This window comes from Rhodococcus sp. 15-725-2-2b (assembly GCF_002259075.1).
Classification (GTDB): Bacteria; Actinomycetota; Actinomycetes; order Mycobacteriales; family Mycobacteriaceae; genus Rhodococcoides.
The window spans coordinates 115,343-173,013 of record NZ_NPFL01000016.1 but is presented as its reverse complement, the minus strand read 5'-3'; the positions used below and the strand labels follow the sequence as shown (position 1 = coordinate 173,013).

The window sequence follows — 57,671 nt, the reverse complement described above, 5'->3', positions numbered from 1 at the left end:
TTCGAAGGCGAACGCACCGCCGGAGTGGCCGGCCACGGCATCCAATACGCGTCTGCCCGCGCCCACCACCTCTGCGCCGACACCGTCGGCGGGGATCGACGCGATCCGATACGTGGTCGACTGCGAGCCCACTACTACCTCCGATGTCAGACAGATCACGCTTGATCCCACTAATTAAGACTGCGCAAGCTACCCCCCGTCCATTACCAAGTTCCGATGCCGCTCATAGGATCAATCAATCGAAGTGGTTCGACCGCAGCTAGACTGCATCGAACCTCACGACCAGCACAACGTGGAGGCAGGTTCGAGTGGATGCACGAAAGCTCAAGTACTTCCTGGCTATCGTCGATGAAGGAAGCATCAATCGCGCGTCCGAGGTGTTACTCATCGCCCAACCCACTCTTTCTCAGGCCATCGCCGGACTGGAGCGCGAATTGGGAGTGCCGCTGTTCCATCGCATCGGTCGGCGACTCGTACTGAGCGACGCCGGCGAAACCTTGGTGGGGCCGGCTCGAGTGGTGTTGCGCGATCTGGACGACGCGGAAGCAGCTGTCCATGGCTTGAAGGGACTTCGGAGCGGACGCCTCGACCTGATTACGATGCCGTCACCGGGAATCGAGCCCCTCACCACTATCCTCACCGCGTTCGGTCGACTGTTTCCGGCAGTAACCGTGAATGCCCAAGCCGCATTCACCCCTGAAGAGGTCCTCCGAGCGGTTCGCACCGGCGTCAGCGAGATAGGCATTCTCGGCTCACCTCAGGCCGTTCAGGCACCGGACCTGCGGGTGGTGACGTTCAAGAGCCAGCCTCTGTTGTTGCTGTCGAGCCCCGACGCGGATCTACCTGACCGGCCCGAGATTCAGCGGTCGGAGCTGTCCGGGCTGAGGTTGATAGCTTCACAGCAGGGGTCGCTGATGCGATCGCTGGTGGACGACATTCTCGCCAGCGGGATCCCCGCCACTATCGCTGCCGAAGTCGCACACCGGACGTCCATCCTCCCCATGGTGCTCAGCGGCTTCGGCCACGCAGTCACTCCCTCTGCCTGGGCGGCGTCGGCCGAGAAGGCAGGTGTACGAGTTCGCCGCATCGTCCCGGAGTCATACCTGCACGTCGCCGCCGTGTGCCGACTGACACACATGACTCCCCCGGCGCAAGTGCTGATGGACGAAGCCCAGAAATACGCCGGCGAAGTACCGAATTGAGCACTACCGAGAATGCTTCAACGCGTCGCACAGAGCATTGTCGGCGCTCTCGAAATGCGACCTCGCCCGGCACTTGAACATCGGCGCAACCGATAACTTCTATTGGTAAAACGTATTGGACATTCGAGGCTGCTTAGCCCCTTAATAGATCGACTCGAATTGTGACACAAGCGACAACGCGTATCCGGAACCGGACGCTGTCATTCGAGAAAATCGCGATAGGGGTTTTCAAATGTCGACCGAAACCGACGATCTGGTACACCACCTGGCGTACGCAGCGGCCAACAGTGCGTTCGAGTCACTGTCACCGGAGGCGATAGAAGCCGCCAAAAAAAGCATCTTGGACACTCTCGGAGTAATCCTCGCCGCCAGTGGCGTCGAGCCGGCGGTACGCGCAGCTATCGACCTGGTCCGAGAGGGTGGTGGTACCCCTGAGGCGTCCCTCATGGCTTTCGGAGGCAAGCTGCCGGCCATCGCTGCAGCCTTCGCCAATGGTGCCTTGGCGCACTGCCTCGACTACGACGATCAGACTCCCTGGGGCCAGCATGCTTCCAGTTCGATCATCCCTGCCGTTTTCGCCGTCGCAGAGCGCAAGGGCGGCGTAACCGGCAAAGACCTCATCGCGGCGGTCGCGACGGGTCAAGACCTGTTCGCCCGGCTTCGGTGCAACGTCGGTTGGCGTAAGGACTGGAACCTGTCGACAGTGGTGGGGGTGTTCGCCGCCACCGCGGCAGCGGGCCGCGTGCTCGGCCTTTCCGCCAGTCAGCTTGCCCATGCACTCGGGATAGCAAGCATGCAATCGAGCGGTGTCATGGAGGTAGTGGCTGGGACCGGAAGCGACCTTCGTGGTATGTACGCTGGCTTTTCCGCCCGAGGCGCAGTGACAGCCGTTCTATTGGCCGAGAAAGGCACCACGGGCGTCGACACCCTGTTCGAGGGCGAATATGGCTTCCTGAAAACATACTTCGGCGGCGTATACGATCGCGCGCAGATTCTCGAGGGCCTGGGAAGCGATTACCGAGGTAGCGGAACTCTCTACAAGAAGTGGCCGGCTGTCGGTACCGCTCACAGTCACATTCACGCGACCATCGAACTACTGAAAGAAAATGAATTGACTGCGGACGATCTCATCGAGATTCGCGTATTCGTCGGCGACTACCACGATCTCATGTGCAGTCCGCTCGAAGCACGCCGAATCCCAACGACGTTGGTCGACGCAAAGTTCAGCCTCCCATTTCTCGTCGCAGTCGCCGCAGTTCATGGGACCGTAAAGATCTCGCACTTCAGCAGCGAATCTTTGAAGGACACATCTGTCCTGGCCGTTGCTCAGAAGATAGTGCCGATAAGTGATGCGTCACTGGACTGGACTCTCGAATTACCTCCGGGGCGAGTCGAGATCGTCACTCAGGACGGTCGGCGATACGAGAAGACCGGCACCGGGGTACCAGGAAACGATGATGCGCCGCTCTCTTGGAGCGACCTGGCCGAAAAATTCAGCGATTGTGCGGCAGTCGCCGTTACCAGGCATTCAGACGACAGTCTCGTCAAAGTCGTGGACTTGATCAAGAACTTGGAGTCGCTCGACGACGCAACGGTCGTAATGGAAAATCTCAGCCCTAATGTGGACGAAGGTTTTTCACCGAAGTACGAGACATCGCCGCAGTCGACTTCGACGAAATCCGAGGCGCGGTTGTGATCGCTATCTGGGCGCTCGTGGCATTCATCGGCACCATCGTAGCGTGGAATGCAGTACTCAAACGAAATATCGGCGAGGCGATGCTCGTCGGCTTCGTCGTAGTCGGCGCATTCGCCGGCCGAGATGCGCCGCGATACATGGCGAGCGGCTTCGTCGACGCGATTCAGGCCGAAATTACTTTTGCTGCGCTGGCGTTCATTTTCATGAGTTTCATTCTGGCGAAAACACCGGTGCTCGATCGGCTCATCGATATTCTCAACTCATTCCTCGGGCGAATGAAGGGAGGGCCGATTTACACCACGACGCTGGCTGGGGCGATTTTCGGGGCGGTCGCCCATGTCGGCGCATCAATGGCCGCGGTCGTGGGATCGGTGACTGTTCCATGGATGAAGCGTTCCGGCGTCAGCGGAGAATTGTCTGCCACCGTCGTAGCCGGTTCAGCAGGCATGGGTTTGACGTTTCCATTCAGTGCGACCATGTTCATCTTGGTCGGATCGGCCACTGTCAGTGGCATGATGGACGCGGACGACATCATTGTCCCTCTCGCCATCGCCGGTGTGTGGTGTCTCGTCTACCGACTTGTGCTCAATTTCTATCTGATTCGCAGGAACGGCCTGCAGCCGATCGCTGTCGAGGACCGAATTCCTGCCCGACGCAGTCTTCGCGCTGGGTGGACCTCGGGCCTTCTACTGATTCCGCTGCTCGTCCCCCTATTCCTCACCCAGGGGCCGATCGCGAACGCACTGGGGCGATACACGGACTTGGTGATGTCGAGAGCGATCAGCATCATCACCTGGATCCCCGTTCTGATGATTCTGCTCGTCCTCTTTCTCGGACGTAGACACCTGCCCAGAGACGGCAGAGGCTGGTGGAAGATACTCGGCGAATCCGCACCCCAGTTCGGAATCATCGGCACGACGCTCGTCGCGGCGTTCTCCGCGTCCGCCGTCCTTGGCCAATTGCGCCTTCCCGAGCAGTTGACCTCGATGCTTGAGTCATTGGCCGCACCGAAATGGCTGATGGCAATCCTGGTCGGAATCATCATAGTGGTCATCGCAATCCCCTTGACGGCGTCGGCCACCGTAGCAACCGTCGGACCGGTGGCGGTCGCAGCATTGGCCGGGGCGGGCGTTCCTGTACCGATCGCAGCTGCCGCGGTGCTGGTCTTTGCATCCACCGAGGGAGCTTCACCACCGTCCGGCGCGCCGATCTACATCGCGGCAGGAATCGCAAGAATCGATCCGTCGAAGATCTTTGTGCCGCTGCTCAAGTACTACTGCATTCCAATTCTCGCTATCGGTGTGCTGATCGCGCTCGGCATTCTCCCCGTCTGAATGAATAGGACACCTTCATGTTCCGCACAGTCGTCTCGACCCTCTTCCGCCTCAGCACAGTCGTTTTTCTGGTCGGGGGGCTGGTGATCGTCCTCTGTCAGGCGGCCGGACTGATCCTCGGCAGAGGGGAATTCGTTACTCAGACTTTTGCCTCGATGAGCCCTTACGTATTCGGTAGCGCGGGAGTAGCCGGGTTGCTTGCATTCGTCATGTCGTATCTCGATGATCCCGAGGACTCTTCGACCGACTCCGGCTTTCATGACGCGGCACCGGGTGGAGCATCGTCCGCGCCGCAATGAACGAGTCCTGACGACCAGCGGTCGGGCACCTACCGACGAATACGCAATTCTACTGCTAGACAACCGCATTCGTCGACGGGCGTCGGTCGACACCGATAACCCCGTGCTGTCGATGTATGGGACCGTCCAACTGGCGCAGCCGCTGTCCCGATGCGCCGCTTCGATCAGCTATCAGCTGCGCCAGAATCGAGATGGCTGTCTCCTCGGGGGACCGCGCATCGAGATCGAGTCCGAGGGGTGAGTTCACACGCGCGAGCACATGCTCGGAAAGTCCCGTAGCACGTAGTCTTTCGAGCCGCTCGGAGTGCGTGCGCCGCGAACCGAGCGCGCCCACGAAGGCGAGCTCGTCCAGCTCCAGTGCGGCCACCAACATCGGGACATCGAACTTGCTGTCGTGTGTCATCACACAGACCACCGTGCGACCGTCGAGTCTGCCGGCAGTGTGTTCGGCTTTCAGATATCGGTGCGGCCAGTCGTTCACTACCTCGTGCACGTTCGGGAAACGTTCGGTCGTCGCGAAGACAGGCCTGGCGTCGACGACGGTCACCCGGTACCCGAGCAGCGTGGCAGATGCACCCAATGCTCGGACGAAATCGTTCGCGCCGGCCAAGACCATCCGCGGCGGAGGGAGGAAAGTATGGACGAACGCGCGGGCACCGTCGCCCGATACTTCGACAATTCCGGTCGATCCCGACTCGTGCAGGCTGAGCTCACCGTTGTGGAACGCGCACGCCGACCGGTTGCCTCCTGGCACCTCCGGGTCACCCGTCACGAAACGCCGCGGCTCATCGTCGAGCACCGTCACCAGGGCGAACCGGCGATCCTGGTCACGGGCCGCGATCAACCGATCGATCATCTGTTTGTCCGAGGGGTCAATTCGCTCGATGAACACTTCGATCTCGCCCCCACACGGGAGTCCGACCTCGAGTGCGTCGGGGTCGGAGTAGCCGAACAGCTCGCACGCGGACGTCCCGGTTGTGATGACCTCGAGCGCTGTATGAATCACAACTGATTCGACGCAACCTGCCGACAACGAACCCAACGGCTCCCCGTCAGCGGTCACGACCATGGTGGCTCCGACGGCACGCGGGCCGGCTCCGGAAGTTGCCACGACACGTGCCAACGCGACGGGAGAGGACTCCAGGAGAATACTGATGTCATCGAGCAATTCGAACATTCAAGAGCCTTTCCCGAATCGCGACGCGATTGAGATCTCGGCATTCGAGAACGCGTGCGATTACATACATCAAATCCGCCGATGCCGCGGTGTCGAGACGCGAACGATATAGCGACGACCTGACTTCCGCTCGACGGTACGCCGCAGTAACGGCCCCTGCCACCGAACCTGCGGCCAGAGGGGTTCCCTGCCAGTACGTGCCTAACCAGTGCCTGTCCGATTCACCGATCCGCTGCAACCATGGGGCCAACAGTCGCGTCCTCACGTTCGTACAGTGACCAGGAGAGTGCAATGGCCCCACAGCACGACACCGATTCGCCCCAAGAAGCTCGCGTTCCACACAGCATGACGCGCCGAACGTTTGTCGGTACCTCCATCGCTGCAGGTGGCGCGATAGCGGCCGTGTCTTTGCTGAACGGTTGCTCCAACGAATCAACCACACCGGTCACCCCGTCCGAAACGTCGCCGGTGCGATTGACGGTGAACGGAGCCGAACGTGAACTTGCCGTTGACAATCGCACTTCCCTGCTCGACATGTTGCGGGAGCACACGGAGTTGACCGGAACGAAGAAGGGCTGCGACCAGGGCGCGTGCGGTGCCTGCACCGTCCTGTCGGACGGTCAGCGGGTGTTGTCCTGCCTGACGCTTGCCGTCCAAGCGAACGGATCAGACATCACAACCATCGAAGGCCTCGAAACAAATGGCCAATTGCATCCGCTACAGCAAGCATTCATTGACGAAGACGGCTTCCAGTGCGGCTTTTGCACCTCCGGCCAGATCCTCTCGGGAATCGGCTGTATCCGCGAAGGTCACGCCGGCTCTCCCGAAGAGATTCGAGAATCGATGAGCGGCAACATCTGTCGATGCGGTGCCTACACCAACATCGTCACCGCCATCTCCCGCGTGGCGGAACAGGGAGGTGCGTGAATCATGTTTCCTTTTCAGTACGACACGGCTGCCGATGAGGCAGCAGCACTGGACGCAGCCGACGGCGGTGCCCGTTATCTCGCCGGAGGGACCACCCTCGTCGACCTGATGCGTCAGACCGTCGAGCGTCCCACCCGAGTCGTCGATATCAACGCGCTGCCCTACCGCGACATCGAACTCGACTCGAACCGCCTGCGCATCGGTGCCCTCGCTCGAATGTCGGACGTTTCGGCCGACGAACAAGTGCAGAAACAGTTTCCGATGCTCACCCAGGCGTTGGATCTCAGTGCCTCGGCGCAGCTGCGCAACATGGCTTCCATCGGCGGTAATCTACTCCAGAGGCCACGTTGCCTGTACTTCCGCGACGTCAATGCAAGATGCAACCGTCGCCAGCCCGGATCCGGCTGCGCCGCAATCGATGGCCGCAATCGCACATTGGCGATCTTCGGAACAAGCACGGAGTGCGTGGCAACCCACCCGTCCGATCTTGCTGTCGCGCTGACCGCGCTCGACGCCACGATCGTCACCCGAGATCGAGACGGAGAGCGAACGATCCCGATCGCCGACTTTTTCAGGTTGCCCGCAGACACACCCGACCGCGAGAACAACCTCGCCCCCGGAGCACTCATCACCGCCGTAGAGATCCCGGTCCGCCCTGACACCAGGCGATCCGGGTACCTGAAGGTGCGTGACCGCTCGTCGTACGAGTTCGCGCTGTGTTCGGCTGCTGTCGCGCTCGACATCAGCGACGGTACCGTTCGTTCGGCCAGAGTCGCTGCCGGCGGAGTAGGTACGGTGCCATGGCGCCTGACCGGCGTCGAGGAACGACTCGTCGGACAGAGGCCGAGCCCCGAGTTGTGGAACACCGCGGCGGACGCTGCGGCAGCGGGCGCGCAACCCCTCTCCGAGAACGGATTCAAGGTGATACTGCTCCAACGCACCGTCCGACGTCAGCTCTCGAGAGTGGCGGCCCTGTCGTGACGACTCCACTGAGTGCGAGACTATCCGGTCAACCCCTCACCCGCGTCGACGGCCGTCTCAAAGTCACCGGAGCTGCGCTCTATGCTGCAGACAACCCGGTACCGGACCACCTGCACGCAGTCCTGGTGTGCAGTACTGTTTCCCGGGCAACCGTGGCGTCGATGGACACCGATGCGGCCAGCGATCATCCTGACGTCGTCAGTGTGATCACCGACTTCCCGGGTATCGAACTCCCCTACGACATCTCTCGGGTCAACTTCTTCGGCCAACCGTTGGCGGTGGTCGTCGGCAATACCCTCGAGGCAGCGACGCACGGTGCGGCACTGGTGTCCGTTCGGTACAACGAAGAAGCCCAGAGCACCAACCTCGACGACGCGTCCGGAGAGAACCGCGAACCCAGCAGGATGGAGCCCGCGTACTCCCGCGGAGACGCGGACACAGCACTTCGCACCGCGCCTGTCGTCGTCGACCGCGAATATTCCATTGCGCGCAACTATCACAACCCGATGGAGATCCCCGCGACAATTGCGTCGTGGGACGGCGACCAGCTGACAGTGTGGGACAAGGTACAGGGAATCCACTACAGCAGGGCCGCATACAGTGGCGCACTGGGAATTCCGGCCGATAACATTCGCGTTGTCTCTCCCTTCGTGGGTGGCGCATTCGGTAGCGCCGGCGAGACCTGGCCGCATCAGTTCCTGGCCGCAGAGGTAGCCCGTCAGCTTCGTCGTCCAGTAAAGCTGTCACTGACGCGACCCCAGATGTACGCCGCGATCGGCTACCGCCCCACGAGTCGTCAGCGACTGGCTCTCGGCACCGATCGTGACGGAAGATTTCTTGCCACCGTGCACGAGAGCGAAGTCGAAGTGTCGCGTTACGGAGGGTACGAGGACTCCCCAACGGAGGGGACGAGGCTGATGTACACGTCTCCGGCATTCCGGTCGGCTGCAAGCGTAGTTCCTCTCGACACCAGTGAAGCGACCTACATGCGAGGACCAGGAGCTGTCACGGGCGCGTTCGCGCTCGAATGCGCCATCGACGAAGTCGCCGAGCAACTCCGGCTCGATCCGATCGAAGTTCGGTTGAGGAACGAGCCTACGGAAGATCAGACCAACGGCACCCCGTTCTCCACGCGCAGACTCACCGAGTGCTTCCGCCGAGGTGCCGATGCGTTCGGGTGGTCTCGACGGAACGCGACCCCCGGCGCCGTACGTGACGGCGACCAGCTCATCGGTATGGGTACCGCTTCGGCGCTGTACCACACGCTTCGCTCACCGTCCTCGGCGATGGCTCGGGTCAACTCCGACGGTAGGGCCGAGATCTTCGCCGCCGCAAGTGATATCGGGCCAGGTACATACACTGCGATGACTCAGCTGGCTGCCGACGCGCTAGGTTTGCCACTCGACAGGGTCACCTTCTCCCTCGGCGACAGCGACTATCCGCAGGCCGCAACGCAATACGGGTCACAGGGAATGGCGAGCGTCGGTTCGAGCATCGAGATCACCGCGAACATTTTGCGAGATCGCATCATCCGAACCGCCGTACTCGATCCCGCATCCCCTTTGAATGGGGCTCGGCCGGATCAGATCGACGTCGTCGACGGGCAGATGCAGGTACGCGGCGACTCGGGCAGAGCTGAGACCTATCGGGACATGTTGCGCCGCCGAGGCGAGCCGAGCATCGAAGCCTCCGAGACCTACACTCCGGAAGATGTGAGTGCCCAGTTCTCCATGCACGCATACGGAGCCGTGTTTGCCGAGGTTGCTGTGGATGAGCTACTCGGAACCGTGAGGGTGCGGCGAATCTACGCCGTGTACGACGCTGGCCGAATCATCAACCCCAGGATGGCGCACAGCCAAGCCCTCGGCGGTATGACACAAGGCATCGGCATGGCGCTGCTGGAGTCCGCAGAAGTCGACTACCGCGACGGACGTCTGGTCAATGCGAACCTTTCCGACTACCTCGTACCGGTAAATGCGGACGTTCCCGTTCTGGACGCTGTCTATCTGGACGCCCGCGACGATATTGCAGATCCGATCGGCGTCAAAGGTCTGGGTGAAGTGGTGATGGTGGGAGTTCCCGCAGCGATTGCCAACGCGGTGTACAACGCCACAGGGCGCAGGGTGACCGATCTGCCCATCAGCGTCGAGAGCCTGCTTTGACCCACGGCAGAAGCAGGCTCGGCCGATAGTGCTTGCTGTCGGCCGAACCTGTTCTCGGTCTCGGTCTCGGTCTCGGTCTCGGACCGTCCCACTTACGACGGATCGGTCGGATCCCCGACACTGATGACGGCGATGAGGTCTCCACCTTCGACCTGCGCGACACCGGTGATCGCAAGGCGGGTGATACGGCCACCGCGTGGTGCGGTGATTGTGGCTTCCATCTTCATGGCCTCGATGGTGGCCAAAGTGTCCCCAACTGAGACAGAATCCCCCTCAGCCGCAACCATCGTCACGACTCCAGCGAACGGTACCGCTACGTGAGACGGATCGTTTCGATCCGCTTTCTCCGAAGCCGGGGCATCCGCGGCAATCGACCGGTCGCGCACCGACACCGGGCGCAACTGCCCGTTGAGGATGCACATAACCGTCCGCATTCCGGCGTCGTCGGGCTCCGAAATGGCCTCGAGCCCGATCAGCAGCTCCACACCCTTTTCGAGCTTCACTCGGTGCTCGTCACCCTGTCGTAGACCGTAGAAGAACTGGTTCGCCGACAACGACGAGGTGTCGCCGTACTTCTCGCGGTGTTCGGCAAGTTCCTTGGCGGGGCCGGGGAACAGTAACCGGTTCAACGCTTCTCGACGAACCGGTCCGGCTGTGTCGAGTGCTGTCTCGTCGTCGGGTGTCAGGGGTGCGTCACGGCGTACCCCGGTTCGGCCGGCGAGCGCCCTTTCGCGGAACGGTTCCGGCCATCCACCGGCTGGCGTCCCGAGATCTCCGCGCAAAAATCCGATCACCGAATCGGGGATGTCGTATTTCCCCGGGTCCGCCGCAAAGTCGTCGACACTCACTTCGGCACCCACCAGATGCAGTGCGAGATCGCCGACCACCTTCGAACTCGGGGTCACCTTGATCAACCTGCCCAATAGGCTGTCCGCGTCGGCATAGGCCCTCTCGACCAGTTCGAATCGGTCCCCGAGTCCGAGAGCGATCGCTTGCTGACGCAGGTTCGACAGTTGGCCGCCCGGAATTTCGTGACGGTACACCCGTCCTGTCGGCGAGGGGAGCCCGGACTCGAATGGCGCGTACACCTTTCGAAGAGCTTCCCAGTACGGCTCTAGATCGCACACGCTCTGCAGGCTCAAACCGGTATCGCGTTCGGTGTTCGCCGCAGCCGCCACGATGGCCGACAACGCCGGCTGGGACGTCGTGCCCGCCATTGGAGAGGACGCACCGTCGACGGCGTCCGCCCCCGCCGTCCACGCAGCGAGGTACGTCGCCAGCTGCCCACCGGGTGTGTCGTGAGTGTGCACGTGCACCGGAAGGTCGAAGTTCGCGCGCAGCGCTGTCACCAAAGTGGTCGCCGCCGGTGCCCGCAACAGACCCGCCATGTCCTTGATCGCCAACACGTGCGCGCCGGCGTCGACGATCTGCTCGGCAAGCTTCAGATAATAGTCGAGGGTGTAAAGGTCCTCTCCAGGGTTCGACAGGTCACCGGTATAGCTCAGCGCCACTTCCGCTACAGCAGAGCCGGTTTCGTGCACAGCGTCGATAGCCGGTCGCATCTGGTCGACGTTGTTCAGCGCGTCGAAGATACGGAAAATGTCGACACCGGTCTGCGCGGCCTCCGCCACGAATGCGGACGTCACCTTCTGCGGATACGGGGTGTACCCCACTGTGTTCCGGCCGCGCAGCAACATCTGTAAGCAGATGTTGGGAACCGCCTCGCGCAGGGACGCCAATCGATCCCAGGGATCTTCGTGCAGAAAGCGCAGTGCCACATCGTATGTCGCACCGCCCCAGGCTTCGATCGAGAGCAGCTGCGGTGTCGATCTGGCCACGAAGGGAGCCACGGCCATCAAACCCGTCGTGCGCACCCGCGTGGCCAGCAGCGATTGGTGGGCGTCTCGGAACGTCGTGTCCGTCACCGCCAAAGCTTTCTGCTGTCGCAGAGCTCGCGCGAAGCCATCGGGGCCCAGTGCCCGCAGTCGTTGACGACTCCCGTCCGGCGGGGCAACCGACAGGTTCAGGTCCGGCAACTTGTCTCGTGCGTAGACCACAGTCGGACGGATGCCGTGCGGCATGTTGACCGTGATATCCGCCAAATAATTCAGGATCTTCGTGCCTCTGTCACCGGATGCGAACGAGGTCAACAAGCCGGGCCGCTGCTCGATGAACGAGGTCGTGATGCGTCCGGCTCGGAAGTCCGGGTCTGCCAGAACACTCTGCAGGAACGGAATGTTCGTCGCGACTCCGCGGATGCGGAATTCGGCTACGCCCCGTTGTGCACGCGCGACCGCGGTCTCGAAATTCCGGCCACGACACGTGAGCTTCACCAGCATCGAATCGAAGTATGCGGACACCTCCGCTCCGGTAGTGGTGCCACCGTCGAGACGGACGCCTGCCCCGCCGGGCGTCCTGTAGGCGGTGATCCGGCCGGTGTCCGGCCGAAAGCCGTTGGCCGGATCCTCCGTGGTGATGCGGCATTGAAGGGCAGAGCCGCGAATCTTGATGTCCTCCTGGAGGAGTCCCAGGTCCTCCAGCGACTCGCCCGCTGCGATCCGCAACTGAGACTGCACCAGATCGACGTCGGTGATCTCCTCGGTGACCGTGTGCTCGACCTGGATACGTGGGTTCATCTCGATGAAGACATGGTTTCCGTCGCGATCGACCAGGAACTCCACGGTTCCGGCACACGCGTACCCGATTTCCCGCGCGAAGGCGACTGCATCCGCGCACAGCCGAGAACGGAGCGCCTCGGAAATGTTCGGGGCCGGAGCGATCTCCACCACCTTCTGGTGGCGGCGCTGCACCGAGCAGTCACGCTCGAACAGATGGATGACGTTGCCATAGGTATCGGCCAAGATCTGCACCTCGATGTGGCGGGGCTCGATGACCGCCTGCTCGAGGAATACCGTCGAGTCACCGAACGCCGACTCCGCCTCTCTCGCAGCAGCTTCGATCGCCTCTCGAAGATTTTCTATCTTTGCAACCCGACGCATGCCGCGCCCACCACCACCGGCGACAGCTTTGACGAACACCGGGAAAGTCATGGCCTCGGCCGCAGCCAGCAACTCATCGACATCCGACGAAGGTTCGGACGACGAGAGCACGGGCAGACCAGCCGCCTTTGCCGCTGCGATTGCCCGAGCCTTGTTGCCCGTCAATTCCAACACCGTCGACGAAGGGCCGACGAAGGTGATTCCAGCGGCAACGCACGCAGACGCCAGATCGGGGTTCTCGGACAGGAACCCGTAACCGGGGTAGATCGCGTCTGCGCCGGCGCGGACTGCGGCGTCGACGACCTTCTCGACCGAGAGGTAGTTACGAACTGGATGGCCCGGTTCACCTATCTCGTAAGCCTCGTCGGCTTTGGTGCGATGCAACGAATTTCGGTCCTCGAACGGGAACACAGCAACGGTGCCCGCTCCAAGCTCGTAGGCAGCACGGAATGCTCGAATTGCGATCTCACCGCGGTTGGCGACCAGTACTTTGGAGAACATGTGGACAGCAAACCCCTCGACGAGCTGGAATCGGACTGTTGAGTCGTGCAGAACGTCAGTCGGTCACAGATGGGTACCACTTCTGCATGAGGTCGGTCTGATCGGCGGAGCCCCCGAGTCGTTCGACTGCCTCATCCATCATCTCGGCGACCAACGATCCGACTCGCAGTTTCTGCCCGACGTGGTCTGCCAAAGCCTCGGCGAGATGCGCGTCCTTACGCATCAATTCGAGCGTGAAGCCCTGCTTCAAGTTGGGGAAAACGATCTCAGGATACGTGTAATCGGTGACGTAGCTGCGCCCGGACGACACGTTCAGGACGTCGACCATGACGTCAGGGGCGATTCCGTATCGCTCTGCAAGAGTGATCATTTCGACCGTCGCGAACCGATTGCAGTGGTTCAGAAGGTTGTTGACCAGTTTCGCGGCGTGTCCGGCACCTACCGGCCCCAGGTGAAACACGTTGGAGGTGATTGTGTTCAGCAGCGGCTCGGCGCGGGCGAAATCCTCGTCGGTTGCACCGACCATGAGGGTGGCCAGACCGTCGTAGGCGCGTCGGACCCCGCCGGCGATCGGTGCGTCGATGTACGAGATCGACTTCACGGCGAGGTCGCGGACGAGTCCCTCGTCGACGATGGGGGTGCTGCTCGTGGTGTCGATGACGAGTGAACCCGGATCCATCTTCTCGGCCAGGCCGCCGTCACCAAGCAGAAGCTTCAGGACGTTGTCGGGGCCGGGAAGAGACAGGAACACGACATCGCATGTCGCGATCTCGTCGAGCGGCGCGAACCTCGCTCCCCGTTCCTCGAGGGGGGTTGCGAGGGCGGGGTTCAAGTCGTTGACCCACAGCGTGTTCGTGTCGACGAGTCGAGACGCGATGGCCGACCCCATCGCTCCGATGCCGACGAATCCAATAGTTTGCGACAAGAGTCCACTCTCCTCATAAAGTCTGACAATTTACATACTGCTGCGCTGTGAATGGATTGTCAATGAACAGAGGCCTTCCCGGCGATGTGATCGGCACCGGACCGCCGAGAAGGAGCATCGATCTGCCGGACAGACAGGGCACACAGGGCCGAGATGATGGTCGATGCCGCGATCCAGAGCACGACCGGCATCCCAGAGTCCATGTCCGCCACCAACTTCGTCAGCACCAACGGCGTCACCGCACCGCCCAGAATGACTCCCAGGGTGAACCCGATCGACAGACCCGTGTATCGGACCGCACCGTCGAACGCCTCGGCGAAGAACACGCCAATGGTTCCCCACGTCATCGAGTACCCGGTCAGCATGACCAGGTAAGCACCGAGAACGACGGCCTGGTTCTCCGTGTCGAAGGCCCGCATCCATCCGTACGCGGTCACCGCGATAGCGATATTGCCCGTGATGAAGATCTGCTTTCGACCGACGCGGTCGCTCAGCGCACCGAAGAAGATACTGGCCGCGATCACCCACACGGCCGCCGGGATGATGATCACGAGCATCTCGTTTCGTGTGAAACCATGGTTTGAGCCGTACGACAGACCGAAGACGGTCGCAGAGTAGAAGGTCACCGAGTTGCCCACGGCTGCACCGGCTATCAACAGAACAGCCATTTTGTGACGCCGGAGCACTACCAAAACAGGAGCGGGGGCTATTTCGTGCGACTTCTGCAAGGACTCGAACGCCGGGCTCTCCTCGAGCCGCAACCGAATGATCAACCCAAGGATGACGAGCAGACTGCTGATCCAGAACGGGACGCGCCACCCCCAGCTGAGGAAGGCGTCGTCGCCCATCGCCGTGCCGACCACCAGGAACACGATGTTCGCTACGATCAGGCCGCACTGGGCACCCGTCTGAACCCACGAACTGTAGAAGCCCCGCTTGCCCTTGGGGCTGTGTTCGACTGTCATCAGTACGGCACCGCCGTATTCGCCGCCCAGCGCAATACCTTGAATGAAGCGGAGAACAACCAGCAGGATGGGCGCGGCGATCCCGATTGTGGCGTACGACGGAATCAGCCCGATGGCGACAGTGGCGGTGCCCATCATCACCAGAGTCGTCACCAACGTGACCTTGCGACCCACTCTGTCCCCGAAGTGACCGAATACAACTCCGCCGAGCGGCCGTGCCACGAACGCCACACCGAACGTCGCGAGTGAGAGAAGCGTTCCGGTCACGGGGTCGGAATTGGGGAAGAACACCGTCCCGAACACCAGCGCGGCGGCGGTTCCGTAGATGAAAAAATCGTAGTATTCGATCGTGGTACCCATCAGGCTGGCGATTCCCACCCGCCTGACGTCACCCGTACTCGGTGTCCGGGACATCTTGTGCCTCAATTCCGGTCGTCGTGTGCGAGTCGCTCGCGCAGCTCGACCTTGCGGATTTTTCCACTCATCGTTTTCGGCAGGTCGTCGACCACGACGACCCGTTCAGGGCAGTAGCGCTTGGCCAAGCCGCACCCAATCAAGAACTCCCGCAACGAGTCCACCGTCACAGTCGTTCCTGGCCGGCAACGAACGAACGCACAGGCTCGTTCACCCAATCGGTCGTCGGCGTAGCCGACCACGGCCACATCCGTTACGGCCGGGTGGCGGAATATTTGACTCTCCACGGCCCCGACGGGGATGTTCTCGCCGCCGCGAATGATGATGTCCTTGGTGCGGCCCGTTATCGTCACCGACCCGTCCGCGTGCTGTATCGCTGTGTCTCCGGTTGCAAACCAACCGTCTTCGTCGAACGCATCGACGGTGGCCTCGGGGCGGTTGTGATATCCCACGAACAATCCCGTTCCACGGAGCCACAGGTCACCCACCTCTCCTGTCACTGACTCGACACTGTCGGCGGTGCGAACGGACACCTCCGCATTCGCCAATGGCAGACCGTCGGTCGTGCGATTGATGTCACCGAGTCCCGGTCGGCCGGACACTGCAATGCCGAATTCCGTCATGCCCCATGCGGGGATCACGGAGCATCCGAGCACCGCTTCCGCCTCCGACATCAGGGGTCGAGGAATGGGGGCACCGGCAACGGCAACGAGGGCCAGATCGCGCGCGTGTTCGCGGGTCAGACCCGACGAGCGGATCAGGTCGATCAGGAACGTCGGAGAACCGACCATGCACGTGATCCGCTGCGACTCAAGGACTTGTGCGCCGACCTCGGGGCTCCATTTTTCCATGAAGACAGCCGTTCCGCAGAGATACACGGTGAACAAGGCGCCCCAGAAGAACCCCGTCGAATGACCGACCGGTGACATCACCAAATTTCGCATCGGTTGTCCGAGCGAATCCGGACCGACGTGTGCAGCCCAGCCTCGCACCACGACGTCGAGCGTTGCGTGCAGGTTCATCACAGCTTTGGGGGTGCTCGTCGTTCCCGATGTGAAGGCGAGCTGAGCGGGACCCAGCGGGTCGGCCGGGACCTCCACGAACGAGTCTGCGGAGCCCATGAGCCCGTCAAGCGACAATGTTCCGTCGACTGGCTCACCGACCACCACTACCGTCAGGGCGACGTTGCCCAGCACCTCCTTCGGCAAGGCGGTGGCCACGACGTCGGAGGAACCGTGGTGGCGTGAGACGATGAGCACCGTCGTCCCCGTCGCACTCGTCATGGACTTCACTTCGTGTGAGCCGTAGGTGATCGGGATCCCCGAATAAGTTGCCCCTGTGCGCAAGACGCCATAGACGACGCCGAGAAACTCCGCCGAGTTCGTCATCATGACAGATACGACGTCACGAGGCACCACGCCGCGGGACTGCAGTCCCGCGGCAACCCGACGGCTCATCGCGTCCAACTCTGAGAACGTCATCTCCCGGACGGTCCGGCCCTCGTGGTCGACGCTGACCGCCGCCACTCGGTCGGGGTGCCGCGCGACGGCCTCGTCGAGATACTCCCACAACGAGGCGTGTCGCCACAACCCTTGGTCGAGCCTGCGCAATGCCTCGTCGGCCGAGACCACCGAACCGGCGGGCAGGTCTCGCATCATCGCGCTCATCGCGCCGAGGGAATATCGACTCGCATCGACACGATGCTGCTGTCGCGCGCGGCCTTGCGGGCTTCGACATCGAAATCCGGTGTTGCACAGAAGAACAAGGTGTGGCCATCTGTGCCTCCGAGCGCACAGGCAAAGACGCACGAGCCCGGATCTACGCTCTCCACGATCGCACCGTCGACCACCCGATGCAGCCGATCCTGCCGAATGTCAGCCAGCCACACCCCACCCTCGGAATCGATGCACGATCCGTCCGGAGCGACCGTTACCTCTTTCAACGCCTCGTCCGCGTTCGACGAAATCGGTAGCGGCCCGAACGACGCCCAGACGCGTCGGTTGACTAGATCCCCGGATTCGGTCAGGTCGAAGGCTGTCATGCGATTGCCGAACGTCTCGTTGACGAGCATGACGTCGTCGGCGGTAATGACACACCCGTTGGGGAACCACAGGTCGTCCGCCACCCGCGTGATGGTGCCGTCCGGATCGACTCGGTGAATGAATCCCCGTCGCATGTCTTCGCCGGCGTAGAGGTCGAATCCGAAGTCTCCCAGATAGGCGCGTCCGTGCCGGTCGACCACGATGTCACCGAGGAATCCTCGGACGTGGTCGGACAGATCTGCATGTACGACGAGACTGCCGTCCGCCTCACGACGCAAGAGCGTCTTGTCCATCATCGACACGATCAGAAGACGACCGTCTGGCAACCAACCGAGACCCGACGGTTGTTGGGGTACCGTCGCTTCCTCTCTCAGGTCCGAGCCGTCCTCGCAGGCCGACTGCACCTTGTGTGTGTACAGGTCGGAGAACCAGATACGGCCGTCATGCCAGCGCGCGCCTTCGGTGAATGTCAGTCCGGGAACGACGGTGTCGAACGTTGTGGGCACGGTGAACTCCTCGATGGTGGTTTCTTTGTCGAGCTCAAGCACGGCGTCGTCCCCGTTGGGCATACGCATAGGTACCGACAGCGATCAGCAGAATGAAGCCGTAGATGGTTTGGCGCGTCGAATCCGGGATGTTGAGCAGCGGCGTGACGTTGTTCAACAAAGAGAGGAACAGTGCTCCGAGGATCGCACCGATGAACGAGCCTCGACCGCCCGTCAGTACAGCTCCGCCCAGGAACACGGCGGCGAAACAGGTCAACGTGTATCCCGCACCGACCGAATTGGACCCGATGCCGGTCTGCGACGCTAGGAAGATTCCACCGACAACAGCACCGAACGAACACACCAACAGTCCCACTGTGCGCACGCGGGTGACCGATTGACCGACCCGTCGGCTGGACTCCATGTCGAACCCGGTCGCCCGCAATGCGAGGCCGGAGGGGCGACGTTGGAGCCACCATTCGGCTCCGATGGCAATGACGACGAGAACGATGAAAGGTGCAGGAACGAAACCGATTCCGAGTGAGAACATCGAGTTCAACCCGGGTGCGATAGTCCCCTCAGGCTTGGGTCTGAGCACGATAGCGAGCCCAGCAATGATAGCCATCGTCGCGACGGTCGCAACGATGGCGTTCACCTTGAGCCTCTCGATCAGGAATGCGTTGAGACATCCGATGACCAGCGCGGTGAGCACGAATGCCGGTACCGCGACGAGCAAGGTGCCCGCCGACAGATCCGGTAGCACCAGCGATGCGATGACTACGGTGAGACTCATGGTGGAGCCAACCGAAATATCCAGGCCACCTGACACCATCACGTATTGCTGTCCGAGCGCGACGAACGCGAGCGGCAAAGTCAGTAGCAAGAGGTTGGCAAGGTTCTGCGGAGTCCAGAAGACCTCCGATTGCGTTCCCGTGTAGATGGACACCAGTGCCAGCAGAATCAGCAGCATCGCCACTGGAATCTGGCCTGACACCCGACCGAGTGCCCGCCCCAACCAACTCGGGCCGATGGGAAGGCCGACCGACTCGTCGTCGACATCGACCGCACCGACGAAGCTGCGAACGATTGCGGCTTCCGTTGTGGGAGAGGGCAATTCCTCAATCGCCACGCCCTTCGACATGACGACGACTCGATCGCACAGTCCTGCCAGTTCCGAGGAATCAGACGAGTTGATCACAACGGCGACACCGGAGTCCGCGGTGTCGGCAATGAGGCTGTAGATGTCCAGACGTGCTTTCGCGTCCACTCCCTGAGTGGGTTCATCCAGCATCAACACCTTGACCTGGCGCAACGCGGCGCGCGCCAGCACTGCTTTCTGCGCATTGCCACCGGAGAGCGCACTGATGGGCTGATGCGCCGATGCGGCGACAATTCCCAGACTGGCTTTCGCGCTCTCGAACTCAGAATTGAGACGGCCCGGCAGTGCCAGTCCGAACGGTCCCGCGTCCGACCCGAGTTGGGTTGTGGCATTCGCCATCACCGACAGTGGCAGAAACACCGATTCTGCAGCGCGATCGCCGCTTTGGAAACTGATTCCGGCGTCCAGCGCCGAGGGCGGACTGAGCCGCTTGATCGGAGCACCATCCACCGAGACATCGCCTGCGTTCCGGTCGATCCCGATCATTCCGCGCAGTACTTCGCGTTGCCCGTTCCCTTCGGCACCGGCAATTCCCACGATCTCGCCGGCTGCGACGCTGATGTCGACAGGACCGTATCCTTGCCCACTGAGTCCGACGACCCTCAACCGCTCCGGTGCACCATTTACTCGCGGTGCGCGGGTGGGAAATTCGAGCGCAGTCGGCGCGCCCACCATCATCTCGACGATGTCGTCGACTTCCCAGTTTCCCGAATCGAAGGTTCCCTGGATGACGCCGTCGCGAATGACGGTCACGCGGTCGGCGAGACGCCGAACCTCAGGCAGTCGATGGCTGACGTAGACGATGGCCGTGCCCTCGTCGCGAGATGTCCGAACCAGTCCGTCGAGATGCTCTGCGTACCGCATGTCCAACGCTGCGGTGGGCTCGTCGAGCATCAGAACGAGCGGGTTGTGAGCCATGGCCTTCGCAACTTCGAGGAGCTGCCTGGAACCGGGTCCGAGAGCTCGCACTGTGTCGCCGGTTCCGAAGGGCAGGTCGAATCGTGCGAGCAGACCGTCGAGATCCTCCGGTGGCGTCTCACCGACAGAGTGGAACGAGAGTTCGACGTTCTGCCGAACGGTCAGGTCTTCCACGAGGGATGTGTCCTGGTAGGCAACCATGAGCCCGAGCTGACGAGCTCGCCGCACACCGCTTCCGGCGAGCTCCGTGCCACCGATCAACACATTGCCCTGCTCCGGCGTGAGTACACCGGAGGCCGATTTGATCAGAGTCGACTTGCCGGAACCGTTTTCGCCGACGAGCGCATGCACCTCGCCTGGTCGTACGTCGAAGGAGATCGAGTCGAGCGCTCGGACACCCGGGTATACCTTGGTGACATCGGTCATCACCAATACTGGATCGAGGTTGGTTGTCGACGCCTGCTCGACGGGAGAATTCGCTACGGTCATGACGCGGACAATGCGAGCGCGATCTGAGCGGGCGTCAGAAGACTCGGAACCGGTGTGCTGGCGGGGATGGATGGGTCGGCATTCTGCAGTACGCTGTCGAGCGGAACCACCGGGTTGGGCGAAATCATCTGCCGGTTGACGTCCTGCCCCGCTCTGAGCATGATTCCCGCAGTAACTGCGATTCGTCCGCTCCATACCTGACTATTGGTGACGAAGCTGGTTGGGTTGAGGTTGGCGTTCCGAGCTTCCGTGAACGCGGTCAGCCAGGACTGGTTCACCACGTCGGACATGACGACCGGCGGTGTCTGGCCGCGGTCGACGAACGGACGCACCAAGTCTTCGGGGGTGTAGTCGTACACGATTGCACCCGGTGTGGTTCCGGACGACAGGAGTGCGTTGGCTGCCTGGGCTGTTCCCTGGGGAGTCCACTGCGTGAATCCTTCTAGTGCGCGAGTCCACCCTGCGGCTTGCATCGACCGCTCGAAGCACGGCTGCCATGTTGCTGCGTTGCTGTTTCCCGGGATTCCGGTGTACATCGCGTAGGACTTGTTGGGCGCGTTCGTCGCGGCGATCGCTGCACCTGCTTCGGTGTAGGTCTGGCAAAGGTCCGGAACCACCTGAGCCGCTACCGTTTCGACCACATCGTCGGGCAACGGTGTTTGGGCCTCGACGACGAGAATGCCGGCGTCCTTCGCCTGCTGCAGGACGGGGCCCACGGCTCCACCGTAGATCGAGTTGAGCACGATGACGTCGACGCGCTGTGCCACCAAGCTCTGGAAATTGGCGAGGAAACCGGCGACATCGGTGGACGAGTTGTAGACGATCTTCGCGACCTGCGGCGACGCTATCGCCTGAGCGGTGATCTCGCCTCGGAAGATGCTGCGCCACGGGTTGACGTTGTCGTTTGCGAACGCGACGGTGAGCGATCCGCGGCCGGTTTCGCAGACGTTGCTCTGCATGCACTCCGCAAACGTCTGATCTTGCTCGCCGGTGAGAGGAACGGATGCCACGGCCATGGTGTTCAGGATGGTCGGGTCGAGTGAATCCGCGGGAATCGGCTGTAGGAACGCCTTGTCGATGGTCGCCTGCAGGGCCTCGGGAGTGGCGATATCGGCCGACACCGGTTCCACAGACGCACCGCTGCCGCTATCCCCGGCAGTAGTGCTCGAGCAGCCTGCAACCAAGGCCGCTGCAGCCAAGGCTGCGGCGTATCGAGCGCGCCGTGAACGGGCACGATGGCGCTGATTGGGCAGTGACGCGGAAGATCTCATATCTGACTCCATGTGTTGGGGGAACGCGGGACCGAAGAAGGGAACATGTCAGCTCTTGCTGCGAAGCAACCGGGTGAATCGACGGACGCTGCTGGCGCCGACCGTTCCTACGGTGATTGCGGCGACGGCGATCACCAGGGCGGCGCCCTGGACGATCGTTCGGGCACCGGCGGAGAGGCCGAGGATCGCAAGAGCCTGGTCGAGCAACTGGAGAAAGATGCATGCGACGACGACGCTGGCGACACTCGCGGGCCCGCCCGCAAAAATTCCGCCTGCGATTCCGACCGCGGTCACCGTGGCCAGCTGATACGGAACACCCACGGTGCTGTCCGGCGTACCGACGAACCCGGACAGCAGCACTCCGGAGAGTCCGTAGAGAAGGCCTGCAGCCGCGAAGCTCGACAGCCGCACTCGGGTGACTCTGACTCCTAGTGCGCGCGCCGCTCTCGGATTCGAACCCACCTCCGCGACTCGTCGACCCGCACGTGTCAGGTGCAGTACGCCCGCGAGGAGTGCGGCCAGTACGACTGCGACCAGGAAGCACGCGTTGACGCGGAAGATCGACAGCTGCGCGAAGTCTTGGAGTGCTTGGGGCGCTTGCCCGGTCAGCGAGAAGGAGACGCCGGTCGAGTAGCTGATGAGGCCGGTGACGATTCCGAACGTCGCCAGCGTGACGATCAGTGAGTTGAGTCCGAGAACCGAGATCAATATCCCGTTCACCGTGCTGATCACCACCGCCATCGCTACCGCTGCGACGAGGACGAGCGGGACGTTGGCACCGTCCCCGCCGTAGTGGACGATGATTCCCGCCACTGCCGCAAGAATTGCCGGCACGGAGAGGTCGATAGCTCCGAGCATGATGATGAGCATCTGCCCCATGGAAGCGAGCGCAAGTGTCCCGGCGAGCGCCGTGACAACCCAGACCGAGTCTCCCTTGAGGCTGGCAGGTGCAACGATGAGCGCTGCAACAATGAGGAGCGCCAACGCGGCCCATGCCGCGAGGTAGCGACCGGGGTATCGATACTTGATGTCGGTCAGTCTGCGCGTGCTCCTCTTGGGAGCATGCGAACTCGCCGCCGTCGAACCACTCTGCACGACCGTTGACATTTGGTAACTTTCTTTACATTCAGCGAAAAAGACTGACCGAGGTGATGGCTGTCACAGCATGACTCAGAGTCGAGCCTCCGGTCAAGACTTTCGGTCAAACAATTTACTGACTGTAGTGTTGAGCATGCCAGTGAATGCCGAGCGGGCTCACCATGTCCGGTCGTCAGCTCAAAGCCTGGCGAGAATCGTCCGCGCGCGAGAAATGACCGGTGGATCCACCATCTCACCGTCGATGGCGACAGCTCCCCCGCCTTCGGAAACCCAACCTGCATCGACGGCCGCCGCGACGCGACGCGCCCAGGCGATATCGGCCTCCGACGGACGTAGGACGTCGTGCACCAAGTCGACCTGACGTGGATGAATACACAGCTTGCCAGTGAGTCCCATTGCTTGTGCATGCATCACGTCGTCGATCAGACGTGCCGGGTCGTCCAACGACGTGGTGACACCGTCCACCGGGCCGGCGATTCCGGCTCCGGCGCTGGCGAGGACCAACTGAGACCTTGTGTAGAGGAACGCATCCCGTGAATCAGGATCGACCCGCAACGCTGCGGCAAGGTCGATGTGTCCGAGAGCAACCCGAACCACTCCCTCGGCGGCCGCGATCGACTCCGCCCGAAACACTCCGGCGGGTGTCTCGATCAGTGGTACCAACGGCAGTCCCGATCGGCGGTGCAAGGCCTCGACCATGACCGGAGAATCGGTCTTGGGGACCATGAGGGGCACACCGAATCTGCGCAACGAATCGATCTCGTTCTCGTGCCACCGCGAGTTCACCGCATTGATACGAACTATCGACACCGACTGTCGCCGTCCCGGTTCGAGCCACTGGACAACCGAGGCCAGTGCCGTGGACTTGTCGCCCGCACTCACCGCGTCTTCCAGGTCGAGAACAACGACATCCGATCCCGATGCATGAGCTTTCTCGAACCGGTCGGCTCGTGACGCCGGGACGAAGAGGAAGCTTCGGGCAGCTCCGATCTGCGCATGGACGCTCATCTCACGATCACGATCGGACGCCACACCAGCACCGTGGACGAACCCTGGTCGAGCGCGTCACGGCTCGAGGTGACAACTCGCAGTCCGAGAGCCCGGAGCCCGTCAGCGCTCGAGTCCACACTTTCGATCGTCACGGTCGAGGTGAGAAAATCTCCCTCGCGCACGGGGCCTACGTGATCGCAGCCATGCCAGCCGGCGACCGCAACGATTCCCGGAACGGCTTGACACACGTGATGGAACGCGATCCCGATGGAGTGACCGCCGTACACCAGCCTCTCTCCTCCTCCCGCCTCCGAATCGTGATGCACGCGTGCGACGTTCCCCGTCATTCGCGCGAGTTCGGGGGCACTGGAGACCACGTCGCCGCCGAGTACGTCGAGCTCGGTGCCCACCTCCCACGTCGTCGGACCGCCCGGTTCTGACAATTCGTGGACGTTCCATCCCGCCACCGACGAGAACAAGCCGGGATGTGCGGACGAGTCCGTTTCCGATGAGATGTCGTCGCGGTGGTCGGTCTCGGGGGCGAGCGGTGAGAGCAGAACCATCGCGCATCGGCGGTAGTCGAGGACTGTTCGCCCGTGCTGATCCACCGTGGTGATGCGCAGTACGACGAGTCCCGTCGGCGGCCGGTCCGGCCGGCGGGCGTTCTCACGAAGGGCTTCGACGACTGTCGTGGTTCGCAGAGTGTCGCCGACCACGGGAGAACGATGAAAATGCAGCCCTCGGTAGAACAGATTTGCTCGTACGTGTTGTGTTGCCGGTGTCGACTGGCCGATCGAGATGTCCCACACCAGAGCGGGGTTGACGATCGAGCCGCCGCAGATCGCCTGCGCGGACGCACGATCGAGGGACAGTGCATACCGGTTGCCCACGATCGAACTGTGCACCGCAGCGAGCCCGTCGGTCAGCGTTACCGCCGGCGCGGTATCGAACAGCTGGCCCACGACCAGTTCATCGAAATAGGGACTCCGGACCGATTTCCGAGGGGACTCGACCACCGACATGCACATACCACCATTCACGAGTTGACCGATGAACAGCTAGACTACTGTCAGATTATTGATTGGCTGCAAGGTTTTGCCGTAGATGTTGCTGAGATCCAGTCGGTGGGAACTCACTCGCAACCGGAAGAACGTGCACTCGGGCTACAGCGTGGGAGACTGTGAAAATACCGCCGCAATCTCGATACTTGCACCTCACACAACGCCTTCTGGAGATTCCATGACGTCATCCTCGACCAACTCGTTCAAAGCGCGACAGGTGACTCGTCCGCGCGATCAAGTCGAAGCGCAGTTGCGGGAAGCGATTCTGGACGGACGGTTCAAGCAGGGCGCCAAGCTTCCCCCCGAAACCGAGTTGGCCCAGCTCTTCGGGGTCAGCCGACCCACCGTGCGGGAGGCACTCGGAGCCCTGGTCAGCTCCGGCCTGATACGAAAGATCCCTGGAGTGGCGGGGGGTAGCTTCGTCAACACCGTGACCCCGCACTCGCTCAGTCAGATGCTGACCGAGTCGATGGACACCATCGTGCGCATCGGCGCGTTGGATATCGAGGAGATCACCGAGGTTCGCCGCCTCCTGGAAATTCCGGCCGCGGAATGGGCTGCGCGCAACCGAACGGACGAGGACATCGCCAAGATTCGCAGCGTCATCGACCTGCAGAAGAACATCACGATCGACGATCCCGAGATCCCGGAATACGACCTTCGCTTCCACACCGCGATCGGATACGCCTCCGGCAATCGCCTGCTCGCCGCATTCATCTCGTCCGTACACGATGCGACTCACCCCGCCCAATACTTGGACGTGACTCCCGAGGTCGCCAAGAAGACGGTTCGTCAGCACATTGCCATCGAGGCTGCCATAGAGGCGGGCGACGCGGAGAAGGCCGGCGCGGCGATGCGCGAACATTTGGACTTCGTCCTTCAGTACTCGCTTCCCTGCTAATTCCCGCAGCATCGGCGATATTGTCAGACATTATCCTGGCTGCTATTTTAGGGATCATGAGTACTACAGAACCGCAGCCGGCCGACGCGCCATCGAGAATTCTGGTCACGGGAGCTGCAGGTTTCGTCGGCTCCCACGTGGTGGAATTGTTGGCTGCCCAGTCGGACGCAGCGGTGCATGCCACAGACGCGGGCGGCGAGGCCATGCTGGGGCAACTGGACCAATTGCCCAATGTGACTGCCTCTCTCGCCGATCTACGCGATCGGTCTGCAATCACCTCGCTGGTTCGTGACGTCGATGTCGTTGTTCACCTCGCAGCCGTGCGAACCAAAGCGTCCTCCTCGAACACCCGCGACGCACACGAAGTCAATGTCGGCTCGACCTACGACCTGTTGACGGCGGCAAGCGACGCCGATGTCCGTCGGTTCGTCTTCGGGTCGTCGCACACGGTGTACGGCTCGTTCCCCAATCCGAACAGACGGCCGTTCGCAGAGGACGAACCGTGGGCCTGCACAGGCATCAACATGTACGCGGCCACCAAGCTCGCCGCCGAGGCTTATTGTGAGGCGTTCGCATCCGCAGGTGGTCCCGACTATTTGGCTTTACGACTCGGCACGATTTACGGCCCCCGCACCAGCCCCGGGTCGAACGGGTCGTTGATGACCGACCTGCTCGCGGCTGTTCACGACGGCCGGACACCGACCATTCCATGGGCCTCGGGCGCTCGACACGGCTTGATTCATGTTTCGGACGTTGCCGAAGCCGTCCGTCGCGCGATCGAATCCGATGCGACGGGAATGGCCGTGAACGTTTCCGGAACTCCGCGAACCTCCACAGAGATCTACGGCACCCTCGCCGAGCTGGCCGGGAGCGATCCAACGGCAATCGTCTTCGACGAGAACCGGACTCGGCATCAACTGGTCAGCCAGCGGAGGATGCAGGAGGTGCTGGGCTTCACGCCGCAGGTCGAACTGAAGGACGGCTTGCTCAGTGTGATCGAGTGGTTCCATTCGACGCAAGAGTGAACGACGAACGACGCCGACCTCACGGTCGGCGTCGTTCGTGGATACACGTCGATTCAGAAAACGATGACACCCTTACCTGCACGCTGCTGGTCGAATTCCTCGTACGCCTCGGACACCTCGTCCAACTTCCATCGGTGAGTGAAGAGGGCGTCGACCGGAAGGTTTTGCGCCACAATGAAATCGGCGCATTCCTTCTGCCCCACCCAGGACATCGACCATGACGTCATGACCGTCAGTTGGCGTCGAAGGTACGGCAACACGCCGATTCGAATCTCGGCACCGACACCCACGAAACATGCACGACCCCATCGCGCCAGACTGTCGATCAACGCGGCAGCTGCGATCGACGAACCTGACGTCTCCAATCCGACAGGAACGCCGTCGGCACCAGCAATTTTCCGAATCGCCTCCGGTACAGGCCCGCTCGCCGGATCGACGGCGGCCACCGCGCCGAAAGCGAGAGCCTGCTCGCGCCTCTCCGCGTTCAGGTCCACCGCGATGACGCGCGCGCCCAAGGCCGTCGCAAGCATGGTTGCCGACAGGCCGACCGGACCCTGACCGAACACCACCACGAACTTGCCGCCGACGTCGCCCACACGGTCGAGTGCGCCCCACGCAGTGCCCGTTCCGCACGAGATAGCAGCGCCCGCCTCAAAACTCAGTGTGTCGTCGAGTGGAACCAGTGTCGACGCCGGGACCTTGACGTAGGGCGCGTGACCACCGTGGTCGTCGCTTCCGAGCACCACGATCGGCTGCACAAGACACATCTGCGACCACCCCGACCGGCAGTCGGAGCAGGCCCCGCAACCGATGTAGTGGTGGATCATCACACGGTCTCCGACTTTCGCCACAGCATCGGACACACCCTCACCCACCGAGTGCACCACGCCTGCGGGCTCGTGTCCGGCGATACAGCGTCCGGCACTATCAGCTGCGGCGCGGTAATAATTGAGGTCACTTCCACACAGTCCCGACGCCTTGGTCGCCACGACGACCTCACCCTTACCCGGTGTGGGCTCGGGGAAATCACGCAACTCGATCTTGCGGTCGCCGAGATATACAGCTCCTTGCATCACTATCTCCCATCTCACTTCTCGAGTGGTATGCAGCGGTACGCCGGCTAACCGACGACCCCGCGTACGCGTAGTCCAGCAAGCTCGGCGTTCGACAATCCCAGCGCGTCGCCGAGAATTTCGTCCGTGTGCGCAGACAAGTCCGGTGCCGCACATGACTTCGCGTGTACATCGCCCCACCGCCACGGCGCGGCAGCGCTGAGCATGGTTCCGACTCCCGGCTGTTCGATTTGGTGCACGATGCCGGTTGAGTCCTCGAGCGCGATCTTCACGACCTCGCTCATGTCGCGGTACGGGCTCCACAGCACTCTCGCTGCGTCCAGCGATTTTTCTACGTTCGCGAAATCGCGCGTCGCGAACCAGGGCCGAAGTATCGATTCGATCGTATCCCGGAATCGGTACCGCGCACCCTCGTCGTCGAGATCCGCACCGAATGTCTGTGCCAGCGCTGTGAATATGCTCTCGGTGCCCGTGGCTCGCTGCAGGGCGTGCCACTGGCCTGTCGTCAGGGCAACCACCATCACGCGTCGTCCATCGGACGTCTCGAAATCGACACCGAAGGTGCCGAACATGTGATTGCCCAGTCTCTCTCTGGCACTCCCGGATTCGTGCGCCTCGGCCAGCCAGCCCATCTCCGCTACACCGGCGAGCGCCACGTCCGACAAGGCAACGTCGACCTTGGACCCGCGTCCCGTTCGGTCCCGGTGGACAACAGCCGCCGCCACCGACGTGGCCGCGATCATTCCTGTCACCAGGTCCCACGCAGGCAGCACATGGTTGACAGGCCCGATCCGGTCACTCGGACCGGTCATCATCGGCACACCGACCTCTGCGTTGATCGAGTAGTCGACCGCCGGCAGTCCCCCCCTACGCCCCTCGATATGGACGTGGATGGCGTCGGCGCGGCGCGCGATCAGCTGCTCGTGTCGAATTCGGCTGCGCCCTACCATGTTGTCGACCAGGATCCCCGTGCCGGGACCGGGTGCGGTCACCAGCCCGAGCAGAAGCTCCAGCCCCTCCTCGGTGCGGTGGTCGATAGTCACGGAGCGCTTACCCCGATTCAGATTCGTCCAGAACAGGCTCGCCCCGGTACGGGAAAGCGGCCATCGTCCCGCATCGCTCCCGCCCGTGGGTGGATCGACCCGAATGACATCCGCACCGAGCTGGGACAACGCCAACCCGGCAGACGGCCCGGCGACGAACGACGACGCCTCGATGACGCGGATGCCCGCGAGCGGACCCGTCACCCGACCGATCACGGCATCGCCAGCGACGGGTCCGCTGCGACGAGGGCGTCGGCCACCTCCGCCGAGACACCAACCGCCTTCAACTCGACATACGCTTCGAGCCCCTCGGGCCCGTTCTCCCGGCCAAGTCCGCTGAGCTTTATTCCGCCCATGGGCGCGGAGAAGCCGGCCGGATTTCCATTGACCTCGACGGTGCCGGTGTGGATCCGTTCGGCGACACGCAGACCGCGCTGAGCGTCACCGGTAAACACCGCGCCGTTCAGCCCGTAATCGGAATCGTTTGCCAACTCGATAGCGTGTGCCTCGTCGCGGTACGACAGCACCGACACGACCGGACCGAAGATTTCTTCGCGCACAATCTTCATGTCGGGGGTGGCATCGACAAAGACTGTTGGTTCGACGAACCAACCACGATCCAGATGGGCGGGTCGACCACCGCCCAGAACGCACCGTGCACCCTCTGCTCGACCGGCAGCGATGTATCCCTCCACGATGGTGCGCTGGCGTTCGGTCACCATCGGACCGATCTGGGTGTCGGGGTCCATCGGGTCGCCCACAGGCATAGCGGACACCATGTCCACGAGGCGGTCGGTGAACTCCTCCTGCTGCGACTGGTGCACCAGAATGCGTGTCTTGAGCGAGCACACCTGACCGCTATTGCGGAACGATCCCATGCGGAGCGCTTCGACAGCCGCGTCCAGGTCGGCGTCGGGAAGCACGACCGCCGCCGACTTGCCGCCGAGCTCGAGAGTCACACGCCGCAGATCCTCGCCACAACGCGCCGCGATGCTTCGTCCCGCCGCGGGGGATCCCGTAAACGTGACCTTGTCCACCATCGGGTGTCCCACGAGGTAGGCGCTCGCCTCTCGGCCTGCAGGAACGACGTTCAGAACGCCCGGCGGCAGACCGGCTTCGGTAGCCATCTCGGCCAAGAGGTAGGCATCCACCGGTGTTTCCGGCGAGGGCTTGAGCACCATCGTGCAGCCCGCGATGAGAGCGGGTACGAGCTTCTGCACATTGATCGACAACGGCATGTTCCACGGCGACACCGCGGCGACGACGCCGACCGGGCTCCGCGTGACAAGAGCATTGGCCGATCCGGAACGTCGCAGCGCTCGCCACGGGAAATCAGCGGCGATGTCGAGGGACGCGTCGATGACCCTGACCGGGTTTGCCGCCTGAATCGTCCTCGATTGCGTAATTGGACAACCCATCTCGGTCGTGATGGTGGTAGCGAGATCCTCCGCGTTCTCGACGAACAGCTGCCGTAGTCGACGCAGAATCTCCAGACGATCGTCGAGCGTGGTGTTCGACCACTTGCCGTCGTCGAACGCCATGCGCGCAGCGCGAACGGCGGTGTCCATGTCCTCGATGGATCCCGCAGGCACCGTGCCGTACACCTCACCTGTCGTCGGAGAGACGAGCTCGGTCACCTCCGACGAGGCGGGCGCGATCCACTTACCGTCGACGAAAATTGTTTCGTACGTTGACCTCTGCATCGAATCCCTCACGCGTCCGCGGTTGCACGTGTTGCAGCGAGACGAATGTCCCGTGCGACGAGCATGCTCTGAACTTGATTGGTGCCGTCGTATATCTCGGCGACCTTCGCATCGCGCATCAGCCGTTCGGCCCCGAGCGAAACCAAATCTCCGTCCGGCCCCAGAAGCTCGACGCATCGCGCGGCAACGCTCGTTCCCAATGTCGTGCAGTGCATCTTTACCAAGGACACCTCTGCGACCGGCTCCTCGACACTGGCGTCGACCTGATCGGACACCGACAACAGCATTGCCCGCGCGGCCGTGATGTCGCCGCGCAATCTGGCGAGCTCGAACTGCAGATCCTGGGCATGCGCGGTCTTGGACGAGAGTAGATCTCGATAGTTCGCCCAGGCCACCACGACGTCGAACGCACCCTGTGCGAAACCGACGCCCTGCGCAGCGGCACTGATTCGAGATCGAACGACCGAGCGCAAGAGCAGTGGGTAGCCGTCGCCTTCTTCGCCCATCCGGGCCGAGACGGGGATCCGGCAGTCCTGGAACGACAACGTCACCGTCGACGCACCCTTCTGACCCAACTTCTTCATCGGCGCTCCCGGCACGAAGCCGTCGAGTGTCGCAGTGTCGAGAAGGAAGGCAGTGATACCCGACTTCCCGAGGGCGGTGTCCACAGTGGCGAACAAGACGATAACGTCGGCACGGTCACCGTTGGAGATGAATGTCTTCTCGCCGTTGACGATGTAGCTGTCCCCGTCGCGTCGGGCGACCGTTCGCATCGAACTGACGTCCGAACCAGCACCGGGCTCCGTGAGCGCGATCGATCCGATCGCAGTTGCCTTGCACAGCTTCGGTACCCACCGCTCGCTCTGCTCCTGCGAGCCCTGAAGGTGAATCGGGTGAGCGGCATGCATCTGCGTCATGTAAACCGTCGAGGTCGCACCACAAACGGCCGAGATGCGCAGCAGCGCTTCGGCATACGTCGAGGTGCTCGCTCCTGCACCACCCAGGGACTTCTGCATCTGCAGAACCCCGAGGCCCGCGTCCGCCAGTTCGGAGATCGCAGCGGAGGGGAACGTGCCGGTCGCGTCGATCGCCTCGGCTTCGGGCGCGATGGTGCGCGCGATAATTGAGTCGACAATGTCGATGATGTCGTAATCGACGCTGGCCCATGGTGTGTTCATGTGATCTCCTGATGAAAGACGGGTGCCCGACGCTCGGCAAAGGACGTGATGCCTTCCTGCCCGTCGCGAGCAGCTATGGATACGGCAGCGAGTGCAGCCTCGTGATCGAGCGCCGCCGCGCGGAAGGCGGACCGTGCAGCGTCGAGGATGTTCGCGACGCCGGTTCGGCTTCCCGACGCGATCAACTCGGCCAGTCTCCGAGCTTCCGCCGCCGAATCTTCGGGCGGTAGCGGGGGAACCGAGAGAAGACCGATCTGCCAGGCTCGATCGGCGTCGATTCGTTCGCCCCCGAGCATCATCGCAAGGGCTGCCGGTTTGCTCACCGACATCGCGAGCCGTTGCGTGCCACCGAAACCCGGGATGCAACCGATGCGTGCCTCGGGAAGGCCGAATCGGCTCCGATCCGATGCGACGACCAGGTGGCAGGACAGCATCATCTCGAAACCGCCACCGAGCGCGAAGCCGTCCACGTCGGCGACCACCGGCACCACCGAGTCGGCGATGGCCGTCATCGTTCGTTGGCCTGCTCGAATGAACGAGTGCGCGGCCTCGACGTCGAGTCCGCGGATCTCATCGAGATCGGCACCGGCGCTGAAGGCGCGGTCTCCGCTGCCGCGAATGATGATGGCTCCCAGGGAATCGTCGTGTTGCGCTTCGACGACGACGCCGAGGATCTCGCCGAGAACGGTGGAGTTGAGCGCGTTCAATTGTCCGGGCCGAACGATCTCGATGGCCAGAACTCGCCCGGAACGGGTGGTGTCGATCATGGAACCCACACGACCTCCTCGTTCGCCAACTCTGCGATCGCCGCGTCGTCGAGCCCGATCTCTGCGAGCACATGTCGCCCGTGCTCTCCGCGCAGCGGCGCCGGAATACGAGCCTGCCGATCCTCGCGATCGGAGGCAAGTCTCCACGGAGTCCCGACTCCGCGGAATGTACCCGCCACCGGATGCTCGTAGGACACAATTGCCGAGCGTGCTTCGACCTGCGGGTCCGCGACCACCTCCGACAACGAGTTGATCTGCGAGCATGGAACGCCGACGGACTGCAGCGTTTTCAGTGCGGTCTCCGAGGACATGGTCTCGAGCCGAGCTTGGAACAAGCCGACGACTTCATCCCGCTTGGCACGGCGATCGGCGTTGGTTCGCAGGTCCTCCCGCTGCCCCAGATCGTGCAAGCCGAGCGCCTCGCACGCGCGAGTCCAATGACCATCGTTTCCGATGGCGACGACGATGGGACGATCAGCGGTCTGCATGGACTGATAGATGGCCACGACCGAGTCACGACCCGAGCACGGTGCGGGTTCCGGATCTCCTGCGAGGTAGCTTGCGATGCGCGGCGACATGAACGCCAGATCGGCTTCAAGCAAGGCGATGTCGACGATCTCGCCCTCCCCCGTTCGCTGCTGTTTGACCAGAGCCGACGCAACAGCGAACGCGGCGACGGTCCCTGCTGCCACATCGGAGAGCGCCGTACTGACACGCTGCGGCACGCCGTCTGCGCCCGTTACACTCATGATTCCCGATCGGGCCTGGGCAATGAGGTCGTAGCCCGGGAGCGCAGAGTCCGGTCCAGTGAGCCCGAAGCCCGAGAATGCGCATATAACCAACTTTGGGAATGCTTTTCGCAGAGTTGCTGGACTCAAACCGTGCTTGTCGAGTTTGACCGGGTTGATGTTCTCGATGAAGACATCGGCGGTCTCGAGCAATTTGAACAGGACGTCGCGGCCGGCCTGTCCGCGGATGTCGAGGCACATGCTGCGCTTGTTGCGATTGACCGACAGGAACCACGCGGCCTCACCGTTCAAGAATGGAGGGCCCCATCCGCGCGCGTCGTCCCCGCGAATCGGTTCGATCTTGATGACGTCGGCACCCATGTCTGCGAGGTACATCGAGGTCGTCGGTGCAGCGTAGGACGACGAGATGTCGACTACCCGCACACCGGCCAATGGCCCAATGGATGCGTCCATGCTGTTCTCCGATTCTGTGCTGGTGCCGCTCTCGCGCGATGCGGCGGTCATGGCAGCACTGTTGCTTGAGAACCCAGACCGAGCTGGGCAACCCGTGCCAGGTGAAAGCGCCGCCCACCAGCCCTCGACTGGATGCTGACTGCATCGCGCAACAGTCCGGCGATGGGGTACTCCTCGATGTATCCATACCCGCCGTGGGCCTGCACGGCATCGATGCACACGGCGACGGCTGCGCGCCCGGCCACGGCCGACACCGGCGACGAACTGTCGCCGTCGAGGGCCCGCAGCAGCAACGCCTCCGCTTCTCGAACGCGGAGATCCATCTCGGCGAGCAGGGCACGCAGACCCGCGAAGGACGCGACGGGGACGCCGAACTGGTGACGCCCCAGAACGTAGGACTGTGACTCGAGCACTGCCCGTCGGGCTGTGCCGATCAGCGCGGCCCCGGTGAACAGGTCCCACCGCGAGACCAGTTCCGTTGCGTCGCAACCCTCGACCACAGTGCCCGAGTCGATGGTGATGGAGACGAGCTCCGCCTGCGCCAGACCGGATCGTTTCGCGCTGGCGTCGGGGACGACGAGGTTCCACGGTGCTGAAGACACCGACCCGGTCACTGAGTCCCAGACAACCACGCGCTGTGGCTCCAATGCCGACGACACCACGGTCGTCGAGCCTGCGAAGGCCAATCCGAACGTCGAGCCACCCGGCCCTACATCTCGGCCGACATGGTCGGCCGCGTAGCGCCCGGCGAGCACGAAAGCGAGCGACGGAGAGGTCTGCGCGACTTCTCGCACGGTATGAGCGAGCCAGGCCAGACCATCGGGCTCATCGGCGACATCGCCTGCGAGCTCGAGAAGCCCGGTACTTTCCAACGCCCCCCGTGAAGCACTCATCGAGTCGGACGAGTCGGCCACCGACGATGCAACCTTCGTGGCTGTCGCCAGAAACTCCCGTAGCTCGGAGCCGAGGCCGCTCATCGGTTGAACTTCGAACGGTCGGGCTCGCGGCGCTGCTCGAACGATTCGGACATCTCGGTGGCCTCCTGACTGCTGCGATACGCAGTGAGCAAGAGGTCGTGAGCCATCCGAGCCTGTCCGACGACACCGGTGTGGCGTCCGGAGAACGCAGCCTTGAGCGCACTGAGGGCGAAGGGGCCACGGCTGCGCAATGTCTGCGCCAACTCGATCGCATGGGAAACCGGATCCTCGGCGATGTCGTTGACGAGCCCTATCTCCTGCGCTTGCTCGGCGGTGTACTTGCGGTTGAGGTACCACATTTCCTTAGCGCGTCGACGCCCGATCGTCTGCTCGAGGTACCACGTGCCGTACCCGGCGTCGAAGCTTCCCACCATGGGCCCGACCTGCCTGAAGATCGAATGCGGTGCTGCAACGGTCAGGTCGCAGACAACCTGGAGAACGTTGCCGCCGCCGACAGCGAATCCATTGACGGCTGCGATGACCGGTTTGGGCATCGTGTCGATGAACTCGTACAAATCGATGACCGGCATCACGCTCGAGTAGTCGAGCGACGTAAGTTCCTCGTGTTCGCCGCCGATACAGAAGAACTTGTCGCCGACTCCGGTCAGCACCGCGACATCCACCGACGGCGTCTCACGCACCATGCGGAATGCGTCGAGCAACTCGCGGGCGGTGGTGAAACGCAACTTGTTCGCGTTCTCGGGGCGGTTGATCGCAATGGTCGCCACCCCCTCGTCGACCGAGACGACGATGTCTTCGTAGGTCATTGCGGTACCACTTTCTGTTCCGGTTCAAAGATCGATCTTTGTAAGACATTTAGTCTGATACTTTCTTTACAGAAACGTACATTGTCATACAGATAGAAGCAACAAGTTTCGTCCGTCTCGCAGCCTTACCATCGACTTCCAGGAGAGAACATGACCACAGCATCCACTCCGATCTGCGTCGTGGGCGCAGGCACAATGGGGCGTGGAATCGCGCAGACCGCGCTCGCTGCGGGCCATTCGGTCACTATCGTCGATCCACAGGAACATCAGCTGGTCGCCGCGGCAGCCGACATCGAAGCCCGCCTGACCAAACGGCACCCCGCATTGGCGGCCGACCTCGAGTCCGCGTTGACCACCTGCACGTCGATCCCACTCTCCCCGCGTCATCCGAACACCGTGGTCATCGAGGCGGTTCTCGAGTCGCTCGATGTCAAGTCTGCTGTCTTCACAGCAGCCGCGGACCACTTCGGCCCGCAGTGCATTCTCGCCACCAACACCTCTTCGCTGTCCGTCTCCGCGATCGCCGCACGCTGCCCACTCCCCACCCGGGTCGTCGGAATGCATTTCTTCAACCCGGTTCCAGTGATGAAGCTCGTCGAAGTCGTCACGGGGCTGCAGACCGACCCGCAGGTCGCAGAAGAGATCGACACGCTCGCGGTCGCATGGGGCAAGACGGTCGCTCGAGTGACGAACGCACCGGGCTTCATCGTCAACCGGGTCGCTCGTGGCTTCTACGGTGAACCCCTCCGACTACTCCAGGAGTGCGTCGCCTCACCCGCCACCCTCGACGCGGTCATCCGCGGCTCCGGGCAGTTCAGGATGGGGCCGTTCGAGCTGATGGATCTCATCGGCAACGACGTCAATGCAGCAGTGACCAGAACGGTCTGGTCGGCTTTCAACTTCGATCCCAGGTTCGAGCCGTCGCGAATCCAGGACGAGCTAGTCGCCGCGGGACGCTACGGACGCAAGAGCGGGCATGGCTTCTACTCCTACGCCACAGAGCACACCCCCGCCGAAGCTCCAGCGCAGGTCCAGCTCGGCGCGCTTGCACCGCATGCCGTTCGACGCGGTGACAGCGCCGAGCTGGACGCGGTGTTGGAGCGATCCAGCATCGCAGTCACCCGCGACGAGCAGGCACCGGACGCACAGGCGGAACTCGTTCTCGACGGAACAGTCGTCGTCATCACCCGCGGCCGCACCGCGAGGTCGGAATCGGCAGCACGAGGCGGCACACCCGTCGTCGTTCTCGACCGCTGCATCAGCGTTGCCGAGGCCACTGCGATCGCGGTCGCATCGTCGCATGTGGAGTCGCTTTCGGCGGTGGCGGCCATGCTGCACCGGGCAGGCATCACCGCCCACCCCGTGTCCGACGTGCCCGGCCTTGTGCTCGCTCGGACCCTTGCCGTCATCGCCAACGAAGCCTGGGAGGCAACGATGCACGGCGTGGCCTCCCCCGCTGACATCGACATCGCGATGAAACTGGGCACGAACTACCCGGCAGGCCCGTTCGAGTGGACTCGCGATTGGTCACGTGCAGCTGTGTTGGAACTGCTCGACGCGCTGTGGTTCAGCTACCACGACACCCGCTACCGGGCCAATCGCCTACTGCGGGACTGACGCGAAAATCCCGTACGTTCACGCCGATGCGCGAACGTACGGGATTCTTCATGCCATGTAGCGGACGATGTCCTCTACCCGAGCCTTGGCGTCGCCGAACAACATTCGGCTGTTGTCTCGGAAGAACAGCGGGTTCTGCACACCCGCATACCCGGTTGCCATGGAACGTTTGAACACAATTACATCCTTGGCTTCCCATACGCGCAGCACCGGCATACCCGCGATCGGTGACGATGGGTCCTCGGCCGCGGCCGGGTTGACTGTGTCATTTGCGCCGATCACCAGCACCACGTCGACACGATGCAACTCGTCATTGATCTCGTCCATCTCCAAGACGATGTCGTAGGGCACCTTCGCTTCGGCGAGTAGCACATTCATGTGGCCGGGCAATCGACCTGCAACCGGGTGGATGGCGAACTTCACGTCAACTCCCCGCTCACGCAAAGCCTTGGCCAACTCTGCGACGGGATACTGCGCCTGCGCGACAGCCATTCCGTAACCCGGAGTGATGACCACCGAGGACGCGTTCTGCAGAAGGTCCGCCGCAGTCTCTGCGTCGACCTCACGGTGCTCGCCGTAGTCGGTATCGTCCGAGACCGAAGCGGTGGAACCGAATCCACCGGCGATGACGGAGACGAACGAGCGGTTCATCGCTGTGCACATGATGTAGGACAGGTACGCGCCCGAGGATCCGACAAGGGCTCCCGTCACGATCAGCAGGTCGTTGTTCAGCAGGAAGCCCGAAGCCGCTGCAGCCCAACCGGAATACGAGTTCAACATCGACACGACCACCGGCATGTCGCCACCGCCGATTGACGCCACCAGATGCCAGCCGAGGGTGAACGCCAGAACGGTGACCGCAACGAGCAGCCACAGCGACGGCACCGCGACGAACCAGACGGTGAGCGCGAAGAAAGCCACCAACGCCCCGATATTGAGAGCATTCTTGCCGGGAAGCATCAACGGGGACGAAGACATCTGGCCGGACAGCTTCAGGTTCGCAACGATCGAACCGGTGAACGTCACCGCCCCGATGAACACTCCGATGAACACCTCTGCGTGGTGAATACCCTCCACCGCCCCGGACTCGAAGGTTTCGTGCGCGAGATAGCCGTTCCAGCCCACCAGTACCGCTGCGAGCCCAACGAAAGAATGCAGTAGAGCAATCAGTTCCGGCATCCCCGTCATCTCGACCACCCGGGCACGCCACCGCCCGATGGCCGCGCCGATCAGCAGCGCCACGACGAGCAATCCGATTGCCACGCCGCCCGAGCCGTCGACGATCACCACGATGGTAGAGCCGACGGCGATCGCCATTCCCACGATGCCGTAGGCGATGCCGTTCTTCGAGGTTTCGTGCTTCGACAGCCCTGCGAGAGAAAAAATGAACAACACAGCGGCGACGAGGTACGCGGCGCTCGTCGCGGACAACACGGTCATGATGCCTCAGCCTTTACTGAACATCCGAAGCATGCGCCGAGTGACCGCGAACCCTCCGAACACGTTGATTGCGGCCAGAAGTGTAGCGACGAAAGCCAACACACGGATCACGCCGGCATTGGTGGAATCACCGCCAACACCGAGTTGGACTATCGCACCGACGACGATGATGCCGCTGATCGCGTTGGTCACCGCCATCAGCGGCGTGTGCAACGCATGAGCAACGTTGCCGATCACGTAGTACCCCACGATGACCGACAGCACCAGCACCGTCAAGTGTTGCGGGAGTGGAGCGGGCGCAAATCCTAGAATCAGGAAAAAAGCAAGCACTCCGCCCGCAAGCCAGACCCATCGATGCCAGATCGGCCGGGGCAATTGTGCCTGCGGAGCGACCACTTCGGCGGGTGCGGCGAGCGGCGCTGCGGACACTGCCGTCGGCGGCGGCGGCCATGTCGTGTGGCCGTCGCGCACCACGGTGACACCGCGCTGAACAACATCGTCGAAGTCTATGACCAATCGGCCGTCTTTCGCCGGTGTCAGCAGCGTCAGAAGGTTCACCACATTGGTGCCGAATAGCTGCGAGGCCTGGGTGGGAAGTCGGCGCGCCAGATCGGTATAGCCGAGGATGACCACACCGTTGTCTGTGACGACGCGCTCCCCGGCAACGGACCCGGCAACATTTCCGCCCTGTCCGGCAGCCATATCGAGCACGACACTTCCCGACTTCATCGAGGCGACATCAGCCTCGGTGATCAGACGAGGTGCCGACCGCCCAGGAATCAGCGCGGTGGTGATGATGATGTCCACATCGGCCGCCTGCTCGGAGTAGATTTCCGCCGCGCGTCGGCTGTAGTCCTCGCTGGTGGCCTTGGCGTAACCGTCGGTCGACACCGCCTGCGCCACATCTACTTCGAGAAACTCTCCACCGATGGAACGGACCTGTTCGGCAACCTCGGGTCGCGGATCGGTGGCCCGAACAATGGCCCCGAGGCTCGAAGCCGTGCCCACTGCCGCCAGCCCCGCCACCCCGGCTCCGGCAACCAGCACCCTCGCAGGTGGGACCTTGCCTGCGGCGGTCACCTGACCGGTGAAGGACCGACCGAACTCGTGAGCCGCTTCGATCACCGAGCGATAGCCGGCGATGTTCGCCATCGACGACAGAACGTCCATGGACTGCGCGCGCGAAATACGAGGCACCGCATCCATCGCGAGAACTGTCAGATTCCGTTGTGCCAATGCTGCAACGAGTTCCGCGTTCGACGCCGGACCGATCAGACTCACTGTCGTCGCGTCGTCCGACAATCGGTCGATCTCCACCGGTGTCGGTGCATCGACCTTCAGGACGACCTCGGCAGCCCACACGACATCACCTGAGGCCACGGTCGCGCCCGCCTCGCGGTACGCACTGTCGCTAAAGCTCGCCCTCTCCCCCGCACCCTGCTCGACGAGGACCTCGTAGCCGAGGCCGAGAAGCTTGCGAACGCTGGCAGGGGTTGCTGCAACACGGGTTTCACCCGGCGTCGACTCGGCAACCACCCCGAGGCGCATGGGTTCGCTCAACTGCTCGAACCAGCGCTGTAACGCTCCATCACGGCAAGAATTCCAGTCCGGACGTCGGGCCGGGCGATCAACTCGATGTTCGCGGCCAGGCTTGCCCGGAGTGCTGCGTCCAATTCCACAGTAGATATCGCACGAGTGATCTTCTTGACGCTCGCGTACGTGGCCGATGGGCCGTGCGTCATATCATGGGCCAACTCCTGCGCCCGGTCCATCAACTCGTCGGGCTCGCGGACCTCGCCCACCATGCCAAGAGCGAGAGCGCTTTCGGCGGAGATGAACTCGCCCGTCGCGAGCAGTCGTAAAGCGGCCGCCGAGCCGATGAGCGAGGGCAGAAGGTACGCGCCGCCGGCGACCGGAACCATGCCGAGATTGACGTAGCTCTCGGCGAACCGTGCCCGCGAGGACGCGATCCGAACATCGCACGCGAGGCCGAAATCGAGTCCGCCTGCGGTAGCAGCACCGTTGTAGGCGGCGACGACCGGAACGGGAGCGCCCCACAGCATGCGCACCGTCACCTGCACCGCAGGCATCCAGATATCGGCGAGGTAGTCCATCAGTGCATCGGGCCCATCGCCGGTATAGACGCCGTACATCTCACGAACATCGGCACCTGCGCAGAACACCTTGCCGGTACCGGTGAGCACCACAGCGGAAACCGAGTCGGTCTCCGCGAGTTCGGTTACTGCTTCGCCCATGCGTTGCACGACATCCGGAGTCACCGAGTTTCCCCTGTCCGGTCGGTTCAGCCGCACCGTTCCGACTCCGTCCGCCACTGATACGACGATATCGGTCACGTCACTTCTCCACTCTGGTCACGTTGGCAGGGACGCAGCTGGGGTCGGCGACCCAGGACTGCACGGTCTTCTTGATGTCGCCGCGGGCAATCTTCGACTCTCCCGATGCGCGTGGAATGGGATCTGGTGACACGAAGATATGTCCGGGCCGCTTGAACCCGGCGAGGTTGGTCTTGAGCCACTGATCCAGTTCGAGGCCGATCGACTCCCAGGGCTCCGAAAGGTGAACATACGCAGCTGGAGTCTCCCCCCATTTCGCGTCGGGAACACCGACTACGACGGCCTCGCGGACAGCAGCGTGCTCCTCGAATGCCCGCTCGATCTCCACAGGTTGAATATTCGTACCGCCCGTGATGATCGTTTCGCTCGCTCGACCCACGATGTAGATGCGCCCCGCGTCATCGAAGTGGCCGAGATCCGAGGTGCGCCACCAGCCGTCGGGTAGCGACCGTTCGGCGTGCTCGGCCTCGGCACCGAGAAGAGTGCTCGCGACACTCGGCGTGCGGATGACGAGCTCGCCGTCGACACCCGGTTCCGGACTGTCCAGGACAACGCCGTCGGCGTAGACAGAGAACTCGACACCGGGGACCGGGCGTCCGATCGACGCCCAGAGTTCGCGGTGCTTCATGTCGGTTCGCGACAGCAGCGTCGTCGATGCGGGCGCTTCGGTCTGGCCCCAGCACTGAATCAATGCGTTCGTGTGTTGCCCCACCACCTCGAGCGCGGGCAGAGCCGCCGGTTCACCGGCCAGCATGAGGCAACTGAGCGAGGATTCTCGGAGCGCGGACAGTCCCGTAAGCGTGCTCATTCGCCGTAGCATCGTCGGTACCGCGAACATCCACGTGATACCGCGTCGGACGATCACCTCCAGCATCTGCTCGGCATCGAAGCGATCCATGAACACGTTGGTTCCGCCGCACAGCAAGGTGGGAAGAATACTCCAGCCACCGGCGTACACCAGCGGCGCAACTTGCAGCGTTCGCGGCCTGTCGACGGGTCCACTGCTGCTCATCACCCAGGTGTTCCCGAGGATCGCCGCACGAGCACCGCGATGAGAGATGGCTATCCCCTTCGGTTTTCCGGTGGAGCCGGAGCTGAAGCGAATGTGATAAAGGTCGTCGGGACCGGTCGCGGCCTGTACGGATGTCGGTGCGCCGCCTGCGATGATCTCGGCGAAGTTCAGCCATCCGTCCCGTGGCCCGATGTGCACTCGCAGGATGTCGGCGTCGTGGAGAACCTCGTCGAGTACGGCAGAGGATGCCTCGTCGGCGACGACAAGTCGAACGTCCGCCAGTTCGATGCACCGACGGAGCTCGTTCGGAGCGAACCGATGATTGAGGGGAACTTTGACGAGTCCTGCTTTGAGCAAAGCGAATTCGAGCACCACGTACTCGACGTGGTTCTGCGCTACGTATGCGACGCGACTGCCCGGCGTCAGGCCGAGGCCTATAAAGGCGTTGGCCAAGCGGTTCGACGAGAGTACTAGTTCGGCGATGGTCAACCGATGCTGTCCGACAATGTCTTCCGCAGCCACCTCGTGCCCGGGGCGACGTTGGATCTGACTCATCAACTGGACGACGGTCTGGGCGACCGCCGGTGACTGCGCACTCATCATTAACCTTGACCGAAGCCGATTGGCATGGTCGCCAGTGACAGCCCGCCGTCGACCACGATGGTCTGGCCGTTGATTACAGCGCTCTGGGGAGAGCACAGGAACGCCATGACCTCGGCGACCTCGGCCGGTGTCGGGTACGCACCCGACGGGGTCTGCGCGAGCCACTGCGTCGCGTAATCGTCCCACGCGTCGCCGGCGTAGTAGCGGAAGGAGTCGGTGTCGATCGGTCCTGGGCAGACTCCGATCGTGCTCACCCCGTTGGCAGCCAACTCGATCGCAAGGTACTTCACGATCGTCTCCATCGCAGCCTTGGCCGCGCCGAGGAGGCCGTGTCCCGGGAGGACGCGGAAGCTGTCCCAACCGCTGACAGCCATGACGCGACCGCCACGGTTCATGTGTGGCAGAGTCAGTCGAACCAGGTCGAGGAAGCCCTGCACCGTGATGCCCATGGTCTTCTCGATGTGACGTCCATGAATGTCCATCAGCGGCTTGAACGCGCTGGCTGCGGCGTTGGCCACGACGACGTCGAGGGAGCCGAAGCGGTCGACCGCGTGTCCGATCATGGCCTCGACGGCGGCAGTGTCGGACACGTCCGCCTGCACAGCGAGTGCCTTTCCTCCTGCCGCTTCGATGGCCTCGACGGTCTGGCTCGCGGCCTCGGTGTCGCGGCGGTAGTTGACGACGATGTTTGCGCCTTCACCGGCGAGACGCAACGCGAGTTGCTGCCCCATTCCGCGGGAACCGCCGGTGATCAGGACCGTTTTGTCACGCATGGGGTGAACGACCTCTCGGTGTGGGATTGGAGAAACTCATGATCGGAATGGCAGGGCGGCGCGTCATGAGCCCATCGTCAATCCTCCGCCGACGCACAGGGTCTGCCCGGTGACGTAGCTGGCACCGTCGCCCGCGAGATATGCGATCGCAGCTGCGATTTCGGACGGCTCACCCGCTCGACGCATCGGCACGCCCCTCAGAATGCTGCCCAGCACCCCACCGTCCGCGCCGTCACCGGATACCAGACCTTGCTCCTCGAGCAGGGGGGTGGCGGTGATACCCGGTGCCACTGCGTTGACACGGATACCGAAGCGGGCCCACTCACGAGCGAGCGACTTGACCAACGCAATGATGCCGGCTTTGGCGGCCGAGTAGACGGCTTCGCCGGAGGTGCCGACCGTGCCTGCTTCGGACGAGGTCAGCACGATGCTTCCGCCGCTGTCCTTCATCACGCGACCCGCGGCCGCCGACAGGTAGATCGCCGACATCAAGTTCACGTCGATGATGCGACGCCAGTAGTCCGGAGACTCGTCGAGGAACTTCGTGATCGCCGTCCACCCCACGGTGGAGACGACAGTGTCCAGATGCCCGACGGCCTCCACGGCGGCCGCGACCAGCGCGTCGCAGGCCTCCGGGTCGGTCGCGTTCCACGACTGTCCCAGATCGATGATCCCGTCCACTTCGGCGGCGAGTGCTGTCACCGACTGCGCATTGAGATCCGCCGCGACGACGCGAACTCCCGCGCCCGCCAATTCGATGGCGCTCGCGCGTCCGATTCCGGATCCCGCTCCCATCACCAGCGCGGTGCGGGTGCCATTACGTTCTGTCATCGACGATTCTCCTGTAGAACTCGAATACGCTGGTCGGTCGTGGTCGTGGTCACGCGTAAAAATATCATGGTGCGTATTGTCTGACAATACAGTTGCTGTTAATCAGCGAGTTCGTCGTGCGCCCACGACAAGGCCTCTACGACGGGTACTAGGCCGAGGCTCGTGCCGAGTTGGAGGATGACGATCTGTTCTATCTCCTCCAGCGTCGCGCCTGCATCCTTCGCGCGCGTGCAATGCACGCGGAAACCTCCCTCGTTCCGCGTGACAGCAAAGCCCACCAGCAGACTGAACTCCCGCTGTTTCGGTTCGAGAGTGCCGTACGAGTCGGCGGCCACGCGCAGCCCACGGAAGGCATCGGCTACGTCCGGCGCGGTTTCGCGAAGACGGTCCAGATTGGAGACGAACACATCCTGCTTGCTCAACGGGTAACGCACGTCCATCGAATTCACTCCTCTGTTCGTTGTGTGGCGGGGTCGGAACGGTCGATCGATCGCTTCAGGGCAGGCACGTTGTAGCCATCGGCGTATTCGGCGGCAGATTCCTGGATCGACGCTTGGGGTGCCCGCGCGTACAGCCTGCGGCGACTGACGAAAGTGCCTGCCTGCCGGTGTATTCGGACAGCCGACTCGACTGCGGTCACAAGCGAGACGGTTCCGTCGAGGAGCGGTGCACCGTCGACGTCGCGGATCCCCACTGCATTGAGGAACGCGGTCAGGCGACCACCCGCGGGGATGACCACCTCTGCCCCTTTGTCGAGGGACGCTCGCGCCGCCGCGACAAAGGAGTCGATCGCTTTCTGGCGACCACTGTGGTCCGAAAAGCACGCATCGAGTTCGTGCGGAGTCAGGCCCATGCATTCGATGCTCGCGAGCCGGTCGCGCAATCCGTATCTGGCGACGTTCTCCTCGAAGCGACCGCCGAAGTAGGGATTGACTCCTACGAGCGAGAACTGACTGCCCATCATGCAGGCCGTCAACATCGAGGTCTCCCCGAGGCCCAGCACCGGGATATCGACCATCGACCGTGCCTCGCGAAGCGCCGGATCGAGGATGTTGCCGATCGCCACCGCGTCGAAGCCGTCCTGTTCCGCACCCACGACGGAGTCGAGGATCGACACCCAGTCGAGTACTTCGAAGAACCGGAAGCTGTCGATGCGGCCGACCCGCGTGCCTCGGAGTTCGAACTCGACCTCCGGTGACTTCACCCCGTCGATATAGGTCCGCAGATACGGAAAGTAGTTAGGTGAGTATCTCTCCCGAGACATGCTCAGATACAGGACTCGTGTCACCTCACGCCACCCGCTCGAATATTGCAGCCAGTCCTTGACCGCCGCCCATGCACATGGTCTCCATCCCGTATCGCGACTCTCGTCGATCCATCTCCCGCAACAGGTTCGCGAGAATACGACCTCCCGTCGCTCCGATTGGGTGGCCGAGCGAGATGCCGGAGCCGTTGACATTGACGCGGTCCAAATCGGCGTTGCTCAACTCCCATCCGCGGAAGCAACCGATCACTTGAGCAGCAAAAGCCTCGTTCAATTCGATTAGATCGATGTCTTTCCAGGACAACGACGCCCGTTCGAGGGCCCGCCGTGCCGCCGGAACAGGGCCGATACCCATCAGCTTGGGCTCGACGCCGGCCAGGGACCAGCTCACGAGCCGCGCCAACGGACGCAACCCGAGCTGCTCGGCCTTCCCTGGCGTCGTCACGATCGCTATTGCGGCCGCGTCGTTCTGACCGCTGGAGTTGCCGGCCGTGACCGACGCGCCGGGCAGGGTCGCTCCCATTATCGGTTTCAGCCGCGAGAGTGACTCGATTGTGGTGTCCGGGCGCGGATGCTCGTCTTGAGAGACGATGAGTGGCTCACCTTTTCGACCCGGAACGACTACAGGGATCATCTCGTCCTCGAACAGCCCGGCGTCGATGGCCGCAGCAGCGCGCTGCTGCGACCGCAACGCCCACTCATCCTGCTGTTCGCGCGTGACAGAGTACCTCGCTGCAACGTTCTCGGCGGTCTCGATCATTCCGCCCCGAACTGGGTACCGCCGCCCTCCAGAATTGCTACGCGGGCTCGCGAGTCGATCACAGAGATCGGGCAGACCGCCTGAGTTCCATCGGGCATTCGGCATGTAGTACTCCGCTTGACTCATACTCTCGGCACCGCCGGCCAGCACCAGATCAGACCCCCCGGTAGCGACCTGCATGCATGCGTACAGCACAGCCTGGAGACCGGACCCGCAGCGCCGGTCTATCTGTAGACCTGGCACTGACACATCGAGACCGGCGTCGAGTGCTGCAATCCTGCCGATGGCGGCTGCCTCGCCGTTCGGGTAGCCCTGGCCGAAGATGACATCGTCGATATCCTCGGCAGTCAGACCAGTGCGATCGACCAGACCTTTCATCACCGTCGATGCGAGGGACGTCACCGGGACGTCCTTGAAGATGCCTCCGTAGCGGCCCACCGGCGTACGGATCGGCTCGCAGATCACTGCATCGGTCATGCTTGTTCCTTTCACTGTTCAGACGCTCGCTTCTCCGCCGTCGACCGCGATGGTCTGCCCGGTCAAAAAATCCGGTGCCGTAAGCGCCAGGTACGCCACGACGTTGGCGAGTTCGTCCGGCGTGCCCATGCGGTAGGCCGGAATGCGGCGCATGACCTTGGCCATGGCTGCGTCGTCGGCGCGGAGTTCGGCATTGATATCGGTTGCGAAGTAGCCAGGCGCAACGGCATTCATCTGCGCCCCGAACCGCGCCCATTCCGCAGCGACGGACCGAGTGAAGTTGATGACGGCACCTTTGGACGCGCAGTACGCGGAATATCCAGGCCGGCCAAGCAAGCCGAACACCGAAGCAACGTTCACCGCGCGCCCGGACCCGGCAAGAGCGAATCGCCGTCCGGCCTCACGACTGCACAGGAACATCCCGCGGACGTTGGTGTCGAAGATGCGGTCCCATTCGGCCTCGCCGAGATCGACAAGGTTGACACGGCTGGCGATACCCGCATTGTTCACCAGCACGTCAATCCGGCCGAAAGCATTCTCCGCGTCCTCGAACAATGCCGCCACTGAGTCGGAATCGGTCACATCCGTTGCGCGCACCAGCGCGCGTCCGCCCTGCGTTTCGATCCTGGACTTCACTTCTTCGAGCGGCTCGATCGATCTTCCGGCGAGGACAACCGGGGAGCCTTGACGCGCAACCTCGAGCGCTATCGCCTCACCGAGCCCTCGCCCAGCACCAGTAACCACTACCACCGAATTAGACATGCATGTAATATGTCTGACATCTAGTACCTTAGTCAAATGCATTTACAGAGGAGATACCGATCATGAGCCGACTCGCGCGCACAACGGGACTGACTGCCGAGCAGGACGAGATACTCGATGTCGTTCGACGCTTCGTCGAGAAGAAGATCATTCCCGTCGCAACCGAGTTGGAACATGCAGACGAGTATCCGACGGAAATCGTCGAGGGACTCAAGGATCTGGGAATTTTCGGACTCATGATCCCGGAGGAGTACGGCGGTCTCGGCGAGTCACTGCTGACCTATGCGCTGGTGGTAGAAGAAATCGCCCGTGGCTGGATGAGTGTCTCGGGTGTCATCAACACCCACTTCATCGTGGCGTACATGCTGACTCAGCACGGCACCGAGGAACAGAAGCTGCGCTACCTGCCGCGGATGGCGACCGGCGAGGTTCGCGGCGCGTTCTCGATGTCCGAGCCCGGGCTCGGTTCGGACGTGGCGGCCATCTCCACCAAGGCCAAGCGGACGGCCGAAGGATACGAGATCACCGGGCAGAAGATGTGGTTGACCAACGGTGGCTCCTCGAATCTCGTCGCCGTGCTGTGCAAGACGGAAGACGGCTCCGACTCGGTCTATAGGAACATGACGACATTCCTGGTGGAGAAGGAACCCGGATTCGGCGAGACCGCACAGGGCGTGACCATCCCCGGCAAAATCGACAAGATGGGCTACAAGGGCATCGACACCACCGAGATGATCCTCGATCATCATCGGGTGGACGAAACCCAGGTGCTGGGCGGCGAAACCGGTAAGGGGTTCTATCAGATGATGGACGGCGTCGAAGTGGGACGTGTCAATGTCGGCGCGCGCGCAGTGGGAATCGCCAATCGAGCCTTCGAACTGGGCGTCAAGTATGCCCAGCAGCGCGAGACCTTCGGCAAGCCGATCGCCCAACACCAGGCGATCTTGTTCCGCATCGCCGAAATGGCCACCAAGGTCGAGACCGCACACTCGATGGTGGTGCGCGCGGCTCGGCTGAAAGATGCCGGAGAGCGGATGGACGTCGAAGCGGGAATGGCGAAGATGGTGGCCAGCGAATACTGCAACGAGGTCGTTCAGGCCTCGTTCCGCATTCACGGTGGCTACGGGTACTCGAAGGAATACGAGATCGAACGGCTTTACCGCGAAGCAGCTTTCATGCTGATCGGCGAGGGTACGACGGATATCCAGAAGATCATCGTCGGTCGAGCGATGCTCGCCGAGTACAAGCTCTGAAATGTGGTGCGGCGGGACGAGCACACCCTCGTTCCGCCGCACCACCTGTCGCTCATACAGGCCTGGACGTGACCCTCACGGGGGTCACGTCCAGGCCTGTATGTGCGATTGTGCGATCAGACGGTCTTCGCGATGTACACGTCGCAGGGCGCATGAGCAGCGACGGCACTGGCAACACTTCCGAGCACACGCGAAAGTCCCTGTGCCCGCTTGTTTCCCACGACGATGAGCTCTGCATCGAGCCGAGCAGCCTCCTCTGACAGAGCGACCGCGGCGCGGCCGTACACCACCGAAGTCGTCACCTGCTCGACCGTGGTCCGAAGCTCGTCCGCAGCGTCACCGACGATGGCGTCCGCAAACTCACCCGAGGTCACGGCAGTAGACCCCGGACGGCCGGGATACTCCTTGACGGTGCCACGGTCGACGGCGTTCACAACGTGCAGACTCGATCCCAGCCTCCGAGCGATCTCGGCCGCTCGGCGGGCAGCACGCATCGAGGCCTCCCCGCCGTCCACTCCGACAACGATGATGCTTGACACAGAGAACTCCTTGTCCTGATCAGACGACGACTATTGGCGGAAGGCATTGCATCGAATCACATCCCGCCGTCGACAGCGATGTCTTGGCCAGTGATCATGTCCGATTGCGGCGTGGACAGGAAGACGGCAAGGTTTGCTATGTCGACCGCTGCGATGCGCTTCTTCATACTCTGGTTCTCGAGCACCCACGCGTCGTACTCCGGCTGCTTGTCTCCACGGTCGCGGTATTCCGCGTCGGAGAGGACCGCACCGGGCGAGATTCCATTCACATTGATCAGGTAATCACCAAGCTCACGGGCCATACCCTTGATCAGTCCGTACATTGCTCCCTTGGACGCAATGTAGGGCACATAACCTGTCCAGCGGCCGGTGAGGGTGAGCGAGGTGATGTTGACTATCTTTCCGTAGTTCTTTTCCTTCATGTGCTCCGAACACACGCGCGACAATACGAAAACGGCCGAGGAGTTCACCCTCACCTGATCCTCGTATTCCTTGATGGTGAATTCGGCATGAGGCTTGAAGATCACCAGCGCGGCATTGTTGACCAAGACATCGACCCCACCGATCTCGTCGGCCAGAGCTTTGACCGACGTCTCGATACCCTCCAGATCGCCCAGGTCGCACCCGAAGAATCGAATCCCATCGCCGATACCGTCCAGGGTCTGCTGAGCGTCGGGCGCGTCAGGTCGATCCAACGCGATGACAGTGGCACCTTCCTCTACGTACCGGCCAACCAGTGCCTGGCCGATGGTGCCGAGAGCGCCAGTGATCAAGACGTTCTTACCTGTCAATGAACCCACGAAATAATCCTCACGTCGTCGAGCGCCCGGAGCCGTGCAGTGGAGTGGAGTGGAGTGGCTCGATGGTAGGGCATGTTAAATGCATAATGTCAGACAGTTGATTTTTAGTCAAGTGATTAAAACGTTCAGACACTTCTTGGCGTCTTCGATACAGAGTATGCTTCGGTCTGACATTTCACATTCAGTTTGACTTTTTCAACGCACGGAGGCTTGAAGTGGAGCATTTCGGACAGCACTACATCGGTGGTCGATGGGTCACGCCCAGCGGCCAAGGAACACGGACCCTGGTCGATCCGACATCCGAAGAGCCCTGGGCCACGGTGGCATCCGGGGGTGGGACCGCAGATGTCGATCATGCTGTAGCGGAGGCGAAAACTGCATTCTCCAGCTACTCCAAAACGACCGTCGGCCAGCGGATCGAGTTGATCGATCGCATCATCGCGGTGTACGAAAGCCGTGAAGCCCAACTTGCTCAGCTCATTGCGCAGGAGGTCGGCGTTCCAGTCTCCTTCAAAGCACAGGTGAGCGGCCCCGCCGGTCACATGAAGGTCGCTCGTGACCTCATTCGCGACTACAAGTTTCAGCGCGAGCTGGCCGATACGCTTGTCCGGCGCGAGGCCATCGGCGTCTGCGCCCTCATCTCGCCCTGGAACTGGCCCATTCAGACTTCGGTCATCAAGGTGATCTACGGAATTGCCGCCGGCTGCACGATGGTGCTCAAGCCTTCGGACGCCTCGCCTGCCTCGGGCGTCGCGCTCGCCGAGATCATGCACGAAGCCGGAACACCTCCAGGCGTCTTCAACCTGGTCATCGGGCGAGGAAGCGTGGTGGGCGACGCCCTCTCGCGACACCCCGACGTCGACATGGTGTCGTTCACCGGCTCTACGGGCGCGGGAGTAAAGGTCGGCGAATCGGCGGCCCTCACAGTCAAGCGCGTATGTCTCGAACTCGGCGGGAAGTCCGCAAATATTGTTCTCACCGACGGTGATCTTGAAAAGGCCGCTCGTTGGAACGTACAGCGCGGGTTCTCGAATACCGGGCAGTCGTGCCACGCCCCCAGCAGGCTCTTGGTGCACGAGTCCCAAGTGAAAGACATTCTGCCTTTCATCGAAGACGAGATCGGACGGATGCGCCTCGGCGATCCCCGAGACCCGGCGACAACTCACGGTCCGCTCGTGCACTCCCATCAGTACGACAGCGTCCAAAACCATATCGAAGTGGGCATCAACGAGGGCGGGACGCTCGTCACCGGAGGTTTGGGCAGGGCGGACGGTTTCGATCGCGGATTCTTCTGCAAGCCAACCGTTCTCGCCGACGTTGATCGCAAGATGACACTCGCCAAGGAAGAGATCTTCGGCCCCGTGCTCGTCGTCATGCCCTACCGCACCGAGCAGGAGGCACTCGATATCGCGAACGACTCGATCTTCGGTCTCGGCGGTTACGTCTTTAGTGAGAATCGTGATCGTGGTTACGAGTTCGCGTGCGGCATCAAGGCTGGCCGGGTGTCGTTCAACGGTGCCAACACCAACTCGCTCACGCCCATGGGTGGCTACAAGCAGTCCGGCATCGGCCGATCAATGGGCGAGTTCGGACTCGAGGAGTACCTCGAGGTCAAGTCGATCTACGGGTTCGCCTGACTCCAGCTTCTCACCCGCGGGAAACGCGTTTTCCGCGGGTGAGGCTTCGAGTGACCATAACACCGGACAGCAGCGCGATCGAGATTGCGATGACCACCCAGCCGGTGTCACGGATCCCGTCGTCACCCACGTCCGGACCGGCGGTGAACTGAAGTACTGCTGCGGCTAGATTCGCTCCCAGAAACTGCACCGTGCGATACATCCCCATAGCTGTACCGACTTCGTCCACCGAGGTCGCAGAGTTGACCATGCTCTGGTTGCTCAGGTTGTTGAACCCGCTGGGCACGCCGAGGACTGCTGCAACTAGAAGCACGACGACGATGGGGGCCGTGGAACGCTCCACGGTGGCCAATAGCAGTCCACCGATCGACAGGGCAAGCGACCCTACGGTGAGGGTGAATCGAATTCCGCAGCGTGCCAATACCTTCGAGGCAACGTATGTCGACCCCATTGCCACGATGGCAACGGGTAACATAGTGAGGCCTGTTTCGGTCGCCGTCATTCCGCGCTGATACTGCAGCCACTGCGGGACCGAGAAAAACACCGAATAGAACGCCACGTAGGTCAAGAGCGTTCGGACCAGAGTCGCGCTGAGTGAACGATTCCGAACCAGCGCCCTGACATCGATGAACGGTTCGTCGGTGTGCCATTCTCTCGCTACGAAGGCGATCAGCGCTAGGGCGGGGACCACGAGCAGAAGCCACGAAGGCGTTTCGGCCAGGGAGAGCAGAAACATCATGACACCAGCGGTCAGGACGACGAAGAGCCCGACACCGAGGAGGTCCAACGTTCGAAGCACCGAGCGTCGGGACTTTCCCAGCGCTGAAGCCGAACCCCGATCGACGTATCGAAGTACTGCGATCGCGCTGGCTGCGATTACCGGAAGGTTGATCCACAGAATCGATTGCCATCCGAAAGTCCCGACCAGAAGTCCCCCCAGAGTGGGACCGAGGGCAGCAACGGACTGACTGCACAGTACGAGCGTCAGCAATGCCGATTTCGGGTCACTTCGGTGACGGTCTGCATAGTTGCGAATGATCGTCATCGCGTTCGGAAAATGTGTAGCCATGCCCGTTCCGAGCAACACGTACGCGGCAACGAGCCAGTTGATATTGGGCGCGAAAGAGCCCACGATCGTTGCCACTCCGACGATCCCGAGCCCCACGAGATAGATCCTGCGCGCCCCGAAGATCGAACCGAGCTTTCCGCCGATGGGCGCGGAAACCGCTGTGGCTATGTACATTCCGGAAATCAACCACGATGCGCCTGTGGTCGATCCGAAATGCGTGACGATGGCAACCATTGCCACCGCGATCATCGAAGAGTTCAACGGCTGCAAGACACTTGCCGCCGAAGCGGAGACGCTGACTTTCGCCGGGACCTTCGCTCCGACGGCTCTCTCTGTCAGATTCATCGAATGAAGTGACTCACGATCGATTTGCGACCTTCGTCGAGTCGGACGCTTCGACGACAGGTTCCGAGTCCGAACGGGGCAGTCCGTAGACAGAAGTCCGCAGGTCGGTGTTCTTGGTTTCCGGTACGAGCCACACCCCCACCAATCCGATCAGACCGATGAGCGCCATTGCATAGAAGGCAGGCGATACCGGATTTCCGGTGACGCTGATCAACGTTGCTGCGATCAACGGCGTTGTGCCACCGAACAGGGCTACGGAAAGGTTGTACGAAATTCCGTGTCCCCGGCACCGGAGTGCGGTCGGAAAGATCTCGACCATTCCGGTGAACATCGCGGCTCCGTACACGGACAAGCCAATCGAGAGAAGCGCCTGTCCGACGAAGGCTCCGGCCACCGTTCCCGACCCCGCAAGCGCAAACGCGGGATATGCGGCGACCAGGAGCCAGATTGCCCCGGCGTAATACATCGGCTTGCGGCCGAGCCGATCACACAGAATGCCCATCACAGGAAGCAGTGCCGCGAGCACCATGATGGCAGCCATGTTCGACAGCAGGGCACTCGTTGCAGCGATACCGCCCTGGCTGACGACGAATGTGTACATGTAGCCGCTGAGCAGGTAGGCACCGATCGCGTACGGGGGCTGCAGCATTATCACGAGCAGCATGGACTTACGTGTGCTGAAGGTCCCACGCAGTGCGCCGGCCACCGCGTTCCCCGATTCGTCACGGGGGGTCATCTTCTCGTACTCCGCTGCTGCTTCGAGGAATTCGTCGGGATCCTCCAACGTCCTCCGCAGCACGTAGCCGACAACGGCCACGACTCCACCAAGGATGAAGGGGATCCTCCATCCCCACGCCTCGAACGCCTCTTCACCCAAGGCCGAGCGAAGCCCAAAGATGATCGCCGCCACCGCTGCGACGGGCCAGTACGAGAAGGACTTCACTGCTCCCATCCACGATGCTCGCTTCGTCGCGGGTGCCGACTCCACGATATAGCTCTCGACTCCTGTCGTCTCACCGCCGATCGACAGGCCCTGCAGCAGGCGGCAGAAAATGAGGATGAGTGTCGCCGCGATGCCGATCGACTCGTAGGTTGGGATCATTCCGATGAGCATCGTTCCGACACCCATCAGCACGACGGTCCAAGACAAGACGGCCAGGCGGCCGAACTTGTCGCCGACATACCCGAAGAGTGCACCGCCGAACGGCCTCGCAACGAATGAAAGTGCATACACCGCAAAGGTTCCCAGAATCGCGGCGGCTGGGTTTCCTGCCGGGAAGAAGTGAATCGCGATGGTCGGCGCCATCAGCGCGTACACCGAGTAGTCGAACTGCGTTCCGATTTCGCCTATCGCTCCGCCAAGCTTCTTTCGACGGTCACTGTCTTCGTGCGACGCGATCATTCGCTCTCCTTTGTTCTGCGACGAGAACCTCTGCCCGCTCAGGCCTCTTTGACGGCACAGACCAGTTCGCATGATGTAACGGACGACACATTCAAGTACATGCTGTACTAAACCAATCTGTATGTCAATAAGGTGCTAAAGTAATTGTCATACGTTTGACAATGAATATGACTCGACGGGGTGCAGGCAGGACCGCGGTCACCCAACGTCTGATCAGATACCGAGCGAGCAGGTGGGATGAAACAGGTCGGCCACAGACGGCATTTCGACGCGGCAGCGATTCGACAATCGGCAACGGGGCTACCGTCCACTGGACTGCTGAAATCGCAGTCGTAAGAATCCATTTACGGGGATGCAGCTACATCGAAGGTCGGTGCCGACTCTATCGGCAACGCAGAGGGTGTTCATGCCCGGCGGCGCACGAGTCCCATGCCGTATGTGATGGACATTAGGCCGACACCGGCAGCGATGAGATACGGGGCAATGTTCGGATTGGCACCGACGGTGCTGCCCAACACCAGCAGAATAGTTACCCACAGCGCCGCGGCGGCAAAATTGCACAGCGCGAAAGAGCGGAACGACATGGGGGAGGCAGCCGCTAGTCGCGGACCGAGGGTTCTGGTGCCGCCGAACAGATGACTGGCGATGGAGGCGACGGTGGCATGGCGAGCGAAACCGCTCTGTGCCCGCCTGACAAATTTCGCTGAAGAACCTCTCTTCGAGGGAAGCGGTGTCGCATTCTCGCCGCCACGACGGCGGCGCAACAAGAAGGCAGTTTGTGCACCCCCGGACGACGCCAACACCATCACCACTGCCGCAACGATCGGGTCTACGCGACCGAGCCCTACAACCGACCCGACGATGAGCACGGTGCTGGTTCCCGGAAGAACGAGCCCCACGAGCAGCGCAGACTCCGCCAGCAGGACTATCCCGGCTGCACCAAGCAGATACGGCGCACAGATTCCGGCCAGACAGATGAGAACAAGTCCGACATCGGGCACCGCTCCAACCTTTCCAAGCTTCTTGACGAGATTGCTGAATACCGCAACCAGGCTCCGTTGCGGTGGTGCCGGTTGTCGACGTAGCCGCAGTGGCGCTCAGCAAGGACGGAGAGTTCAGATGATCGATCGATCCACATTGTGCGACCTGACCCGGTCGGATTCGTGACGAGTCAAGCTTCGCACGCGAAGTCGGAATATGCGACGTCGCGACAGTGCCTCCGCGAAAGGTGTACGGATAGGGCATCCTTCATTGCCGTGAATGGCTCTACGCTCGACACATGGACAACAAAGCGGAGGTACGCGAGTTTCTGATGACCCGCCGAGCGAAGGTCTCGCCGGAGGATGCGGGCATCACAGGCGGCGGGAACAGGCGCGTAGCCGGTTTGCGACGTAGTGAGGTAGCTGCTCTCGCCGGTCTGTCCGTCGAATACTATGCCCGCATCGAGCGCGGCGCGATCGGCGGTGCGTCGTCATCCGTACTCGATGCGCTATCGCGCGCTCTGCGCCTCGATGATACCGAGCACGCACACCTACTCGACCTCGCGCGGGCTGCTGATGGGGTCCCCACCTCCGGACGCCCGCGCCGAAAGGCCGGGCGCGCCGCTGCTCCTCGGATAAGCCTCCAGTGGGCACTGGATTCGATTACCGACGGCGTCGCTTTCGTACGAAATCAGCGACAGGATCTCCTCGCTACGAACAACCTGGGCAAAGCGTTCTACGCGCCGATCATCGGTGACGGTGGGCGAATTCCAAACCTTGCGCGGTTTCAATTTCTTGACCCGATATCCCGCGAGTTTTATCCCGATTGGGATGCATTCGCTCAGATGTGCGTGTCCATCATGCGAGCAGAAGCCGGACGCGATCCACACGATAAGGGCCTGCAAGACTTGGTGGGAGAACTCTCGACGCGAGACGAAACTTTCCGAACGCTGTGGGGGGCGCACAACGTTCGGTCGCATGGCGCTGGCAAGAAGCGCTTCAATCACCCGATCGTCGGTGAGGTCCACCTCGCCTACGAGGAATTGGTCATCACCGCCGATCCCGGTTCCATCCTGATGGTTTACACAGCCGAACCAGGTTCTCCGAGTGCCGAGCGACTGCACCTACTCGGGTCTTGGGCCGCCGAACACAGCCCGAGCAACAGTCAGTTCTAACACTGCGAATTTCGACCGCTGCCGGTCCGTCACCTGCTCAGTGACAACGACACGACCGCCGAACCTGCTACGCGTCGAACACCCGCCCGCCGGCTGGAAGGCGGGTGCACGAACCGCTCCTATTGTCCGCTGTTCATCGGTCCGATCGAGCAACTGTACCCGTCACGCTGCCTTCGATCGCCCCGACGACGTCGGGTCCGATCTCGTCCATGCTCCCCAAGATAACGATTCCGGGGAAGTAGCTTTGGTCCCCGTAGTACAGGACGAAATCGTTTCCCGGAGAGTAGTACCCGATGTCACCCGGGTTGGGGTCCGCTCCCGAAGGTGAACCGTCGGTTGTCAATTCGGCAGGTAGCGGTCCGGTCTTCTCCACCGAGCCGTGATCGGACAGGGTAAGCGTCAGTGGAAGTTGTGCCAGCAGTTCACGACTTGCCGCGCTGTCGTTCAGCGTTCCACCGACCGTTGTGCCGCCTACCTGAATTTCGACTCGCATGGATTCTCCATTCTCCGTCGTGACATTCTCCCCGCTGGTCGTCGCGGTATCCGCGGTCCGTGGCGTGGCAAAAGATTCCGATGGTGCGACGTCGGGGGAATCGGTTCCCCCGGAGCAGGACACAAGTGCAAGGACGCACAGCAGTCCAACCGCAGACGACGCCCCGCGCATTCTCGATCGGACCCTGGCTGTCGTGCCCATCCCGCTCACGAGCTGGAGTGACGTTCGTAGGTCACACGAAATCCGTCTGCCGGATCACTCGGCGTCAGGACCAACGTGTCGCCATCGACCTCGTAGTTTCGATCGAGGGTCTGCCCGATCAAATCGCGTGCCAACGCCGATTCGACTGTGATG

General features: G+C 62.2%; 51 protein-coding genes (2 of these 51 running past the window's edge). 14 read left to right on the top strand and 37 right to left on the bottom strand.

Annotated elements, in window-relative coordinates:
* A protein-coding gene (locus CH306_RS18040; RefSeq protein ID WP_373453981.1) for a tartrate dehydrogenase crosses the window boundary here: on the bottom strand, positions 1–150 show its start. The gene continues 969 nt to the left of window position 1, outside the view; only the first 150 of its 1,119 coding nucleotides appear in the window; it begins with the start codon at positions 148–150; its stop codon lies off the left edge, out of view.
* A gap of 158 nt (positions 151–308) precedes the next feature.
* Here CH306_RS18040 and CH306_RS18035 point away from each other — a divergent pair, with 158 nt between their 5' ends.
* The 4 genes from CH306_RS18035 (at position 309) to CH306_RS29130 (ending at position 4,531) form a co-directional block, all read left to right on the top strand.
* The gene (locus tag CH306_RS18035) at positions 309–1,202 is read left to right on the top strand and encodes a LysR family transcriptional regulator (protein ID WP_094631318.1); all 894 of its coding nucleotides are present in this window, start codon (positions 309–311) and stop codon (positions 1,200–1,202) included.
* Positions 1,203–1,434: 232 nt separating this feature from the next.
* Positions 1,435–2,898 carry an MmgE/PrpD family protein gene (locus tag CH306_RS18030; RefSeq protein WP_094647430.1) on the top strand — a complete coding sequence of 488 codons (1,464 nt, stop codon included), beginning with the start codon at positions 1,435–1,437 and terminating at the stop codon, positions 2,896–2,898.
* Positions 2,895–4,232 (top strand): TRAP transporter large permease subunit, encoded by a 1,338-nt coding sequence (locus tag CH306_RS18025; protein ID WP_094631320.1) that lies wholly within the window; start codon positions 2,895–2,897, stop codon positions 4,230–4,232. Before CH306_RS18030 ends, CH306_RS18025 begins: the two co-directional genes overlap by 4 nt.
* A gap of 155 nt (positions 4,233–4,387) precedes the next feature.
* Positions 4,388–4,531 carry a hypothetical protein gene (locus CH306_RS29130; RefSeq protein ID WP_179272907.1) on the top strand — a complete coding sequence of 48 codons (144 nt, stop codon included), beginning with the start codon at positions 4,388–4,390 and terminating at the stop codon, positions 4,529–4,531.
* 55 nt (positions 4,532–4,586) lie between these two features.
* Here the strand turns inward: CH306_RS29130 and CH306_RS18015 are convergent, their stop codons facing one another.
* The gene (locus CH306_RS18015; RefSeq protein ID WP_094631322.1) at positions 4,587–5,708 is read right to left on the bottom strand and encodes an XdhC family protein; all 1,122 of its coding nucleotides are present in this window, start codon (positions 5,706–5,708) and stop codon (positions 4,587–4,589) included.
* A gap of 345 nt (positions 5,709–6,053) precedes the next feature.
* Here CH306_RS18015 and CH306_RS18010 point away from each other — a divergent pair, with 345 nt between their 5' ends.
* Genes CH306_RS18010 through CH306_RS18000 form a run of 3 tightly spaced genes read left to right on the top strand, consistent with a single transcriptional unit; the run spans position 6,054 to position 9,778 of the window.
* Complete coding sequence (locus CH306_RS18010) at positions 6,054–6,635, top strand: (2Fe-2S)-binding protein (protein WP_052060101.1); 582 nt, start codon at positions 6,054–6,056, stop codon at positions 6,633–6,635.
* Positions 6,636–6,638: 3 nt separating this feature from the next.
* Positions 6,639–7,616 carry an FAD binding domain-containing protein gene (locus CH306_RS18005; protein WP_094631323.1) on the top strand — a complete coding sequence of 326 codons (978 nt, stop codon included), beginning with the start codon at positions 6,639–6,641 and terminating at the stop codon, positions 7,614–7,616.
* A complete protein-coding gene (locus CH306_RS18000; protein WP_094647429.1) occupies positions 7,613–9,778 on the top strand; it encodes a xanthine dehydrogenase family protein molybdopterin-binding subunit in 2,166 nt (721 codons plus the stop codon). Before CH306_RS18005 ends, CH306_RS18000 begins: the two co-directional genes overlap by 4 nt.
* Before the next feature lie 92 nt (positions 9,779–9,870).
* Here CH306_RS18000 and CH306_RS17995 read toward each other — a convergent pair whose 3' ends face one another.
* The 10 genes from CH306_RS17995 to CH306_RS17950 all read right to left on the bottom strand — a co-directional run bounded on the left by CH306_RS17995 (position 9,871) and on the right by CH306_RS17950 (position 25,056).
* Positions 9,871–13,278 carry a pyruvate carboxylase gene (locus CH306_RS17995; RefSeq protein ID WP_094631325.1) on the bottom strand — a complete coding sequence of 1,136 codons (3,408 nt, stop codon included), beginning with the start codon at positions 13,276–13,278 and terminating at the stop codon, positions 9,871–9,873.
* A gap of 55 nt (positions 13,279–13,333) precedes the next feature.
* Positions 13,334–14,203, bottom strand: coding sequence for an NAD(P)-dependent oxidoreductase (locus CH306_RS17990; RefSeq protein ID WP_037183720.1), 870 nt, complete (start codon positions 14,201–14,203; stop codon positions 13,334–13,336).
* A gap of 59 nt (positions 14,204–14,262) precedes the next feature.
* A complete protein-coding gene (locus CH306_RS17985) occupies positions 14,263–15,528 on the bottom strand; it encodes an MFS transporter (protein ID WP_244165061.1) in 1,266 nt (421 codons plus the stop codon).
* Between the two features lie 62 nt (positions 15,529–15,590).
* Positions 15,591–17,249, bottom strand: coding sequence for an AMP-binding protein (locus CH306_RS17980; protein ID WP_094631326.1), 1,659 nt, complete (start codon positions 17,247–17,249; stop codon positions 15,591–15,593).
* Positions 17,246–18,172, bottom strand: a complete 927-nt coding sequence (locus tag CH306_RS17975; protein ID WP_306436740.1) for an SMP-30/gluconolactonase/LRE family protein — start codon at positions 18,170–18,172, stop codon at positions 17,246–17,248. Before CH306_RS17975 ends, CH306_RS17980 begins: the two co-directional genes overlap by 4 nt.
* Positions 18,165–20,675 (bottom strand): ATP-binding cassette domain-containing protein, encoded by a 2,511-nt coding sequence (locus CH306_RS17970; protein ID WP_176459267.1) that lies wholly within the window; start codon positions 20,673–20,675, stop codon positions 18,165–18,167. The genes CH306_RS17975 and CH306_RS17970 overlap by 8 nt, the downstream gene beginning before the upstream one ends.
* On the bottom strand, positions 20,672–21,946 hold the full coding sequence (locus CH306_RS17965; RefSeq protein WP_176458690.1) for a substrate-binding domain-containing protein: 1,275 nt from the start codon (positions 21,944–21,946) through the stop codon (positions 20,672–20,674). The genes CH306_RS17970 and CH306_RS17965 overlap by 4 nt, the downstream gene beginning before the upstream one ends.
* A 48-nt stretch (positions 21,947–21,994) precedes the next feature.
* Positions 21,995–23,053: an ABC transporter permease gene (locus tag CH306_RS17960; protein ID WP_094622258.1), complete on the bottom strand. Its 1,059-nt coding sequence runs from the start codon at positions 23,051–23,053 to the stop codon at positions 21,995–21,997.
* A 168-nt stretch (positions 23,054–23,221) separates the two neighbouring features.
* Positions 23,222–24,076 (bottom strand): HpcH/HpaI aldolase/citrate lyase family protein, encoded by an 855-nt coding sequence (locus tag CH306_RS17955; RefSeq protein WP_080738113.1) that lies wholly within the window; start codon positions 24,074–24,076, stop codon positions 23,222–23,224.
* A complete protein-coding gene (locus tag CH306_RS17950) occupies positions 24,049–25,056 on the bottom strand; it encodes a MaoC family dehydratase (RefSeq protein ID WP_037185282.1) in 1,008 nt (335 codons plus the stop codon). Before CH306_RS17950 ends, CH306_RS17955 begins: the two co-directional genes overlap by 28 nt.
* Before the next feature lie 217 nt (positions 25,057–25,273).
* On the opposite strand from CH306_RS17950, the gene CH306_RS17945 reads away from it, so the two are divergent.
* Positions 25,274–25,996 carry a FadR/GntR family transcriptional regulator gene (locus CH306_RS17945; RefSeq protein ID WP_037183709.1) on the top strand — a complete coding sequence of 241 codons (723 nt, stop codon included), beginning with the start codon at positions 25,274–25,276 and terminating at the stop codon, positions 25,994–25,996.
* A 56-nt stretch (positions 25,997–26,052) separates the two neighbouring features.
* Positions 26,053–27,021 (top strand): NAD-dependent epimerase/dehydratase family protein, encoded by a 969-nt coding sequence (locus tag CH306_RS17940; RefSeq protein ID WP_037185279.1) that lies wholly within the window; start codon positions 26,053–26,055, stop codon positions 27,019–27,021.
* A 53-nt stretch (positions 27,022–27,074) separates the two neighbouring features.
* Here CH306_RS17940 and CH306_RS17935 read toward each other — a convergent pair whose 3' ends face one another.
* The 8 genes from CH306_RS17935 to CH306_RS17900 are packed head-to-tail and all read right to left on the bottom strand — an operon-like array spanning position 27,075 to position 35,731.
* Positions 27,075–28,094: a zinc-dependent alcohol dehydrogenase family protein gene (locus tag CH306_RS17935; protein ID WP_037183708.1), complete on the bottom strand. Its 1,020-nt coding sequence runs from the start codon at positions 28,092–28,094 to the stop codon at positions 27,075–27,077.
* A gap of 47 nt (positions 28,095–28,141) precedes the next feature.
* The gene (locus CH306_RS17930) at positions 28,142–29,341 is read right to left on the bottom strand and encodes a CoA transferase (RefSeq protein WP_244165059.1); all 1,200 of its coding nucleotides are present in this window, start codon (positions 29,339–29,341) and stop codon (positions 28,142–28,144) included.
* An 8-nt stretch (positions 29,342–29,349) separates the two neighbouring features.
* Positions 29,350–30,840: an aldehyde dehydrogenase gene (locus CH306_RS17925; RefSeq protein ID WP_176459268.1), complete on the bottom strand. Its 1,491-nt coding sequence runs from the start codon at positions 30,838–30,840 to the stop codon at positions 29,350–29,352.
* An 8-nt stretch (positions 30,841–30,848) separates the two neighbouring features.
* Complete coding sequence (locus tag CH306_RS17920; protein WP_037183704.1) at positions 30,849–32,018, bottom strand: acyl-CoA dehydrogenase family protein; 1,170 nt, start codon at positions 32,016–32,018, stop codon at positions 30,849–30,851.
* A complete protein-coding gene (locus CH306_RS17915) occupies positions 32,015–32,785 on the bottom strand; it encodes an enoyl-CoA hydratase/isomerase family protein (RefSeq protein ID WP_037183702.1) in 771 nt (256 codons plus the stop codon). The genes CH306_RS17920 and CH306_RS17915 overlap by 4 nt, the downstream gene beginning before the upstream one ends.
* Entirely contained in the window at positions 32,782–34,038 is a 1,257-nt protein-coding gene (locus CH306_RS17910) for a CaiB/BaiF CoA transferase family protein (protein WP_244165058.1), read from the bottom strand. The genes CH306_RS17915 and CH306_RS17910 overlap by 4 nt, the downstream gene beginning before the upstream one ends.
* Positions 34,035–34,964: an acyl-CoA dehydrogenase family protein gene (locus CH306_RS17905; RefSeq protein WP_094622259.1), complete on the bottom strand. Its 930-nt coding sequence runs from the start codon at positions 34,962–34,964 to the stop codon at positions 34,035–34,037. Before CH306_RS17905 ends, CH306_RS17910 begins: the two co-directional genes overlap by 4 nt.
* Positions 34,961–35,731 (bottom strand): enoyl-CoA hydratase-related protein, encoded by a 771-nt coding sequence (locus tag CH306_RS17900; protein ID WP_094647427.1) that lies wholly within the window; start codon positions 35,729–35,731, stop codon positions 34,961–34,963. The genes CH306_RS17905 and CH306_RS17900 overlap by 4 nt, the downstream gene beginning before the upstream one ends.
* Positions 35,732–35,881: 150 nt before the next feature.
* Between CH306_RS17900 and CH306_RS17895 the strand changes: the two genes are divergently transcribed.
* Positions 35,882–37,348: a 3-hydroxyacyl-CoA dehydrogenase NAD-binding domain-containing protein gene (locus tag CH306_RS17895; protein WP_037183696.1), complete on the top strand. Its 1,467-nt coding sequence runs from the start codon at positions 35,882–35,884 to the stop codon at positions 37,346–37,348.
* A gap of 48 nt (positions 37,349–37,396) precedes the next feature.
* Here CH306_RS17895 and pntB read toward each other — a convergent pair whose 3' ends face one another.
* From pntB to CH306_RS17845, 10 genes are all read right to left on the bottom strand, one after another.
* Positions 37,397–38,788, bottom strand: a complete 1,392-nt coding sequence (gene pntB, locus CH306_RS17890) for a Re/Si-specific NAD(P)(+) transhydrogenase subunit beta (protein ID WP_176458691.1) — start codon at positions 38,786–38,788, stop codon at positions 37,397–37,399.
* Between the two features lie 6 nt (positions 38,789–38,794).
* Complete coding sequence (locus tag CH306_RS17885; protein ID WP_094622262.1) at positions 38,795–40,336, bottom strand: Re/Si-specific NAD(P)(+) transhydrogenase subunit alpha; 1,542 nt, start codon at positions 40,334–40,336, stop codon at positions 38,795–38,797.
* Positions 40,337–40,344: 8 nt separating this feature from the next.
* Complete coding sequence (locus CH306_RS17880; RefSeq protein ID WP_094631329.1) at positions 40,345–41,142, bottom strand: enoyl-CoA hydratase/isomerase family protein; 798 nt, start codon at positions 41,140–41,142, stop codon at positions 40,345–40,347.
* 1 nt (position 41,143) lies between these two features.
* Positions 41,144–42,754: a class I adenylate-forming enzyme family protein gene (locus tag CH306_RS17875; RefSeq protein ID WP_244165057.1), complete on the bottom strand. Its 1,611-nt coding sequence runs from the start codon at positions 42,752–42,754 to the stop codon at positions 41,144–41,146.
* Positions 42,755–42,756: 2 nt separating this feature from the next.
* Positions 42,757–43,530, bottom strand: coding sequence for an SDR family oxidoreductase (locus CH306_RS17870; protein ID WP_037183687.1), 774 nt, complete (start codon positions 43,528–43,530; stop codon positions 42,757–42,759).
* A 63-nt stretch (positions 43,531–43,593) separates the two neighbouring features.
* On the bottom strand, positions 43,594–44,361 hold the full coding sequence (locus CH306_RS17865; protein WP_037183685.1) for an SDR family NAD(P)-dependent oxidoreductase: 768 nt from the start codon (positions 44,359–44,361) through the stop codon (positions 43,594–43,596).
* Positions 44,362–44,459: 98 nt separating this feature from the next.
* Positions 44,460–44,801, bottom strand: a complete 342-nt coding sequence (locus CH306_RS17860; protein ID WP_037185272.1) for a carboxymuconolactone decarboxylase family protein — start codon at positions 44,799–44,801, stop codon at positions 44,460–44,462.
* 5 nt (positions 44,802–44,806) lie between these two features.
* A complete protein-coding gene (locus CH306_RS17855) occupies positions 44,807–45,625 on the bottom strand; it encodes an aspartate/glutamate racemase family protein (protein ID WP_244165056.1) in 819 nt (272 codons plus the stop codon).
* A 25-nt stretch (positions 45,626–45,650) separates the two neighbouring features.
* Positions 45,651–46,862 (bottom strand): acetyl-CoA C-acetyltransferase, encoded by a 1,212-nt coding sequence (locus CH306_RS17850; protein WP_037185268.1) that lies wholly within the window; start codon positions 46,860–46,862, stop codon positions 45,651–45,653.
* 18 nt (positions 46,863–46,880) lie between these two features.
* Positions 46,881–47,624, bottom strand: a complete 744-nt coding sequence (locus tag CH306_RS17845) for an SDR family NAD(P)-dependent oxidoreductase (RefSeq protein WP_094631330.1) — start codon at positions 47,622–47,624, stop codon at positions 46,881–46,883.
* A gap of 62 nt (positions 47,625–47,686) precedes the next feature.
* Between CH306_RS17845 and CH306_RS17840 the strand changes: the two genes are divergently transcribed.
* Entirely contained in the window at positions 47,687–48,877 is a 1,191-nt protein-coding gene (locus CH306_RS17840; protein WP_094631331.1) for an acyl-CoA dehydrogenase family protein, read from the top strand.
* 116 nt (positions 48,878–48,993) lie between these two features.
* On the opposite strand, the gene CH306_RS17835 is transcribed toward CH306_RS17840, so the two are convergent.
* Positions 48,994–49,416: a universal stress protein gene (locus CH306_RS17835; protein ID WP_037183679.1), complete on the bottom strand. Its 423-nt coding sequence runs from the start codon at positions 49,414–49,416 to the stop codon at positions 48,994–48,996.
* A 56-nt stretch (positions 49,417–49,472) separates the two neighbouring features.
* Positions 49,473–50,216, bottom strand: coding sequence for an SDR family oxidoreductase (locus CH306_RS17830; protein WP_094622264.1), 744 nt, complete (start codon positions 50,214–50,216; stop codon positions 49,473–49,475).
* 215 nt (positions 50,217–50,431) lie between these two features.
* Here CH306_RS17830 and CH306_RS17825 point away from each other — a divergent pair, with 215 nt between their 5' ends.
* Positions 50,432–51,853, top strand: coding sequence for an aldehyde dehydrogenase family protein (locus CH306_RS17825; protein ID WP_094631332.1), 1,422 nt, complete (start codon positions 50,432–50,434; stop codon positions 51,851–51,853).
* Positions 51,854–51,863: 10 nt separating this feature from the next.
* Here CH306_RS17825 and CH306_RS17820 read toward each other — a convergent pair whose 3' ends face one another.
* Positions 51,864–53,156 (bottom strand): MFS transporter, encoded by a 1,293-nt coding sequence (locus CH306_RS17820; RefSeq protein WP_244165160.1) that lies wholly within the window; start codon positions 53,154–53,156, stop codon positions 51,864–51,866.
* Here CH306_RS17820 and CH306_RS29530 point away from each other — a divergent pair.
* Positions 53,065–53,274 carry a hypothetical protein gene (locus CH306_RS29530; RefSeq protein WP_254924330.1) on the top strand — a complete coding sequence of 70 codons (210 nt, stop codon included), beginning with the start codon at positions 53,065–53,067 and terminating at the stop codon, positions 53,272–53,274. The two genes, CH306_RS17820 and CH306_RS29530, sit on opposite strands and share 92 nt — an antisense overlap.
* A gap of 6 nt (positions 53,275–53,280) precedes the next feature.
* Here the strand turns inward: CH306_RS29530 and CH306_RS17815 are convergent, their stop codons facing one another.
* Entirely contained in the window at positions 53,281–54,669 is a 1,389-nt protein-coding gene (locus tag CH306_RS17815) for an MFS transporter (protein WP_094622267.1), read from the bottom strand.
* A 404-nt stretch (positions 54,670–55,073) separates the two neighbouring features.
* Complete coding sequence (locus tag CH306_RS17810; protein ID WP_052060096.1) at positions 55,074–55,670, bottom strand: DedA family protein; 597 nt, start codon at positions 55,668–55,670, stop codon at positions 55,074–55,076.
* A 278-nt stretch (positions 55,671–55,948) separates the two neighbouring features.
* Between CH306_RS17810 and CH306_RS17805 the strand changes: the two genes are divergently transcribed.
* Complete coding sequence (locus CH306_RS17805; RefSeq protein ID WP_037183669.1) at positions 55,949–56,824, top strand: helix-turn-helix transcriptional regulator; 876 nt, start codon at positions 55,949–55,951, stop codon at positions 56,822–56,824.
* A 133-nt stretch (positions 56,825–56,957) separates the two neighbouring features.
* Here the strand turns inward: CH306_RS17805 and CH306_RS29525 are convergent, their stop codons facing one another.
* Together CH306_RS29525 and CH306_RS17795 are read right to left on the bottom strand one after the other, a co-directional pair.
* On the bottom strand, positions 56,958–57,317 hold the full coding sequence (locus tag CH306_RS29525) for a cyclophilin-like fold protein (RefSeq protein WP_037183667.1): 360 nt from the start codon (positions 57,315–57,317) through the stop codon (positions 56,958–56,960).
* Positions 57,318–57,523: 206 nt separating this feature from the next.
* Positions 57,524–57,671: the 3' portion of a lipocalin-like domain-containing protein gene (locus tag CH306_RS17795; RefSeq protein WP_037183665.1), read on the bottom strand. Its footprint extends 311 nt past the window's final position; 148 of the gene's 459 nt are visible here — the last part of the coding sequence; its start codon lies off the right edge, out of view; its stop codon occupies positions 57,524–57,526.

What these genes read in the sequence shown, in the direction of transcription:
- CH306_RS17920 (WP_037183704.1), bottom strand. Translation starts at nt 32,018, where the DNA reads ATGAACACACCATGGGCCAGCGTCGATTACGACATCATCGACATTGTC.
- CH306_RS17885 (WP_094622262.1), bottom strand. Translation starts at nt 40,336, where the DNA reads ATGCGCCTCGGGGTGGTTGCCGAGTCGACGCCGGGTGAAACCCGTGTT.
- CH306_RS17950 (WP_037185282.1), bottom strand. Translation starts at nt 25,056, where the DNA reads ATGTCGGTGGTCGAGTCCCCTCGGAAATCGGTCCGGAGTCCCTATTTC.
- pntB (WP_176458691.1), bottom strand. Translation starts at nt 38,788, where the DNA reads ATGACCGTGTTGTCCGCGACGAGCGCCGCGTACCTCGTCGCCGCTGTG.
- CH306_RS17980 (WP_094631326.1), bottom strand. Translation starts at nt 17,249, where the DNA reads ATGAGCGCGATGATGCGAGACCTGCCCGCCGGTTCGGTGGTCTCGGCC.
- CH306_RS29525 (WP_037183667.1), bottom strand. Translation starts at nt 57,317, where the DNA reads ATGCGAGTCGAAATTCAGGTAGGCGGCACAACGGTCGGTGGAACGCTG.
- CH306_RS18005 (WP_094631323.1), top strand. Translation starts at nt 6,639, where the DNA reads ATGTTTCCTTTTCAGTACGACACGGCTGCCGATGAGGCAGCAGCACTG.
- CH306_RS17870 (WP_037183687.1), bottom strand. Translation starts at nt 43,530, where the DNA reads ATGCGTGACAAAACGGTCCTGATCACCGGCGGTTCCCGCGGAATGGGG.
- CH306_RS29130 (WP_179272907.1), top strand. Translation starts at nt 4,388, where the DNA reads ATGAGCCCTTACGTATTCGGTAGCGCGGGAGTAGCCGGGTTGCTTGCA.
- CH306_RS17925 (WP_176459268.1), bottom strand. Translation starts at nt 30,840, where the DNA reads ATGCAGAGGTCAACGTACGAAACAATTTTCGTCGACGGTAAGTGGATC.
- CH306_RS17840 (WP_094631331.1), top strand. Translation starts at nt 47,687, where the DNA reads ATGAGCCGACTCGCGCGCACAACGGGACTGACTGCCGAGCAGGACGAG.
- CH306_RS17850 (WP_037185268.1), bottom strand. Translation starts at nt 46,862, where the DNA reads ATGACCGATGCAGTGATCTGCGAGCCGATCCGTACGCCGGTGGGCCGC.
- CH306_RS17970 (WP_176459267.1), bottom strand. Translation starts at nt 20,675, where the DNA reads ATGACCGTAGCGAATTCTCCCGTCGAGCAGGCGTCGACAACCAACCTC.
- CH306_RS17845 (WP_094631330.1), bottom strand. Translation starts at nt 47,624, where the DNA reads ATGTCTAATTCGGTGGTAGTGGTTACTGGTGCTGGGCGAGGGCTCGGT.
- CH306_RS17960 (WP_094622258.1), bottom strand. Translation starts at nt 23,053, where the DNA reads ATGTCAACGGTCGTGCAGAGTGGTTCGACGGCGGCGAGTTCGCATGCT.
- CH306_RS17805 (WP_037183669.1), top strand. Translation starts at nt 55,949, where the DNA reads ATGGACAACAAAGCGGAGGTACGCGAGTTTCTGATGACCCGCCGAGCG.
- CH306_RS17945 (WP_037183709.1), top strand. Translation starts at nt 25,274, where the DNA reads ATGACGTCATCCTCGACCAACTCGTTCAAAGCGCGACAGGTGACTCGT.
- CH306_RS17865 (WP_037183685.1), bottom strand. Translation starts at nt 44,361, where the DNA reads ATGACAGAACGTAATGGCACCCGCACCGCGCTGGTGATGGGAGCGGGA.
- CH306_RS17940 (WP_037185279.1), top strand. Translation starts at nt 26,053, where the DNA reads ATGAGTACTACAGAACCGCAGCCGGCCGACGCGCCATCGAGAATTCTG.
- CH306_RS17910 (WP_244165058.1), bottom strand. Translation starts at nt 34,038, where the DNA reads ATGACCGCCGCATCGCGCGAGAGCGGCACCAGCACAGAATCGGAGAAC.
- CH306_RS17965 (WP_176458690.1), bottom strand. Translation starts at nt 21,946, where the DNA reads ATGAGATCTTCCGCGTCACTGCCCAATCAGCGCCATCGTGCCCGTTCA.
- CH306_RS17815 (WP_094622267.1), bottom strand. Translation starts at nt 54,669, where the DNA reads ATGATCGCGTCGCACGAAGACAGTGACCGTCGAAAGAAGCTTGGCGGA.
- CH306_RS17905 (WP_094622259.1), bottom strand. Translation starts at nt 34,964, where the DNA reads ATGAGCGGCCTCGGCTCCGAGCTACGGGAGTTTCTGGCGACAGCCACG.
- CH306_RS18010 (WP_052060101.1), top strand. Translation starts at nt 6,054, where the DNA reads ATGACGCGCCGAACGTTTGTCGGTACCTCCATCGCTGCAGGTGGCGCG.
- CH306_RS17820 (WP_244165160.1), bottom strand. Translation starts at nt 53,156, where the DNA reads ATGGTTGCCATCGTCACGCATTTCGGATCGACCACAGGCGCATCGTGG.
- CH306_RS17860 (WP_037185272.1), bottom strand. Translation starts at nt 44,801, where the DNA reads ATGGACGTGCGTTACCCGTTGAGCAAGCAGGATGTGTTCGTCTCCAAT.
- CH306_RS29530 (WP_254924330.1), top strand. Translation starts at nt 53,065, where the DNA reads ATGGGCGCGGAAACCGCTGTGGCTATGTACATTCCGGAAATCAACCAC.
- CH306_RS17995 (WP_094631325.1), bottom strand. Translation starts at nt 13,278, where the DNA reads ATGTTCTCCAAAGTACTGGTCGCCAACCGCGGTGAGATCGCAATTCGA.
- CH306_RS17895 (WP_037183696.1), top strand. Translation starts at nt 35,882, where the DNA reads ATGACCACAGCATCCACTCCGATCTGCGTCGTGGGCGCAGGCACAATG.
- CH306_RS17935 (WP_037183708.1), bottom strand. Translation starts at nt 28,094, where the DNA reads ATGCAAGGAGCTGTATATCTCGGCGACCGCAAGATCGAGTTGCGTGAT.
- CH306_RS17875 (WP_244165057.1), bottom strand. Translation starts at nt 42,754, where the DNA reads ATGAGTGCGCAGTCACCGGCGGTCGCCCAGACCGTCGTCCAGTTGATG.
- CH306_RS17855 (WP_244165056.1), bottom strand. Translation starts at nt 45,625, where the DNA reads ATGTCTCGGGAGAGATACTCACCTAACTACTTTCCGTATCTGCGGACC.
- CH306_RS17985 (WP_244165061.1), bottom strand. Translation starts at nt 15,528, where the DNA reads ATGGGTACCACGATCGAATACTACGATTTTTTCATCTACGGAACCGCC.
- CH306_RS17915 (WP_037183702.1), bottom strand. Translation starts at nt 32,785, where the DNA reads ATGATCGACACCACCCGTTCCGGGCGAGTTCTGGCCATCGAGATCGTT.
- CH306_RS17900 (WP_094647427.1), bottom strand. Translation starts at nt 35,731, where the DNA reads ATGACCTACGAAGACATCGTCGTCTCGGTCGACGAGGGGGTGGCGACC.
- CH306_RS18015 (WP_094631322.1), bottom strand. Translation starts at nt 5,708, where the DNA reads ATGTTCGAATTGCTCGATGACATCAGTATTCTCCTGGAGTCCTCTCCC.
- CH306_RS18030 (WP_094647430.1), top strand. Translation starts at nt 1,435, where the DNA reads ATGTCGACCGAAACCGACGATCTGGTACACCACCTGGCGTACGCAGCG.